This is a genomic window from Pseudomonas sp. GW821-FHT10B02 (assembly GCF_059415665.1).
The window spans coordinates 1-55163 of the sequence record NZ_JBWKNR010000020.1 but is presented as its reverse complement, the minus strand read 5'-3'; the positions used below and the strand labels follow the sequence as shown (position 1 = coordinate 55163).

The following is a 55163-nucleotide window of genomic DNA, read 5'->3' as shown; positions in this document are numbered from 1 at the left end:
CAAGCAACTGCGTACGTTCCTCGACAGCCAGCATCGGCAGATCGGCAATCGCCGCCGTCGGCTCGGCGATGATCGCCGCCAGCAGGTTGCGCCAATGCTGCGCCATGCGGGCGACAGTGGTCGCGTCGAACAAGTCGGTGGCATAGGTCAGCGAGGCGCTCAGGCCGTGGCTGCCCTCGAAGGTATCCAGGGTCAGGTCGAATTGCGCACTCTGCACTTCCCAGTCAACGCTTTCCACCCGCAGCTGCGCCAGGTGCAGCGTCGACTGCTCGCCACGGGCCTGGCTCTGGTGGTTGAACATCACCTGGAACAGCGGCGTGTGGCTGAGGCTGCGCTGCGGTTGCAGGGCTTCGACCAGTTGCTCGAACGGCAGGTCCTGGTGCGCCTGGGCCTGCAGCGCCGTGTGCTTGACCCGTTGCAGCAAGGCACTGAACGCCTCGCGCGGATCGAGCTGGCAGCGGTGTACCTGGGTATTGACGAAAAAGCCGATCAGGCCTTTGGTTTCAGCGCGATTGCGGTTGGCCACCGGCACCCCGACGCGGATATCGCCCTGGCCGCTGTAGCGGTACAACAGCACTTCGAACGAGGCCAGCAGCAGCATGAACGGCGTCACCCCGCAACGCCGGGCCAGGGCCGCGAGCGCCTCGGACAGTGCCGCTGGCAAAGCCACCTCAAGCCGCGCGCCACGCGAGCTGCGCAGGCCAGGGCGTGGGTGATCAGTGGGCAGTTCCAGCAGTGCCTGATCACCTTGCAGCTGCTCGAGCCAGTAGCCCAGTTGCCGCGTCTGCTCCCCCGCCTCCATCCACGCCCGCTGCCACAAGGCGTAGTCGGCGTACTGGATCGGCAACGGCGCAAGCGCCACCTCGCGCCCTTCGCTGCAAGCGGCGTACAGCTGCACCAGCTCATCGACCATGACCTGCATCGACCAGCCATCGGAGACGATGTGATGCAGGGTCAGGGCCAGCACGTGGTCGTCGGCTGCCAGACGCAACAGCTTGAGCCGCAGCAGTGGCCCTTGGCGCAGGTCGAACGGGCGCAGGCCCTCGCGCTCGACAAATGCCTTGATCAGCGCCGTCTGATCGCCTGTCGGTAGCACATCCTCGACCTCAAGCCGTACCGGCGCCGGTGCCTGGATGATCTGCCAGGCTCCCTGCTCGTCTTCGGCAAAACAGGTGCGCAGGGTTTCGTGGCGCGCCAGCAGCGCCTCGACGCTGCGCTGCAACGCCTGCACATCGAGCGCGCCACGCAAGCGCAGGGTCACTGGCAGGTTGTAGGTGCTGCCTTCGGGCTCCATTTGCCAGATGAACCATTGCCGTTGCTGGGCATAAGACAACGGCAGCCGTGGGCAGGTCGCGCGCAGCGCCGGAATCGGCAGCTGCGCCAGGCTCATGCCACGCGCCGCGAGTTTGTCGTAGAAAGCCTTGCGTTGCGCATCCGGCAGGCGGATGAAGCGTTCAACCAGGGCGCTGTTATCCAGTGCGGTCATTCTCAGTTCGCCTCCAGTTCCGCCATAAAATCAAACATATCGCTCAAATCGTCCTCACCAGGGGCACTGACGCCGGCGGCGACTGCCTCGGCGTATTCCCCCATCGTCTGGGTGCGGAACAGCAGGTCCAGCGCCAGTTCGCCACCCAACTGCAGTTGCAATTGCGCGGTGGCCTGGGTGGCCAGCAACGAATGCCCGCCCAGTTCGAAGAAGTTGTCGCCGAGGCTGACCTGCGGCACCTTCAATACCTCCTGCCAGATCGCGGCGATCTGGCATTGCAGGGCACTGGTCGGCGCCTGGTAGGCCGCCAGCGAGCCTTGCGACTCGGGTTCTGGCAGGGCCTTGCGGTCGAGTTTGCCGTTGGGGGTCAACGGGAAGCGGTTCAGGAACACCAGGTGACTCGGCACCATGTACGCCGGCAACTGCTGCTTGAGCGCCAGCCGCACGGCATCGCGCGCTCCGGCCTGGGTGGCGGCATCGGCGTCGGCCAGGCCCGCCTCCTCGGCCAGCAGGTAAGCCACCAGTTGCGGCCCGTTGGCGCTGTCGCGGGCCACCACCACCGCCTCGCGGACCGGTGGCAGTGCCTGCAGGCGCGCCTCGATTTCACCGAGTTCGATACGGAAGCCACGGATCTTCACCTGATGGTCGATACGCCCCAGGTAATCGATCACGCCATCGTCGCGCTGGCGCACCAGGTCGCCGCTGCGATAGACCCGCGCACCGTCAGCGAACGGGTCCGGGACGAAGCGTTCGGCGGTCAGCCCCGGCCGGTCCAGATAGCCGCGGGCCACCCCGCTGCCACCCAGGTACAGCTCGCCGGGCAAGCCGACCGGCAACAGGTCGAGGTCGCTGTCGAGCACCTGCGCGCTGCGCTCGCCGATACGCGTGCCGATCGGCGCATAGGCCGCGGCGCACTGATCCTGCGGGCCGGCCTTCCAGATCAGTGGTGTCACCACAGTCTCGGTCGGGCCGTAGCCGTTGATGATGTACTGCGGGCGCAACGCCCGTTTGGCCAGTTCGAAACTGGCGTTCGGCACTGCGTCGCCGCCGAAGCAGTAAATGCGCACCGGCGGCGGGTTGCCGTCGCGCTCGGCGTGTTCGGCCAGTTGCTGCAAATACAATGGCGGGAAGGCGGCGACACTGACCTTGAACCTGCGCATCGCCTCGTAGGTGTACTGCGCCGTCCACAGGCTGTCGTCGCGGATCAGCAGACGCCCGCCATGGGTCAGGGTGGTCAGCCAGCGCTCATGGGCACCGTCGAAGGCAAACGACATGAAATGCAGTTCGCAATCGCCCGCGCTCATCTCATAACGCTCACCGATTGCCCGGCAATGCATGGCCATCGGCCCGTGCTCGACTGCCACGCCCTTGGGCTGGCCGGTGGAGCCGGAGGTGTAGATGACGTAGGCCAGGTGCTGCGGCAGCACCTGCACCTGCGGCGCATGGGTCGGCCAGCGGCTCAGGTCGAGGCTGTCGACGTTCACTACCGCCAGTTCGTCCGGCACCGGCAGCCCGGTCAGTTGCGAATGGCTGAGCAACAACACCATCGCCGAGTCGCCCATCAGGTAGGCCAGGCGCTCGGCCGGGTATTGCGGATCGAGCGGCACATAGGCGGCACCGGCCTTGTGTACGGCCAGCAAGCTGACAATCATCTGCATCGAGCGCGGCAGCGCCACGCCCACCCGCTGTTCCGCACCCACCCCTCGGGCGCGCAATTCATGCGCCAAGGCGTTGGCCTGGGCGTCCAGCTCGGCGTAGGTCATGTGCTGGTCGGCGAAGTACAGGGCCACCGCGTCGGGTGTCTTGCGCGCCCACTCGGCAATCGCCAGGTGCACCGGCTGCTGCCCTGCCCACTCGGCCGCGCACGGCTGCCAGCGGTGCAGCAACTGCTCGCGTTCGCTGTCTGGCAGCAGCTGGATCTGGCCGAGATTGCGCGGTGCCTGCTCGGCGCTCAGCTGTTCGAGCACGTGCAGCAAGTGCCGGTTGAGCTGGGCAATGGCCCGAGCGCTGAAATGCGCGAGGTTGAAGCTGTAGTGCAGGTTCAGGGTCTGCCCCAGGTTGACCGCCAGCACCAGCGGGTAGTTGGTCTGTTCGTGGTTGGCCAACAGTTCGAAATGCAAGCCGGCCGGGCTGGCCTCGGCGAGGGCCTGGGAGACCGGATAGTTCTCGAACACCAGGATGCTGTCGAACAGCGCTTGCGCGCCCTGCCCGGCCCAGCGCTGAATCTCGAACAACGGCGTGTGTTCATGTTCGCGCAGGGCCAGGTTGCTGTCCTGCACCGCCTGCAACCAGTGCTCGATACTCTGCTCGGCACGTGGGCTGGCGATCACCGGCAAGGTGTTGATGAACAGCCCCAGCTGCTGCATCGCGCCCTTTAGCTCGGCCGGACGGCCGGCCACGGTGGCGCCGAAACACGGGGTCTGCTGGCCGGTATAGCGTTGCAACAGCAACAGCCAGGCGGCCTGGAGCAAGGTGTTGAGGGTGACTTTGTGGCCGCGGGCGAACGCATTCAGGTGCTGGGTCTGCGCTGCCGTCAGGTTGACCATCAGGCTGTCGTGGGCGACGACCGCGCCCGGCTGCGCTGCCAGCGCCGTGCCGATAAAGGTGTCGGCCAGGCGGGTCGGCGATTCCAGCGCAGCCAGTTGCCGGGTCCAGAAGGCCTCGGTGACTTCACGGTCCTGAGCCTGCAGCCAGCCGATATAGTCGCGGTAACGGCCAGCGGCCTGCAGCGGTTGTTCGCCGGCGTAGCGCTGCAGCACCTCGGCGAGCAGCTGCGAGGCACTCCAGCCGTCCATGAGAATGTGGTGGCAGGTGTACAGCACGTGGTAGCGCTGTTCCTCGCTGCGCACCAGCACCAGGCGCAACAACGGTGCCTGCGCCAGATCGAAGCCTTGCTGCAGCTCTTCTGCGGCCAGCTCCGCCAGTGCCGCGTCGCGGTCGGGGCGGTCACGCCAGTCGAGCAGGCGGTACGGCAACTGCCGCTGTTTGTAGACAATCTGCAGCGGTTGCGCCAGCTCGCCCTGCCAGGTGAAGCCGGTGCGCAGGATGTCATGGGCATCCAGCGCCGCCTGCCAGGCCTGACGGAAACGCTCGGGGTCGAGGCCATCGACGTTCAGGCGCATCTGGTTGATGTAGTCGCCGGCGGCCTTTTCGTAGAGGGTGTGAAAGAGCATGCCCTGCTGCATCGGCGACAGCGGGAAGAGGTCCTCGACCTGCTCCAGTGCCAGCCCCAGGCCGTCCAGCTGACGCTGATCGAGTGCCGCCAGCGGGAAGTCGGACGGCGTCGCGCCTTGGGCGCCGGGTTGCAGGCAATGCTCGACCAGGGACTGCAGCGCCTGGGTATAGGCGTCGGCCAGGCTCTGGATGGTCGCGTCGTCGAACATGGCCCGGCTGAAGGTCCAGCCGATGCTCAGTTGCCCGCCATAGACGCTGCCATTGAGGGTCAGCCAGTTGCCCAGTGGCGCCTGGTCATTCAGTTCCTCGCCGCGTGGCTCATCGACCGGCACGAACAGCACCTGCTCACTGGCAAAGCTGCTGTCGAACTGGCCGAGGTAATTGAAGGTGATACGCGGCACTGGCAGCCCGGCCAGGGCCGAGCGGCTGGTTTCATCCCCCAGATAACGCAGGGCGGCGAAGTCCAGGCCATTGCCCGGCAAGGCCCGCAGTTGCTCCTTGATGTGTTTGATCGAGCTGCCGATGTCGGCGCTCGCGCTCAGGCGCACCGGGAACAGGCTGGTGAACCAGCCGACACTGCGGCTCAGGTCGAGGCTGTCATTGACGGCTTCGCGGCCATGCCCTTCGAGCTGAACCAGCACGTCCTGGCGCCCGCTCCAGGCGCCGATGACTTGTGCCAAGGCGGTGAGCAAAAGGTCGTTGACCTGGGTGCGGTAGGCACCCGGTGCGTCCTGCAGCAATTGCCGGGTGGTCTGGCTGTCCAGACGCGAATACAGGGTTAGCGCCTGGTTGTGCTGCAGACTGCCTTCGGCGCGCGCGACCGGCAGTTCGGCGTTGCAGCCTTGCAACTGCTGCGTCCAGTACTGCAACGCCGCTTGGCGCTCGGCGCTGCGGGCATACGCCTGCAGCTGAGCGGCCCAGTCCTTGAACGAGGTGGTCTTGGCCGGCAATACCACCGATTGCCCGGCTGCACGCTGTTGATAGGCCAGGTGCAGGTCTTCCAGCAGGATGCGCCAGGACACGCCGTCCACCACCAGGTGATGGGCGACCAGCAGCAGGCGCTGCTCGCCATTGCCCAGCGTTGCCAGCAGCGCACGCAGCAGCGGGCCCTGGGCAAGGTCGAGGCCACGTTGCAGTTCGCTGGCACGGAGCGTCAGCGCCTCGCCGTCCGCAACCTCGGCCAAGGTCAGGCTGGCCGCCTGGCCAGGCTGCGCGTGATGCGCCTGCCACTGGCCATCGACCTCGGCAAAGCGCAGGCGCAAGCCGTCGTGGTGCTCGACCAGCATATCCAGCGCCTCCTGCAGCCATGCCGGGTTCAGCGGTTCCAGGGGTTTGAGCAGCACTGACTGGTTCCAGTGCTGCCGCTCGGGGATCGCCATCTCGAAGAACGCCTGCTGGAACGGCAACAGCAAGGTTTCACCGGTCACCGGGCCCTGGTCGATCTGCGCGGTGCCGACGCCCTGCTCGGCAACACTGGCCAGCGCCCTGACCGTCTGGTGTTCGAACAGGTTTTTCGGGGTGAAACGAATCCCTTGCTGGCGCGCGCGGCTGACGACCTGGATGGAGATGATCGAGTCGCCGCCGAGTTCGAAGAAGTTGTCGTTGGCACCGACGCGTTCGACGCGCAGCACGTCCTGCCAGATTGCGGCGATCTGTTGCTCCAGCTCGGACTGTGGCGCCACGTAGGCTTGCTGGGCCTGACTGACATCGGGCCGAGGCAACGCCTTGCGTTCCAGCTTGCCGTTGGGGCTCAGCGGCAGTTTTTCGAGTAACACCCACTGGCTCGGCACCATGTAGTCCGGCAGGTGCGCTTTCAGGCGCGCCTTGAGTTGCTCGGCGTCGATACCCTCAGCGCTTGGCACCACATAGCCGACCAGCTGTTGGCTGCCGAGCAGGTCCATGGCCAGCACCACGGCCTCGCGGACTTCGGCCTGTTCGAACAACCGTGCCTCGATCTCGCCCAGCTCGATACGCAGACCACGGATCTTCACCTGATGGTCGATGCGCCCGGCGTATTCGATCACCCCGTCAGGGCGATAGCGCGCCAGGTCACCGGTGCGATACAGGCGTTCGCCGTTGCCGAACGGGCTGACCATGAAGCGTTCGGCAGTAAGACCGGGGCGACGGTGGTAACCACGGGCCAGGCCTTCACCGCCCAGGTACAGCTCACCGATGACGCCGGCCGGGACCGGGCCCAGCTCAGGGTCGAGAATATAGGTGGCCAGATTGGCAATCGGCTGACCGATCGGCACCGTGTCGCTGCTCTCTTCGCGGCAGGTCCAGTGGGTGACGTCGATGGCGGCTTCGGTCGGACCATAGAGGTTGTACAGCCTGGCCTGCGGCAGTTTGGCGAACACCTGCTGCTGGGCATCGACCTGCAAGGCTTCGCCACTGCAGATGATGCGCTTGAGGCTGCGCGCCTCATGCACCCGCTCATCGAGCAGGAACACCTGCAGCATCGACGGCACAAAGTGCAGCGTGCTGACCTGATGCAGCTCGATCAGTTGCAGCAGGCGCGCCGGATCACGGTGCTCACCCGGCCCGGCAATCGCCAGGCGCGCGCCAGTCATCAACGGCCAGAAGAACTCCCACACCGACACGTCGAAGCTGAACGGGGTTTTCTGTAGCACGGTGTCACTGGCGTCCAGCGCATAAGCTTCCTGCATCCAGCACAGGCGGTTGGTCAGTGCCGAATGACGGTTGCCCGCACCCTTCGGTTTGCCGGTGGAACCCGAGGTGTAGATCACGTAGGCGAGGTTTTCCTCGGCCACGTCCACCTCCGGGTTATGTGTCGGGTAGCCGCTCAGGTCCTGTTCCAGCAGCAAGACTTCGACCGAAGCCGGAACCGGCAGTTGCTCATGCAGATGTTGCTGAGTCAGCAGCAGATGGATGCCGCTGTCCTCGATCATGTAGCTCAAGCGCTCTTGCGGGTATTCCGGATCGAGCGGCACATAGGCGCCACCGGCCTTGAGCACCGCGAGCAGGCCGATGACCATCTCCAGACTGCGCTCGGCGGCGATGCCGACCAGCACATCCGGGCCCACACCGATTTCGATCAGGCGATGGGCCAGGCGGTTAGCCTGGGCATTGAGTTCGGCATAGCTCAGTTGTTGCCCGCCGAACAGCAAAGCAATGGCTTGTGGCGCCCGCTCGACCTGTTGCTCGATCAGCGCCTGCACCGACTGCTGCAATGGATACGCACGCTCAGTGGCGTTCCAGCCTTCAAGCAACTGCCCACGCTCCTCGGCAGCCAGCATCGACAGGTCCATCACCCGCGCCTGCGGATCTTCCACCAGCGCCAGCAACAGTCGCTGCAGATGCCCGTGCAGCGTGGTGATCGCCGCCGCGCTGAATTGCGGCGCGGTATAGCGGTAATGCAGGCTCAGGGTATCGGCCAGGTTCACCGACAAGGCCAATGGATAATTGGTCTGTTCGCGGTTGTGCACCTGCGCGAAACGCAGCCCCGCTGGCGCCTGCTGCAAGGCTTCGGAAACCGGGTAGTTCTCGAACACCAGCAAGGTGTCGAACAGCGCTTCCGAGCCCTGCCCGGTCAGGCGCTGGATATCCGCCAGTGGCGTGTGCTCGTACTCGCGCAAGGCCAGGTTGTGCGCTTGCAGCACCCGCAACCAGTCGCCGACCTGGCTGCGCCCCGGCACCGAGGCAATGACCGGCAGGGTATTGATGAACAGGCCGATCTGTTGCTCTACGCCCTTGAGCTCGACCGGGCGACCGGCCACGGTGGCTCCGAAGGCCACGCAGTCCTGGCCGGTATAGCGTTGCAACAGCAGCAACCAGGCCGCCTGCACCAGGGTGTTGACGGTGACTTTCTGCTGCCGCGCGAAGGCCGCCAGGCGCTCGGTCTGACGGGCCTCCAGGGCCTGGCTGAATTCGCCCTGAGCCGCCGCCACGCCGGCCACCCGCGGTACTGCCTGGGCGAGGAGCGCTGGCTGCTGCAAGGCGCTCAGTTGTTGCGTCCAGAAAGCATTGCCGGCCTGCCGGTCCTGGCGTTGCAGCCAGGCGATGTAATCGCGGTAGCGCCCACTGCCGACGTTCGGTGCGAGGCCGGCGTATCGCTGCAGCACTTCGCCGAGCAATTGGGTGTTGCTCCAGCCATCCATCAGCATGTGGTGATGGGTGTAGATCAGGTGATGGCGGCGGTCATCCACGCGCACCACCACCAGGCGCACCAGCGGCGCCCGGTCCATCTCGAAACCGGCGGCCAGTTCGCTGGCGGCGAGCGCATCGAGGGCGGCCTGCGAGGCATCGCGCTCTCGCCAGTCGAGGCTGCTGAACGGTATGCGCACCTGGCGCCACACCACTTGCACCGGCTGTTCGAGGCCTTCCCAGATAAAGCCGGTACGCAGCATGCCATGGGCCTGCGCGGCGTCCTGCCAGGCCTGGGCGAAACGCCCGGGATCGAGCCCTTCGACGTCCAGGCGCATCTGGTTGAGGTAGTCGGCGCTGCCCTGCTCGTAGAGGCTGTGGAACAGCATGCCGTGCTGCATCGGCGCCAGCGGATAGAGGTCTTCCAGTTGCTCGGCCGCAACCGGCAAGCGATCCAGCTGCTGCTGAGTCAACCCGGCCAGCGGGAAGTCCGACGGCGTCACGCCCCGCGACGCCGGTTGCAGGCAGTGCTCGACCAGCAGCCGCAGTTCACTGGCGTAATCGTCTGCCAGAGCCTGGAGGATGGTTGGATCGAACTGCTGGCGGCTGAAGGTCCAGGTCATGTCCAGCTCGCCGGCAAACACCTGGCCGTTGAGGCTCAGGTCATTGCCCAGCGGCGCTTCAAGGCTCTGCTCGGCCCCGGCATTTTCACCGCTGGGCACGAACAGGCTGTCGCCCTGGGCCTGGAAACTGCTGTCGAACTGGCCCAGGTAGTTGAAGGTGATACGCGGCATCGGCAAGGCCGCCAGCCGCTGGCGCACCGGCTCTTCACCCAGGTAACGCAAGGCGGCGAAGCCACTGCCTTTGTTCGGCACCGCGCGCAGTTGCTCCTTGATGCCTTTGATCGATGCCGCCAGGTCCGCTGCCGGGGTCAACTTGAGCGGGTACAGGCTGGTGAACCAGCCGACGGTGCGGGTCAGGTCGATGTCGTCGAACAGCGCCTCGCGGCCATGACCTTCCAACTGCACCGGCGCCGATTCGGCACCGGTCCAGCGCGTGATCACCCGCGCCAGGGCGGTCAGCAGCAGGTCGTTGACCTGGGTGCGATAGGCCGCTGGCGCGTCCTGCAGCAACTGGCGGGTCAGCTCGCGGTCGAGGCGGGTATGCACGCTGGCCGCCTGTTGGTACTGGCGCCCGGCGCTGGCATCGGCGCCCGGCAGCACCTCGGCGGCGCCTGCAAGCTGTTCACACCAGTAGGCCAGTTCTTGCGCTGGCAGCACGTCGCGAGCCTGGGCCTGCAAACGCTCGGCCCAGACTTTGACCGACGTGGTCCTGGCCGGCAGCGCGGGCGCACGCCCGTGCTGAAGCTGCTGATAAAGGCCCTGCAAGTCTTCCAGCAGGACCCGCCAGGACACGCCGTCCACCGCCAGGTGATGGATCACCAGCAACAGGCGTTGTTCGCCATCGGCCAGGGTCGCCAGCACCGCGCGCAGCAGCGGACCGTTCTGCAGGTTGAGGCTGGCCTGGGCTTCGTTGCCCAGCGCCTGCAACTCGGCGATATCGTTCAGTTGCGCCTGCCACAGCACTGGTTGCTCGCTCGACAGCGGCGCGAACTGCGCCTGCCATTGGCCGTCCTGCTCGGTAAAGCGCAGGCGCAGGGCATCGTGGTGCGCCAGCACGGCCTGCAACGCCTGTTCCAGCATGTCGGCCTGCAACGCTTGCAGCGGCTTGAGCAACACCGACTGGTTCCAGTGGTGACGCTCGGGGATGTCGGTGTCGAAAAAAGCGGCCTGCAACGGCAGCAGCAAAGCGCTGCCGCTGGCTGGCGCCTGGTCGATGCCAGCGCCCTCCTCGCCCATCCGCGCGACACTGGCCAGCCCTTGCACGGTCTGATACTCGAACAGCTCTTTGGGGCTGAAGCGGATCCCCGCCTGTCGCGCGCGGCTGACCACCTGCATCGAGACGATCGAGTCGCCACCGAGTTCGAAGAAGTTGTCGCTCAGGCCGACCCGCTCCAGCTTCAGCACGTCTTGCCAGATCGCGGCGATGCGTTGTTCCAGTTCGCTTTGTGGCGCCACATAAGTGTGTTGCACCTGGCTGGCGTCCGGCGCTGGCAAAGCCTTGCGATCGAGCTTGCCGTTGGGGGTCAGCGGCAAGGCGTCGAGGAACAGGATATGTGCCGGGACCATGTAGTCAGGCAAAGTTGTGCGTAGCGCCGTGCGAAGGCTTTCGCGCAGGCGCGGTTGCTCGTCAGCTGCCGGTACGCCGTCACGCGGCACCACATAACCGACCAGCTGTTGACCACTGGCGCCTTCCACTGCCAGCAGCACACCCTCGCGTACTTCCGGCTGCTGCAACAGGCGCGCCTCGATTTCACCCAGCTCGATCCGGAAACCACGGATCTTCACCTGATGGTCGATGCGCCCGACGTATTCGATCACCCCGTCCGGGCGATAACGGGTCAGATCACCGGTGCGGTACAGGCGCTCACCCGCGCCGCCGAACGGGTTGGGCACGAACTTCTCCGCCGTCAGCCCCGGACGGAACAGGTAGCCGCGAGTAATGCCTTCGCCCGCCAGATACAGCTCACCGGCCACGCCTTGTGGCACCGGCTGCAGCTGGCCATCGAGGATATAGCTGCTGGTGTTGCAAATCGGTCGACCAATATTGGCCCGGCCGCCTGCGGTGCGGCGGGTCCAGGTCGAGTAAGTGGTGTCTTCCGACGGGCCGTACAGGTCGTAGACGTGTTCGACGCTCGGCGAGGCATACAGGGCATCGACCAGCCCCTGCTTCAGCGGCTCGCCAGCCATGTTGATGATGCGCACACCCGGCGGAATCTGCCCGGCGCGCTGCAAGGCGGTGACCGCCGACGGCACGCCGTTGATCAGGCGCACCTGGTCACGCGCGGCCAGCTCCGGTAGCTCCAGAGCATTACGCGCCAGCACGATCGAACCGCCGCTGGCCAGGGTGACGAAAATCTCCCAGACCGACAGGTCGAAGCACACCGAGGTCGACGCCAGCACCCCTTGCAGATCGGCCTGGCTATAAACCTGCTGGCTCCAGTGGATCAGTGCCAGCACGTTGCGATGAGCGATGGCCACGCCCTTGGGCTTGCCGGTGGAGCCGGAGGTGTAGATCACATAGGCCAGATTGTCGGCGGCGGCGCGCGGAGGCAGGTCATCGTCAGCATAGGCTTCCAGCCCCTGCCCTTGCGGATCGACCAGCAGCACCTGAGCCTGACTCGGCGGCAGCGCATCGACCAGCGCCGCCTGGGTCAGGAGGATCCGTGCCTGGCTGTCTTCGAGCATGTAAGCCACGCGTTCGGCCGGGTAATCCGGGTCCAGCGGCACATAGGCGCCGCCCGCCTTGAGCACCGCCAGCAAGGCGACGATCATTTCGCTGCTGCGCTCCATGGCCACGCCAACCCGCACCTCCGGGCCGACGCCGAGGCTGACCAGCTGGCGGGCCAGGCGGTTGGACCAGGCGTTGAGTTCGGCATAAGTGAAAGTGCGGGTACCGGCAGTCAAAGCTAGCGCCTGCGGCTGCGCAGCCGCTTGCGCCTGGATCGCGGCCGGAATGCTGCTCTGGGTGTCATAGGCCGAATAGTCGGCGTTCCACTCCACGCAGATTTGCTGCTGCTCGGCAGGCGACAGCAACGGCAGTTCGGCAATCGCCGATGCCGGGTTGGCGACGATGCCTTCGAGCAAACACAGCCAGTGCCCGGCCATGCGCTCAATCGTGGCGGCCTCGAACAGATCGCAGGCATACACCAGCACGGCGCTGAAACCATCGCGCTGATCGTAGGTTTCCAGGGTCAGGTCCAGTTGCGCGGTGTGGTTGTCCAGCTCCAGCCCTTGGACCTGCAACCCGGCCAGCGGGTGAATCGCTGACGGGCCACTGGCGTTCTGGTGGTTGTACATGACCTGGAACAGCGGGTTGTGGCTGAGGCTGCGCTCCGGCTGCAGGGCCTCGACCAGTTGCTCGTAGGGCAAGTCCTGATGGGCCTGGGCGCCCAGCGCCGCCAGCTCGACCTGGCGCAGCAGGTCGCGGAACGACTGCTCGCCGCTGAGCTCGGCACGCAGGATCTGGGTGTTGACGAACAGGCCGATCAGGCGCTCGGTTTCCAGGCGGTTGCGGTTGGCCGTCGGCACGCCGACGCGGATGTCGCGCTGGCCGCTGTAGCGATGCAGCAACACCTGGAACGACGCCAGCAGGAGCATGAACGGCGTCACTCCCTCGCGTTGTGCAAGTTCTCGCACTGCAGTGCCCAGTGCTGCGCTGATCGGCACATTGAAGCGCGCGCCGCGATAGCTCTGGCGCAACGGCCGCGGATGATCGGTGGGCAACTCCAGTACTGGCTGGGTAGCGCCAAGCGCCTCGGTCCAGTAAGCCAGTTGGCGCTCACGCTCGCCGGAGGCCATCCACTCGCGCTGCCAGCGGGCATAGTCGCTGTACTGGATCGGCAGCGGCGGCAACTGCGCGTCCTGGCCCTGGCTGATGGCCGCATACAGCGCCAGCAGTTCCTCGACCAGCAAGGTCATCGACCAGCCATCGCTGATCACATGGTGCAGGGTCATCAGCAGCAAATGATCATCGGCGCCGAAGCGCACCAGCCGCACCCGCCACAGCGGGCCGGCGGCGAGGTCGAACGGTTGCGCCAGCTCGGCGGCAATACACTGTTCGGCGGCAGCCTGGCGCTGCGCTTCGGGCAGCGGGCGTTGCTCCAGGTGCAGAATCGCCTGGGCGCCTTCGTCCAGCCCTTGTTGCAAGCTGTCGCCGATCTCGATGAAGGTCGTGCGCAGACTCGCCTGGCGTTCGGTCAGGGCGCTCAGGCTGCGCTGCAGCGCCTCGACTTGCAACGGCCCGCGCAGGCGCAGCGCCGCCGGAATGTTGTAGGCACACCCCTGTGGCTCCAGCTGCCAGAGGAACCACTGGCGCTGCTGGGCGAAAGACACCGGCGCCGGCCCGCTGTCGCTGGCGGCAACGATCGGCAGCCGGGCGACACTGATGCCCATCTGCTGCAGGCGGGTGAACAGTTGCTGGCGCTTGTCGCTGTCCAGGCCCTTGATGCGGGCGAGCAGTTCCTCGGTGCGTGCGGGGCTGTGCTTAAGCATTGTTTTCCTCCAGTTCGTCGAGCGCGCCGAAAATCAGGTCGAGCTCCGCCCCCAGGCCGTCATCGGACGTGGTGCTGTGTAAGTAGGTAGCCAGGTCTTCGAAGCGGCGAAGGCCCTGGAAATCCTTGAGTTGCATATCCGTAGCGAAGGCCGAGCGCAGCCGTGACTGCAGCATCACCAACTGCAGCGAATGCCCGCCCAGTTCGAAGAAGTCGTCGTCCAGGCCAACGCGCTGCACCTGCAGCACTTCCTCCCAGATCGCTGCCAGTTGCTGTTCCAGTGCGCTTTGCGGTGCGCGGTAGGCGGCCGGGTCGCGGCCACTGCCAGGCTGCGGCAGGGCTTTGCGGTCGAGTTTGCCGTTGGGGGTCAGCGGCAGCTGCGCCAGGCGCAGCAGTTGTGCGGGCACCATGTATTCGGGCAGGCGTTGACGCAGCGCGGCCTTGAGCGCATCGAGCGACAGTGCTTGATCGTCGCTGACCACATAGCCGAGCAGCTGCTGTTCGACTGCCAGCACCACCGCCTCGCGCACGCCGGGCTGGGCCAGCAGGCAGGTTTCGATCTCACCCAGTTCGATACGGAAGCCGCGCAGCTTGACCTGATGGTCGATGCGCCCGACGTACTCCAGCACGCCATCCTCGCGATAGCGGGTCAGGTCGCCACTGCGGTACATCCGCTCGCCGTCAGTGGCGAACGGGTTGGGCACGAAGCGCTCGGCAGTCAGCCCCGGGCGCAGCAGGTAGCCGCGAGTGATGCCGGCGCCGGCCAGGTACAGCTCCCCCGCCAGGCCCTGGGGCAGCGGTTGCAGCTGAGCGTCGAGTACGTACCCCGCGGTATTCGCCAGCGGCCGGCCGATCGCCGCGCGACCGCCCGCCTCGCGCCGGGTCCAGGTCGAGTAGGTGGTGTCTTCCGACGGCCCGTACAGGTCGTAGACGTGACGGATCGACGGCAGCTGGTACAGGGTGTCCACCAGCGTCTGCTTCAGCGGTTCGCCGGCCAGGTTGATGATGCGCACGCCGTCCGGAATCTGTCCGGCGCGCGCCAGGGCATTGATCGCCGACGGCACAGTATTGATCAGCCGCACCAGATGGCGTGCCGGCAGCTCCGGCAGCGCCAGGGCGTTGCGCGCCATCACCAGCGAACCACCGCAGGCCAGGGTCACGAACAACTCCCACACCGACAGGTCGAAGCACACCGAGGTCGAGGCCAGCACCCCTTGCAGCGCGTCCTGGCTGTAGACCTCCTGGGTCCACTGGATCAGCGCCAGGACGTTGCGGTGGGCGATGGCCACGCCCTTGGGCTTGCCGGTGGAACCGGAGGTGTAGATCACGTACGCCAGGTTCTGCGCGCACACCCGGGTCTCGGGGTTGTGCTGCGGGTAGTCCTCGAACTGGTCGGCATACACGGTCTGCACACCCGCCTGGACCTCAAGCACCTGCGCCAGGGTCAGCAATACCTTGGCCTGGCTGTCTTCGAGCATGTAGGCCACACGCTCGGCCGGGTAGTCCGGGTCCAGCGGCACATAGGTGCCCCCGGCCTTGAGCACCGCCAGCAGCGCGGTCAACAGCTGCACCGAGCGCGGCAAGGCGACACCGACGCGCACCTCCGGCCCGACACCCAGTTCGATCAGGCGATGGGCCAACTGGTTGGCGCGGGCATTGATCTGCTGGTAGCTGAAGTGCTGCTCGCCATCGATCAGCGCCAGGGCGTCAGGGTTGGCCGCCGCGCGCCGTTCGATCTGCTGGTGGATGCAGCGCTCCAGCGGGTAGTCGAGGGCCGTGCGATTCCACTCGAGCAACTGTTGCTGGCGCGCCGCCGCACCAATCAGGTCGAGTTCGCCCACCGGCATTTCCGGGTTGGCGGACATCTGTTCCAGCAAGCCCAGCAACTGCTCGCCGAGCTGCTCGACGCTGCGCGCGTCGAAGGCATTGCGTGCATAACTGAACTGCAGGTTGAGGGTGCTGCCGAGGGTGATCAGCACAGTCAGCGGGAAATGTGTCTGCTCGCTGTTGCGCACCTGACCGAACACCAGCCCCTCGGGCGCGCCTTGGTCCAAGGCGTCGGACAGCGGGTAGTTCTCGAACACCAGAATGCTGTCGAACAACGCCTCGCCGGCATGCCCGGCCCAGCGCTGGATATCCGCCAACGGCGTGTGCTCGTGCTCGCGCAAGGCCAGGTTCTCGGCCTGTACGGCCTGCAGCCACTGGCGCACCGGCAGCAGCGGCGCAGCGCCGGCAATCACCGGCAGGGTATTGATGAACAGGCCGATCTGCTGTTCGACCCCGGGCAGGTCGGCCGGGCGTCCGGCCACGGTGGCACCGAAACAGACCTGCTGCTGGCCGCTATAGCGCTGCAGCAACAGCAACCAGGCTGCCTGCACCAGGGTGTTGAGAGTGACCTTCTGCTCGCGGGCGAAGCTGTTCAGGCGCTGGGTGGCGGCTGCGTCCAGGCTACGGTAATGATCACCGTGGCCACTGCCTTGAACCCGGGTGGCGATAGTCGGTGCCAGCAAGGTCGGGGCATCGAGCCGCGCCAGGCGCTCACGCCAGAACGCCTGGTCGCGGCTCGCGTCCTGGCGTTGCAGCCAGCCGATGTAGTCGCGGTAGCGCCCTGGCTGGGCGGTCGGCGTCTGACCGCTATAGCGCTGCAGCACTTCACCGAGCAACTGCGAGTTGCTCCAGCCATCCATCAGCACATGGTGATGGGTGTAGATCAGCTGATAGCGCGCGTCACCGGTACGCACCAGCAGCACCCGCAGCAACGGTGCGCGCAGCAGCTCGAAACCACGACCGCGCTCCTCTTCGGCCAACGCCTGCAGCGCCGTTTCCTCGGCTGCGTGTGCGCGCCAGTCATGACAGGCGAACGGCAGTTCGGCGTGTTTGTAGACCACCTGCACCGGCTGATCGAGCGCACCCTGCCAGATGAAACCGCTGCGCAGGATGTCGTGCGCGTCCAGGGTGGCTTGCCAGGCGGCGCGGAAACGTTGCGGATCGAGCCCGTCGATCTGCACCTGCAGCTGGTTGATGTAGCTGCCCGCGCCCTGCTCGACCAGGCCATGGAACAACAGGCCCTGCTGCATTGGCGATAGGCCGTAGAGATCGTCCAGTTCGGCCAGCGCTACCGGCAAGGCATCCAGGCCGGCCTGGTCGATCCGCGCCAGGGGGAAATCCGACGGCGTCGCCTGCACTGTGGTCTGGCTGCAGCAGTGCTCGACCAGCGCCCGTAGTTCCTGTTCATAGGCGCTGGCCAGCGCGGCGATGGTCGAGTGCTGGAACATCTGCTCGCTGAAGCCCCAGCGCAGCGCCAGTTCACCGGCATATACCTGCCCTTCCAGGGTCAGCCAGTTGCCCAGCGGCGCCTGCTCGTGCTGGGCCTTGCCGCTGCTTTCGGGCGCTGGCGCCCACAGCGCCTGCTCATCGAATTCGCGATCGAACTGGCCGAGGTAGTTGAAGGTGATACGCGGCGCAGCCAGGCTCGCCAGACGTTCGCGCACCGACGGCGCGCCGAGGTGGCGCAACAGGCCGAAGCCCAGGCCGCGTGCCGGCACCGCGCGCAGTTGTTCCTTGATGGCCTTGAGCGAATCGCCCAGCCCTTCGCACGGCGTCAGGCGTAGTGGGAACAGGGTGGTGAACCAGCCCACGGTGCGCGACAGGTCGATGTCGTCGAACACCTCTTCGCGACCATGCCCCTCCAGCTCGATCAGCGCCGCGTGTTGTCCGCTCCAGCGCGCGATCACCCGCGCCAGCGCGGTCAGCAGCAGGTCATTGACCTGGGTACGGTAGGCGGCCGGGGCCACCTGCAGCAGTTGGCGGGTCAGGTCGGCGTCAAAACGGCTCTCCAGGGTACGCCCGCAACGGTTGCTCAGATCGCCCTGGCGATTGTCCACTGGCAGCGTGTCGGCCAGGGTCTGGGCCTGCCAGAAGTCCAGCTCGGCTTCATGCGCATCCGCCAGTGCCGGCAAACGTGCGGCCCAGGTCTGCCAGGCGCTGGTCTTGGCCGGCAGGACTTGCTGACGGTAAGCCTGTTGCAGGTCTTCCAGGAGGATGCGCCAGGACACGCCATCGACCACCAGGTGATGGATAACCAGCAACAGGCGCTGGCTGCCATCGTCCAGGTTCACCAATACGGCGCGCAGCAACGGGCCACGGCTCAGGTCGAGACTGCGCTGAACCTCGTCGCACAGGGCTGCCAAGGCGTCGCTATCACGGACGTTCCGAACGTCAAAGCAGGCCGCATCGACGCCATCGGCATGGTATTGCTGCCAGCCCTCGGCGCCGTGTTCGAAACGCAGGCGCAGGGCGTCGTGCTGGCGCACCAGCTTGAGCACGGCTTCACGCAGCATGGCCGCATCAAGCGGCTGGCGTGGTGTCAGCAGCAACGACTGGTTCCAGTGACCGCGCACGGCCATGGTCTGCTCGAAGAAGGCCTGCTGGATCGGCGTCAACAACACCGCACCACTGACCTGCCCCTGCTCGGCTTTAACCTGAGCACCCTGCCCGACCACCGTGGCCAGGCTGCGCACGCTCTGGTACTGGAACAGGTCTCGCGGATTGAACTGCAAACCGGCCTGCCGCGCCCGGCTGACCACCTGGATGGCGATGATCGAATCACCACCCAACTCGAAGAAGTTGTCATCCACACCGACCTGCTCGACACCCAGCACCGCCTGCCAGATCGCCGCCAGTTGCTGTTGCACGCCGGTCTGCGGCGCCACATAGGCCGCCTGCGCGACGGCATCCGGCTGCGGCAGGGCCTTGCGGTCGAGCTTGCCGTTGGGGGTCAGCGGCAGCCGTTCCAGCGCCAGCAAATGGGTCGGCAACATGAACTCGGGCAAGGCCAGCAGCAACCAGTCTTTGAGCTGCTGTTGCCAGTCTGCCGGGGCTTGATTGAGCACCAGGTAGCTGACCAGCTGCTTGCCGTTGTGGGCCAGCACCACCGCCTCGCGCACCAGCGCGTGCTGGGCCAGGCGCGCTTCGATCTCACCGAGTTCGATGCGCAGACCACGAATTTTCACCTGGTGGTCGAAGCGCCCCAGGTACTCGATCACCCCGTCTTCACGCTGACGCACGCGGTCGCCGGTACGGTACAGGCGCTCGCCACTGCCTAGCGGGTCCACCACAAAGCGCTCGGCGGTCAACGCCGGACGCCGGTGATAACCGCGCGCCAGGCCCTGCCCGCCGAGGTACAGCTCCCCAGAAACCCCTGGCGGCACCGGCATCAGGCTGGCATCGAGGACATAGGTGCGCAGGTTGGCGATCGGCAGGCCGATTGGCACGCTGTCGCGGTCTTCGTCGACACAGGTCCAGTGGCTGACGTCGATGGCCGCTTCGGTCGGCCCGTACAAATTGTAGAGCCGCGCTTGCGGCAGCTTGGTGAACACCTGTTGCTGGGCATCGAGCGGCAGCGCCTCGCCACTGCAGACGATACGTTGCAAGCCACGGCAGGCCTCGACGCCCGCTTCATGAATGAAGGCCTGGAGCATCGACGGCACAAAATGCAGGGTGCTGACGTTGAAGCGCTGAATGGTCGCGATCAGGCGGGCCGGTTCACGGTGCTCACCCGGCGCCGCCAGGGCCAGGCGCGCGCCGGTCAACAGCGGCCAGAAGAACTCCCACACCGAGACGTCGAAGCTGAACGGGGTCTTCTGCAAGACCGTGTCGCTGACATCGAGGGCATAGGCCTGCTGCATCCACAGCAGGCGATTGACCAGCGCCGCATGGCTGTTGCCCGCGCCCTTGGGACGGCCGGTGGAACCGGAGGTGTAGATGACATAGGCCAGTTGCTGCGGGTCGACCGTCACGGCCGGGTTGCTGTCGGCAAAGCCCTGCCCGTCCAGGCAGTCGAGCGACAGAACGCGCACCGCCTGCAGCGGCAGGCGCTCAAGCAGTGCCGACTGCGTCAGTACCAGCGCCACGCCACTGTCTTCGACCATATAAGCCAGGCGCTCGGCCGGATAATCCGGATCGAACGGCACATAGGCGGCGCCGGCCTTGAGGATTGCCAGCAATCCCACGACCATCTCCAGCGAACGCTCCATGGCGATACCGACCAGGCTGTCCGGCCCGACGCCCTCGGCCAGCAACTGGTGGGCCAGGCGGTTGGCGCGCAGGTTCAGTTCGCGGTAGCTCAGCTGCTGCTCGGCAAACAACAGCGCCGTGGCTTCGGGCGTGCGCTCGACCTGGGCTTCGATCAGCTGGTGCAAGGGCTGCTGCAGCGGGTAGTCGACGCCGGTGTTGTTCCAGTCGACAACCCACTGCTGGTGCTCGGCCGCCGACAGCATCGGCAACTGCTCCAGGCGCTGTTGCGGATCAGCGAGCATGCCGCGCAGCAGCGCCAGCCAATGGCGGCCCATGCGCTCGATGGTGCCGGCGTCGAACAGGTCAGTGGCATAGGTCAGTGCCGCACGTAACTGACCGCCCTGCTCGTAGGTGTCCAGGCTCAGGTCGAACTGGGTGGTGCGGCTCTGCCAGTCCAGCGGGCTCAGTTGCAAGCCGTCAGCCAGGGTCAGGCCGGTGATGTCGGCGACCTGCGGCTGGTGGTTGTACATCACCTGGAACAGCGGGCTATGGTTGAGGCTGCGCTCGATAGCGAAGGCTTCGACCAGTTGTTCGAACGGCAGGTCCTGATGCGACTGGGCGCCCAGGGCGGCGTCCTTGACCTGGTCCAATAGCTGGCTGACGCTCATCTGCGGGTCGAGCTGGCAACGCAATACCTGGGTGTTGACGAAAAAGCCGATCAGGCCTTCCACCTCGCGGCGGTTGCGGTTGGCGATCGGCACGCCGATGCGCAGGTCGCCCTGGCCACTGTAGCGCAGCAGCAGCACCTGGAACCCCGCCAGCAGGAGCATGAACAGGGTCACGCCCTGGGCCCGTGCCAAAGCATTGAGCTCGGCGGCCAAGGCAGTATCGACGGTGAACGCATGGCGCCGCCCGCGATAGCTGGGCAGCGCCGGGCGTGGGTGATCCAGCGGCAGTTCCAGCGGCGGATGCTCCTCGCCCAGTTGCGCGCGCCAGTAGTCCAGTTGCCGCTGCTTTTCCCCGGCCTCCAGCCAGCAGCGCTGCCACAGGGCATAGTCGCTGTACTGGATCGGCAGCGCACCCAGCTGCGCCTCACGCCCCTGTTGATGGGCAATGTACAGGCGGCTGAATTCCTCGATCAGCACATTCATCGACCAGCCATCAGAGACGATGTGGTGCAAGGTCAGCAGCAACACATGCTCGTCGTCGGCCAGGCGCAGCAGATGAATGCGCAACAGCGGCCCGGCCGCCAGATCGAACGCCTGCAACGACTGCTGTTCGGCCAACGCGCGCACGCGCTGCTCGCGTTCGGCAACCGCCAAGGCGCTCAGGTCGTGGTGCTCGACCTGCGGCCAGTGCGGCGCCGGCGCCTGCCCAAGGCGATCGTCGGCGTGCTGAACGAACACCGTACGCAAGGTTTCATGACGCTGCACCAGGCTGGCAAAGGCCCGCTCCAGCGCCCGGACATCCAGCGCGCCCTGCAGGCGTACGGCGCTGGGCAGGTTGTAGGCACCACTGTGCGGCTCAAGCTGCCACAACACCCACATGCGCTGCTGGGCATAGGACAGCCCCGCGCGCTCGGGCACATCGACCTGATCGGGAATCGGGAACTGGGCGAAGTCGACCCCTTCACGGGCCAGGCCCTGGAGAAAGATGCGGCGCTTTTCCAACGGCAACTCTATGAATCGGCGGGCAAGCTTGCGGGCATCTTCGGCATTCATCGACTTTCATCCATCCAGGGGAACAACGAGCCTGCAGGCCCGGTAGTCAAAGAAAAACGGATGAACGCAAATGAAAATTAACGACGACAGGCATATCGCTCAGCATCTCTGAAACATTTACTTTCAACTAAGGCTGCGGGTTTTACGATTCTCATTCGTCCTATCTAGTGCAGTCCCAAGGCTGAGCATCGCCTCGACCTCAATTTCCCTGAAAAGACCCCTGCAATGTCCCAAAAACCGAAAAAGTCCAAATCCAGACTGTGGTTCCTGGTCCATAGCTGGCTCGCCCTGCCGATCTGGTTCTTCGTCCTGATTGTCTGCGTCACCGGCACCCTGGCGGTGGTCAGCCAGGAAATCGTCTGGCTGGCGAACCCCGATGTGCGCGCCAGCAAGCCCGGCGATGACGCCGAACGCCTGAGTTTCCAGCAAGTGCTCGATGCCCTGCACAAGGCCGAACCGGACATGGCGGTGAACTCCATTAGCCAGCCGGACGGCTCGCACTTCGCCCTCACAGCGTCCGTCACCTACCCCGATGGCAGCGCCCCGACCCTGTACGTCAACCCTTACACCGGGGCAATCCAGGGCAAGAGCCCGGCGTTCAGCTTCGAGGCGTTTACCCGCGCCCTGCACGGCTGGTGGCTGGTGCCCTTCACCAACGGCTACAGCTGGGGCTGGTACCTGGTGTCGCTGCTCGGCCTGCCGATGCTGGCGTCGCTGGTCACAGGGCTAGTGGTCTATAAACGGTTCTGGAAGGGTTTCTTTAAACCGACCCTGCGCTTTAACCATGGCGCGCGGATCTTCTGGGGCGATTTCCATCGCCTGAGCGGGATCTGGTCGATCTGGTTCATTGCGGTGATCTCCATCACCGGCACCTGGTTCCTGATCCAGGCAATCCTGGCCGACAACCACGTGACTATTTCCACCGAGCCGATCGTGCCGGTGATTGCCCGCGAAGACGTGCCGCTCACCGCCGCCGGCGAGCCCGCGCCACGCATCAGCCTGGATGACGCCACGCGCATCGCCAAAGAACAGATTGCCGGCCTCGACGTGAGTTTCGTGTCGCTGCCCGGAAACGCCTACGCCCACGTCTACCTGGGTGGGCGCGGCTGGTATCCGTTGATGTTCCAGACCGTCAACGTCAACCCGTACAACAGCAAGATCGAAGCGCAATTTCTGGTCAGCGACCGCTCGGCCCTGGAGTTCGTCACCGAATCCATGCGCCCGCTGCACACCGGTGACTTCGGCGGCCTGACCATCAAACTGATCTGGGCCTTCTTCGGCCTGGTGCTGTCGATGATGGTCCTCAGCGGCCTGCTGATCTGGACCAAGCGCACCGCCCAGGCCACCGCTGCGGCACTCAAACGCAGCGAACGCGCACCGCGCAAAGCCAGCAACGCCGACGCCGACACCGCTACGGAGGCCAGCCTATGAGCAAGGCAGCAGTTGCGCCACAAAGCCCGCTGAGCCGCTTCTGGCACAAATGGCGCTTTCACCTGAACATTCTGTTGTTGCTGATTCCGCTGGGTTTCATGCCCAAGTACTTTGCCGACCAGGCGCTGTTCCGCGGCGAAAACGGACTCGGCGAACGGGAGCTGGGGGAGATCCCGGTCGGCCCCTGGAGCGTACAACTGGCCGAACTGCGCAACGAGGCGCCGGTGGCCGACGGCCCGGCCGGCTACTTCAAGGTGTTCAACGCCAGCATCTGCAAGACCTGCATTGACCAGGTCAAGGCGGTCTACCTGCGCATCGGCAAGCCGCGCAGCCTGCGCGCCGCCGGCACGATCTTCTTCGGCCCGCCGTACCGCATGGGCACCAGCCTGCCGATTCCGCTCAAGACCCGTCCGGACGCTGAAATCTGGATCACCCTCGAAGGCTGGGACGGCAGCATGCACCAGGCTTCCGTACCGCTGGCCAAGGCATCGCCGGCCACCGTCGCCTGGCTGACCAAACAAGGAGGCAAATGATGAAGTCCACCGTCCACAAGGTGCTCCTGCCCCTGCTGTTGCTCGGTGCCGCCAGCCCGGCGCTGGCCCATAACCCGATGTGCGAGTGCAAGCCGATCGACGGCGAGCAGATCGAGTGCACCGGCGGCTTTTCCGATGGCAGCGGCGCGCCGGGGGTGACCCTCGACGTGATCGGCTACAACGAGGAAATCCTCGTGCCCGGCAAGCTCGGGGAAAACTCCAAGCTGACCTTCAAGCGCCCTGCAGGCGAGTTCTATGTGCTGTTCGACGCCGGCCCCGGTCACGTGGTGGAAATCGACTACGCAGATATCGAGCAATGAGCCGGGTCCAGGTGGTGCGCCCAGCCGGTGCCGGACATGAAACCCTGTATGTGTTGCTGGTCAGCCTGCTGATCCTCGCCGTGGCTGCGGGCATCGTCGCCCTGCGCGGCGAGCGCCATGACGAAGTCAGCATCGAGGCCCATCAACTCGATGCCCGGCGCGACCTCAGCGCCGCCGAGCAAGGGGTGTACGCCGACCTGCGGGTGGCCTTCGAAGAAATCCAGCTGCGCCGCGAAGAAGACCCGCCCCTGGTCGAGGTTGCAGTGTTGGTCGAAGAAGGCTTCCCGCCGTTTGTTAAAGATGCCAGCAGCGCCAGCCGTGGCGAGCATCAATGGCAGTTGCTCGCTGACCAGGCCTACCTCGGCCTGAGCCAGTCACCTAGCGTGGCCGGCAGTTTCCTCATGCTGGTGCCAGCGCAGCACGACGGCGCCGCCGATGTCTGGCTGCAGCGCAAGGCTGATGCCCGTGCGCCTGCCGAGCTGACCCCCGCCGCTCTGATCGCCGCCGGCTGGCAGCAGATCGCCGCCCACTACGACGCTGGTGTCACCCGCCAGCATCGCCACTGACACAAGGACGCCCCATGCTTCGCTCCGCCCTCGCCCGTCGTCTGTTGACTGTGTTCATTGCTGTGGCTCTGCCCGGCCTGGCCCAGGCCGCCGTCGATGGCAAACCGCTGCGTATCGGCATCACCCTGCACCCGTACTACAGCTATGTGACCAACATCGTTGGCGACAAGGCCGAAGTGGTGCCGCTGATTCCGGCCGGTTTCAACCCTCACGCCTATGAGCCACGGGCCGAAGACATCAAGCGCATCGGCAGCCTCGATGTGGTGGTGCTCAACGGCATCGGCCACGATGACTTTGCCGACCGCATGATCGCCGCCAGCGAAAAGCCGCAGATCACCGTGATCGAATCCAACACCAACGTACCGCTGCTGGCCGCCACCGGTGTGGCGGCGCGCGGTGCCGGCAAGGTGGTCAACCCGCACACCTTCCTGTCGATCAGCGCCAGCATCGCCCAGGTCAACAACATCGCCCGCGAGCTGGGCAAGCTCGATCCGGACAACGCCAAGTACTACAGCCAGAACGCCCGCGCCTATGCCAAACGCCTGCGCAAACTGCGCGCCGACGCCCTGGCCCAGGTCACGCAAGCGCCGGGCGCGGAGTTCCGCGTTGCCACCATCCACGCCGCCTACGACTACCTGGTGCGTGAATTCGGCCTGGAAGTCACCGCCGTGGTGGAACCGGCTCACGGCATCGAGCCGAGCCCCAGCCAGCTGAAGAAAACCATCGATCAGCTCAAGGCCCTGGATGTGAAAGTGATCTTCTCGGAGATGGACTTCCCCTCGGCCTATGTCGAAACCATCCAGCGCGAGTCCGGGGTGAAGATCTACCCGCTGACGCACATCTCCTACGGCGACTACAGCAAGGAGAAGTACGAAGTGGAGATGAAGCGCAACCTCGACACCGTGGTCCGCGCGATCAAGGAGTCGCAGGCATGACCGTCGCCGAAACCGTCATCACCCAGCCATGCGGGCCGGACATCGAGTTCGCCGCCATCGACCTGACCCTGGGGCGCACGCGGATTCTCGACCAGGTCAGCTTCAAGGTCGCCGCCGGTAGCGTTCACGCCCTGGTCGGGCCCAACGGCGGCGGCAAGAGTTCGCTGATCAAGACCCTGCTCGGGCAGATGCCGCACCAGGGCCAGCTGACCCTGACCTGGCCGACGGATGCCCAGGTGATCGGCTATGTGCCGCAGGCGCTGGAGTTCGACCGTGGCCTGCCGATGACCGTCGACGATTTCATGGCTGCCATGTGCCAGCGCCGCCCGGCTTTTCTTGGTTTGTCGCGCAAGGTTGCCCCGGCCATCGACGCAGCGCTGCAGCGGGTCGGCATGCTCGACAAGCGCAAGCGCCGTATGGGCGCCCTCTCCGGTGGTGAACGTCAGCGCGTGCTGCTGGCTCAGGGCCTGATTCCGGCCCCGCAACTGCTGGTGCTGGATGAGCCGATGTCGGCGCTGGACGAAGCCGGCATCCAGGTGTTCGAACGCCTGCTGCTGGACTGGCGCGCCGCTGGCACCACGGTGCTGTGGATCGAACACGACCTGCAAGCGGTGGCGCGCCTGGCCGACAAGGTCACCGGGCTCAGCCGCCGGGTGCTGTTCGATGCCCCGCCGAAACAGGCCCTGACGCCGGATCGCCTGCTCAGCCTGTTCTCCATCCACCCGCGCAGCGAGAGCGTCGCCTGATGAACTACGAAGAATTTCGCCTGCTGATCCAGGGTTGGGCCAGTTCCGGTTATCTGCCTGAGGCCCTGGCCTATGGCTTTGTGGTCAACGCCCTGCTCGCCGGCCTGATGATCGGCCCGGTACTCGGCGGGCTTGGCACCCTGGTGGTGGTCAAACGCTTTGCCTTCTTCTCCGAAGCGGTCGGCCACGCAGCGCTGACCGGGGTGGCCATCGGCATCCTCCTCGGTGAACCCTACACCGGCCCGTATGGCAGTCTGTTCGGCTACTGCCTGCTGTTCGGCATCCTGCTGAACTTTTTGCGCAACCGCACCGGGTTGTCGCCAGACACTTTGATCGGCGTGTTCCTCTCGGTGTCCCTGGCCCTGGGTGCGAGCCTGCTGCTGATGCTGGCCGGCAAGATCAACGTGCACATCCTCGAAAACGTCCTGTTCGGCTCGGTGCTCACCGTCAGCGGCCAGGACCTGCTGGTGCTCGGCATCGTCGGTACGCTGGTGCTGGCGCTGGCCCTGCCGCTGTACAACCGCATCATGCTCGCCAGCTTCAACCCGCAGCTGGCGGCGGTGCGTGGTGTGGCGGTGAAGAGCCTGGACTACCTGTTCGTGGTGCTGGTGACGCTGGTCACGGTGGCGGCGGTGAAGGTCATCGGCGCGATCCTGGTGGGTGCTCTGCTGGTGATTCCGGCCGCTGCCGCACGCCTGATCAGCCAGTCGCTCAAGGGCTTCTTCTGGGCCTCGGTGCTGATCGCCACCCTGAGCACCCTGGTCGGCATCCTGCTGCCGATCGTCTTCGACCTGCCGGTGCCTTCGGGCGCGGCGATCATCCTCGTCGCCGGCTGCTGCTTCGCCCTCGCCGCCCTGGCCCGCGGCCTTGTCCCACGCCTGCAAGGAAATCCGGCATGACCTTCGATCTCAAGCACCTGTGCCTGGCGCTGGCCCTGGCCGGCCTGCCCACCTTGGGCCTGGCGCAGAACGCCCCGGCTGCGGCCCAGCAAGCGGCGGGCATCACCGTACTCGCCTCGCTGCCGGTCACCCACGCCCTGGCCAGCGCCCTGCTCGACGGCACCGCGGTCAAGCTGCAGCGCGCCGCGCCGGCGAACATTCCGGCGTCGCGCCAGCCGTCCTACTTCAGTGGCCGGGGTGGCGCGAGCCTGCAGAAAGCGGCGAGCCAGGCCGATGCGGTGATCGCCCTGCGTTCGATCTGGAGCGACGACCCGCTGTATCCGGTGGCGCGGCGCAGCAATATCCGCATCGTCGAAATCGACGCCGCCCGCCCGGTGGACGGCGCGCTGCCGGGGATCGCCGTGCAAGGCAGCAATGCCTTTGCCGCCTACCCGTGGCTCAACCCCAGCAACTTCGGGCGCATGGCCGATGTGCTGGCCAACGACCTGGGCCGCCTGAGCCCGGGCGAGCAGCCGAAGATCCAGGCCAACCTGGCCAGCCTCAAGCGTCAGTTGCTGGAACTCAGCGCAGGGAGCGAAGCGCGCCTGGCCGAGGCTGACAACCTTAGTGTGGTGAATCTTTCGGACCGTCTGGACTACCTGATCAGCGGGCTGAACCTGGACCTGATCGACCACCCGCGGGTGGCGGACGACCAGTGGGATGCGGCGGCACTCAAGCGCCTGGGTGATGAGCTCAAGGGGCAGGATGTGGCGCTGGTGCTGCATCACAAGCAGCCGAGCAAGGAAGTGGCGCAGGTGATTGCCGCTTCAGGTGCCAAGCTGCTGGTGGTGGATACTGATCCACAAGATACGCTGGTGGGGTTGAAGTCCAGTGTTGAGCAAATAGTGAATGCCTTGATCGCCGGCTGACCCGGCGGGAGCTGTGAACCCGGTGGGAGCGGGCTTGCCCCGCGATGCGATGTGACTGAAAAACTGCTATCGCGGGGCAAGCCCGCTCCCACCGCAAGCAAGCCCCCTGTTTCTGATTAAGCTCAGCGTTTCATGCACCGCTGATAGCGCTCATCCACGCGGTTGGCAAACCAGGCTGTGGTCAATTTGCGGGTGATCTTCGGGCTCTTCAGTTCAATCCCCGGCAACTGCGCCCGCGGCAACGGCTTACCGGATTTGCCTTCCGCCAGGGCATAGACCCCGCTATACAACCGGGTCTGTTCAAACGCCAGGCTGTCGCCCTTCTCCAGCTGATCGCGAATGCTCGGGTTACGCAAGCCAAGCTGCTCACCCAAACGCCGCGCAGCCTTCTCGGTGGTACCCGGCAGGATCGCCCCCGGCGCGATCAGGTCGCCATCCAGCGCCAGCTTCACTCCGCTGGCACGACTCAAGGCACTCTGGAACGCCGCATTGCGACTGGCATACCAACCGGCGTTGAAGTCGGCAAAACGGTACACCTGGCGCTCATAGTGGCTGGGGTAGCCAAGCAGGTGAGCGATGCCGAAATACATGCCGCCACGGCGGCTGAAGACTTCCTGGCGGATCGTCCCGGTATGGCTGTAAGGATAGTCGCGGGCATTGCGTTCGGCGAAGGCAATGCTGACCTGCATCGGCCCACCGGTACGCACCGGATTCAGGTCGCCCAACAATGTGCGGCCCAGGGGGACAGTGCCGATAAGGTCATCGAAAATCGCACTGAGCTGCTTTTCGCTGCGCACGGCGTCGAGCCGTTCGCTGTAGCTCTTGCCGTTGGGTGAGCGGGTCTGCAATGCAGCGTTGACCAGCATTTGCGGGATATGCAGGCTGGCCGCGCGGCGGTCGATTTCCTGGCGGGCGATACGGCCCAGGCCCGGCACCTGCGGGTCGGACTGGAAGGTCGACTCCTGCTCGGTCACCGCCAGCACCGCGCACAGGTTGGAGCGGCTGGGGCTGATCTTCTGCGTGGTGAAGGCGGTCTGGATGTCGCGCGCCCAGCCTTCACGGTCCTTGGTTGCGGCAGGCAGCAAGCGCACGATCTGCGCCCGCACCTTGGCCGGCTCCGCCTCAGGCTCTTCGCGCTGAGTAACGCAGCCCTGCACCGTCAACAACACGGCAACGGCCAGAACTAGACCTCGAACTTGCATGCAGCACCCTCGCCTCTTGCGGTAACACCAGCACAGTAGCGAGGGCCATGCCCGACTGCAATCAGGCTGCTGCTCAGCAACCTGGCTTGCTCAGCTGGGTACCGATGGTCACGGCAGTGATCGCCACCGGCTTGAAGCTCTGCAGCGCAATCGGATCGAAGCTGCGCTCGCAGTTGTACTTGTTGTCGATGACGAAATCCTCGCCCTTGTGTTTTTTCATCTCCGTGCTCCACTTGCCCGCGGCGTCGATGGCGGCGTCATCGGTGAGCATGGCCTCGACCAGAACCTGGGTAAAACCGATCGCCCGCGGACCTTCCCACAGTGCATACACCGAAGGGTCGTAGGCGTTGCCGCACATCTCCAGGCAATCGGCATAGAACTCCAGCGGGCCGCCAGTGGACTGGTGCAGCGCAGCGAAGGTCAGCGGCTGGTTGGCGGGCGGCGCGAAGTCGCCGATGAAAGAACTCAAGTCAGCCTTGCAGGCAGGCGACAGGGCGAGGCGCAGTTGATGGACAGTGCCACCTGTAGCGTCGGCGGTGATCTCGCAGCCTTGCACCTTGTAGGTATGCGTGTCACCAAAACTGGTACGGGCAACACCGGCAACCGACTCGAAGTACTTGAGGTTGGTACCGAGCATTTCGCCGTTGAACACCTGGGCCAGGCTGGCCTGGGCCTGGGCAACCACAGGCATGGCGGCAACCACCAGAGTGGAAACGAGGGGCAGCAAGGCACGGGCTTTCATGGGAACATCCTGTCGTTATGAATTTGCCGCGCACTCTAATGCACTTGCCGACCCCGAGCCACCTGCCCGTGCATGCTTCAGGGCTGTTCGCCAACCATGTAGGTCTTGCTGATGTGGCGGAACTGTTCATGGCCCGAGCTTTCCAGCAGTTCGAACAGCACCATCTCGCGGGTGACGATCTGCGCTCCGGCATCACGCATACGGGCAATGCCCGCCGCCTGGTTGTGGGCGCCACGGCAGTCACAGGCATCCTCGACCACGAACACCTGCTTGCCCAGCGCGCGCAGACCGAGCACGGTTTGCAGCACGCAGATATGGGTTTCCATGCCGCAGACAATCACCTGTTCACGGGCCAGCAAGGACGCCGGCAGGCATTGAGCGGCAACGCAGGAAAAGTGCAGTTTCTCCACCACTTGTGCCTCCGGCGACGCCTGCTTGAGGGCCGCGACGGTCGGCCCGAGGCCCTTGGGGTACTGCTCGGAAATCACCGTCGGCAGCCCCAGCTCGGCAGTGGCGGCCATCAGCCAGCGCGTGCGCGCCAGGGTACCGGCCGGGTCACTGACGGCACCAATGAGTTTTTCCTGCACGTCGATGACCAGCAAGCTGGCCTGATTCGGCTTGATCAACATTCCTTGCACCTGCGTCGTGGTTGAACCGCCAAGGCTCGCCCAGCGCTGGCCGCTGCGTCAATGCTTCAGTATCAGGCCGACAAGCGATGGGGCTCCAGCGCAGCGCCGAGCACACCCAGCACCCGGTCTTCATGCTCATGAATGAAGAAGTGGCCGCCGGGGAAGGTCTCCAGGGAAAAATCACCCAAGGTTTCGCGACGCCAGGCCAGCAGCTGTTCTTCAGTGGCGCGGTCATCTTCGCCACCCAGCACATGCAGCGGGCAATGCAGCGCCGGGCGCTGACGGTAGCTGTAACGGCCACACAGGAGAAAATCGGCGCGCAGCACCGGCAAGGTCAGGCTCATCAGCTCCTGATTGGCCAGTACCTCTTCCGGCGTGCCCTTGAGCTTGCGCAGCTCCTCGATCAACGCGGCATCGCTTTTCGGCTCGCGCCAGTTGCCGTCGTTGTAATCTTCGCGGCGGGTCGGCGCCGCCGTGCCGCAGGCAAACAGCGCCACCGGCGACGAACAGCCCAGGGCCTGCAGCTCGTGGGCCAGCTCGAAGGCCACCAGGGCCCCGAGGCTGTGGCCCAGCAAGGCATAGGGCTGACTGGCGGCCAGGCGCTGCTCACTGGCCAGCTGCCGTGCCAGGAACTGCATATCGGTTTGCAGCGGCTCGCCCATGCGCGCGCCGCGCCCGGGCAACTCCACCGGGCGCAGGTTCAGCCAGGCCGGCAACTTGCGCCGCCAGCGGCTGTAGACCATGGCGCTGGCCCCGGAATACGGCAGGCACAACAGGGTCAGTGACGACACAAGCCGGCCCTCAGTGCGACGCTGCGGTTTCGGCCATTTTCTGGCGCAGGCTCAGCGGGCGCATGTCGGTCCAGACTTCATCGATGTAGGCCAGGCATTCCTTTTTCAGGCCGCTCTTGCCAACGGTACGCCAACCGGCGGGCACAGCCTTGTAGTCGGGCCAGATGGAATACTGCTCTTCGTGGTTGACCACTACCTGGAACACGATGTCGTCGCGGTCGAATACGGATGTCATTGCCTGTCTCCTGGATTGAATGGGCCCGCCGCACAGCTGGCGTACGGTGGCTACCAAGAGAACGAAATGCCTGCGCTGGAATTTAGTGTGGTGAGCGGACTCAACCAAGCCGCGCCCGGGCGATGGCGGCCTGAATCGCCGCACGCGCCTGCGGGCTGTTTTTCCAGCAACTGGAGCCCACCAGGGATGCGGCTTGGGTGACGATCTCCAGGGCATCGGCCTGGCTCAGCTGGGCCAGGGAGTGATAGCCCAGTTGTTCGAGGCGCTCGACCACGGTGGGGCCAACGCCCTTGAGCGCCAGCAGGGCTGCGCGCTCGTTCGCAGGGAATGACATGATGACGTCCTTGTTCTGTCAAAAGAGCGCCCAGCAGGCCACAGTTACCGGGCAAAGACCAGTGTCGGAGGGCTTGGGCACGGCTTATAGTGTTGTCCAGACTGGAAAAATTCGTCGCGAAGGTCCATCCTCCCCGCTTTTTTTCACGCTCACCTCGCCAAGGATCCTTTTTATGCAAGCCCAACCTCTCAGCCCCAGCGAGTTCGAGTTCATCGAAGACATCCTGCTCAAGTACGGCGACGACCATTCGGTGCTCAACCCGTCCGAGCTGGACGGCTACTTCACTGCGCTGGTGTCGAGCCCGGTGCAGGTGGACATTGCCGAGTGGTTCCCGGCGATCTGGGGCGGGCAGACGCCGGAATGGCAAAAGCCTGAAGAGTGCCGGCGTTTTATCGACCTCTGTGTGCGTCATCTCAATACGCTGGCGGTCCAGCTGGCGAGCGAGCCACAGGCGTTCAAGGCGCGCTTCGAACAGACCGAGCATCGCGGTCAGCCGCTGACGCTGGCGGAGGAATGGTGCTTTGGCTATGTGCGTGGGGTTGCTGTCGGCAACTGGCCGGAGCTGCCCGAGGGGCTGGCGGGTCGGTTGCAGGTGATCACTGATTGCGCCGAGCAGGATAACTATGAGTTGCCGGTGGATCTGGATGTGGTGCTGCATCGTCAGCGGGTGGCGGCGATTGAGCCGGCTGCGCGGGCTTTGCATGATTATTGGGTAGGTCAGCGCTGATATACCCACCCCGGTGGGAGCGGGGTTGCCCCGCGATGCGGCCCTCTGATTTGTGGGCATATCCATTGGCGAAGGTGGCGCTCAGTCACCTTTCCGCCCTTACGGCGGGTCCCTTTGGCAAACGCCGGTGTGCCGGCCCAGCCCGAAGGAACACAAAGGGCTCGCCCCACCAGGGGCCCTACGCTACGCTTCGGGTCCCTTCGCTCCGGTGCCGCTACGGGGCATTGCGAGCTACGAGTTGCAAGCAACTCTACGCTTCGCAACTTCGGCTACGCCGAAGGCGCTGCGCGCTAGCCCCTCCACGACACCTCCTCTCAGCCCTACTGGTTAACGGGGCCGGTGGATCAAAGTCAAAAGCAGATCAAGATCAAAAGCACAATTCGCTTCGCTCTTGCTTTATGCGTTGCCCCTCTTCATTCGTAATTCCTGGCACAAACTTCGTCGGCTTAGGTGTGGATTGCACCTAGGTAGCTATATTCATTGGCTGACCCTTATGGCCAGCCTGAGCGCCACAAAGACTTGGTGCCCCCACAAACACCACAGTACCTGTAGGAGCTGGCGAAGCCGGCGATCGACCGCAAAGCGGTCGCAACCCGGCCCCCCAAATAAACAGCCCGCACTACCGCTCAACATCTTCATTTTTCAACGCTGGACACCAATAATGGCCAATTAGTAGCATCGCACTCTCGAAACCGCCTTACCCCAACAAAAACAACCAGCCAGGGAGGCTGAATGAGCAGCATTGTCCACCGCCCGATCCACCTCGCACTGCGCCCTGCCCTCACCTGGATCGACACCTGGCAAGGCCCGGACAACGGCCTGATCCGCTGCTGGGAAATCGGCCGCGAACGCGCCGTCAAGCACCCCGACATCGCCCGACGCTGCCTCGCCGGAGAACTGCCGGTACTGGGCTGGAAAGGCGGCGTGGAACGCACCCTGAAAAAACGCGAAAAGTACGGCTCGCTCAAATACCTCGCCCAATGGCAAGGCCTGCGCGGCGAAGACCTGCAGATCGACACCAACGCGGAACTGACCCTCAGTTGCAGCCGCACCGGCATGGTGGTGACCTTTACCCCGGATCAGAGCAAGTACTACAACCCGCAGGTTGAAATCGAAGATTGAGGAGCGTTGCGTCATGGTCGATTTGCATGAGGAATTCCAGAACAGCCGTTTCTATCATCAGGCCCGGATCGACCGGCGTTCTGCCGATGCGTTGCTCGGCATCGCTGCAGGTATGACGGCAGATAGCAGCATCAATCAGCAGGAAGCCGAGTTCCTCAAAAGCTGGATTGAACAGCACCTGGCCCACCTCGATGATCCGGTCATCAACCTGCTCTACCGACGCCTGGCCGACATGCTCAGCGACGGGGTTCTGGATGCCGACGAGTCGACGGAACTACTGGATGTACTCCAACAGTTCACTGGCGTCCCCAACAGCAGCGTCAGGCCCTTTGCTGCGCCAACCACCCTGCCTCTGAACAATCCCGCCCCCGTATTGGATTGGTCGGAACGGGTATATCTGTTTACCGGGGCCATGGCCTTTGGACCACGCAAAGAGTGCGAAGCGCTGGTGCTTGAGCGAGGTGGATTGATTGGCGGTTCAGTGAGCAAGAAGGTGCACTATCTGGTGGTGGGTAGTGTCGGCAATGAGCAGTGGTTGCACAGTAGTTATGGGACGAAGATCAAGAAGGCGGTGGAAATCAGGGAGGCTGGTGGGGGGATTGCAATTGTTAGTGAGGAGCACTGGCAGAGGGCGGTGTTTGGATGAGGTAGAGTGCCAGCCCCACTCACGGGACTAACACGAGCCCAAGTGGTCACATATACGCGGAAACGCTCGCCCAAGAGGTATGATTGCCTCCTTGCCGATAAGGAGATCGTCATGTCACCCAACAAGGCCTGCCCCGTCATCCTCCGCCGTTCGCCTGACCCTTGCATTCTATTGTTCCAGCATCCACTGGCTGGAGTGCAACTGGTCAAAGGCACCATCGAGACTGGTGAATCACCTGCCCAGGCCGCGCTTCGCGAATTGAAAGAGGAATCCGGGATCGACTCGGCCACGGTTGTCAGCGATTTGGGCTGCTGGGATGCCGGGCATCTGGATCAGATATGGTCGTTTCAACTGTGTGAGCCGCAAGTAGTGTTGCCAGATCAATGGGCTCACAACACGCTAGACGACCACGGCCACACTTTCAGGTTTTTCTGGGCTCCACTTGATGACTTGCCATTTGCCCTTTGTCATCCGGTCTTTTGCCGGGCATTGGTGCACCTGACTGACACGTTGGTGGAGCCCCAAAGCAGCCGCCCGCAGATCCCCGGGCCGTTCATGCTCACCCCTGATCCATAACCTCGGCCACCCCCCGATCCTCCCCCAGAAACCCGCCACTCTGGTGGTGCCACAGTTGCGCATAAATGCCGTTCTTTGCGAGCAACTCGGTGTGGGTACCCTGCTCGATGATGCGTCCTTCATCCATGACAATAAGCCGATCCATGGCCGCAATCGTGGACAGCCGATGGGCGATGGCGATCACGGTTTTGCCTTCCATCATTTCATCGAGGCTTTCCTGAATGGCCACTTCGACTTCGGAGTCCAGCGCGCTGGTAGCCTCGTCAAGCAGCAGGATCGGGGCGTTCTTGAGCATCACTCGGGCAATCGCGACGCGCTGGCGCTGGCCGCCCGAAAGCTTGATGCCGCGCTCGCCCACCAGGGTGTCGTAACCGGTATGGCCTTGCCGGTCGCTCAGTTGGCTGATGAATTCATCGGCCTGGGCACTGGCTGCGGCGCTACGGACTTGTGCGTCGCTCGCATCGGGTCGGCCGTAGGCGATGTTGTCACGAATGGAACGGTGCAACAGTGACGTATCCTGGGTGACCATGCCGATGGCGCTGCGCAGGCTGTCTTGCGTCACCTGTGCAATGTCTTGTCCGTCAATGCGAATCTGTCCGCTGTCGACGTCATAGAAGCGCAGCAGCAAGTTGATGAGCGTGGATTTGCCTGCGCCGGAGCGGCCTACCAGGCCGATTTTTTCACCCGGGCGAATGTGCAGGCTCAGGCCATCGAGCACCTGGCGCTCGCCACTGTAGTTGAAGCTGACATTGTCGAAGGTTACTGCCCCGCCGGTGGTCACCAGCGCACCCGCATCCGGCGCATCCTTCACCTTGGGGCCGCGGGTAAGGGTTGCCATGCCATCCTGTACGGTGCCGATGCTCTCGAACAGCGACGTCATCTGCCACATGATCCAGTGCGACATGCCATTGATCCGCAACGCCATGGCAGTGATTGCCGCCACGGCACCGGCGCCGACTTCACCCTGGTGCCAAAGCCACAGAGCATAGCCACCGGCCGCCATGATCAACGCCACCACCAATGCCTGGTTGACGATCTCGAACTGGCTGACCAGGCGCATCTGGCGAAAGCCGGTTTGCTTGAAGTCCTCCATCGCGGCACGTGCGAAGTGCGCTTCACGATTGGAGTGGGAGAACAGCTTTACTGTGGTGATGTTGGTGTAGGCATCAGAGATACGTCCGGTCATCATCGACCGCGCATTGGCCTGTTCCTGCCCGACCTTCCCCAGACGCGGCACGAAGTACAGCATGGCCAGGCCGAACAACACCACCCAGGCAACGAAAGGCAGCATCAGTTTCAGCGCGAAACCGCCTGCCAGGGCGATGATCGCAATGAAATACACCCCAATCCCGGGGGCGATCTCAATCAGGGTGAACAGCAGGTCGCGCACGGCCAACGCAGTCTGCATGACCTTGGTGGTGACCCGGCCGGAAAACTCATCGGAAAAGAACGACAGGCTTTGGCGCAGCATCAAACGGTGGAAGTCCCAACGCAGTCGCAATGGCAGGTTGATCGCCAATATCTGGTGCTGCACCATGGTGCGCAAGGCTACCAGCCCGATGCTACACACCATGACGATCCCCATGCCCCACAACACCCGGCTTTCCTGCGCCGCCGCCTCACCCCCTGCCTGCCAGGTGGCGAGCAGATCCACGACCTGACCGAGGAAAGAAAACAGCCAGGCTTCGTAGATCGACACGCTGGCACTGAGCAGCGCAAACGCAAGAATATAGCCGCGGGCGCCGCGTGTGCAGGCCCACAGGAACCGAGCCAGACCCTCGGGTGGTGGCGGTACCTCGTCAGGAGGAAAGGGGTCGAGCTTCCGCTCAAATGCACCAAGCATGGTGGTCTCCAAAACGATCAAATTCAGCAGATTCTGCCATCGAACTGTTGCTTTGAGGGATTTGCGAAGTTGAGGTATGGCGCTGTTAACTGCAGGCTCTGAGTGTTGGGTTGCCGGATGCGGGGCTCTCATACCTTGCCAGAGACACGATTGGCAGGGCTAAAAAGGGCCGTTGTCGGGAAGGGTTATGGCCGATTGCTGCCTGTCGCGAAGGGCGGAAACGACCAGAAGCAACCGCGCGGGCACGCTTTGAGCCAACAGCTATCCCGCTCACCGATATCCAAATCTAGCGGTTCGGAATTCTGTTCCGAGGGAAGAAATGTTGGCCACGAAAGTCATCCTTTCTTCCCAGGGCGCACTCGGTTCTGCTGAAAAGCCTCACCCACCGAAAAATCACCGCAGATTAAAAATCAATTTGCCTGCCACCGATTTGAGTTTCCGTATCATTCTGACCGGCAACCATAGCCGATGCGCTAATTGCATTTTGATTCGCCCAATCACGTAGTTTTATAAACTCGTCTCTACGCATTTTGCTCATTGGTACTAAACGCGAAATGGTAGTTTCAAAATCAGCCATATTCAGGTCGCTTACCTCACCAGAGCCATTCATCCGCCGTGAGAACGCTTCAATCAGCGAGTCGCCAACCCACGCTTCGATTTCGGCACCAGAGAGCACAATATCTTTACCAAAATTCGGCTCACCTCCTAGAGCAGCCAATCGATCCAAATCAAATTTTTCTGGGTCACGCTTCAACTTCTTGAGATGTATTTCAAGAATCTTCTTTCTTTCTAATGTCGACGGGAAGTCAACGAAAAATATTTCGTCGAATCGCCCCTTTCTTAACAACTCCGGAGGTAAGCTGTTGATGTTGTTTGCGGTAGCAAACACAAAAACAGGCGCCGTTTTTTCCTGCATCCAAGTCAACAATGTGCCGAATACGCGTGAGGCCGTGCCACCATCAGATGCGCCTCCGGAAGAGCCGGAAAGTCCTTTTTCAATTTCATCGATCCATAGGATGCAGGGCGAAATAGCTTCGGCCGTACGTAGTGCGGAACGAATATTGGATTCTGAAGAGCCAACCACCCCTTGGAAAATTTTTCCCATGTCCAAACGCAATAATGGCATGTTCCATGACGACGATACACATTTCGCCGTTAGAGACTTACCGCAACCAGGAACGCCAGTTAAGAGCAAACCCTTCGGGGTTCCGACACCGAACTCCTGAGCCATCTGCCCAAAACACTGGCTACGCAAATTAAGCCACTTCTTAAGCGTTGCCAGCCCACCAACATCCTCAAGATTTAACGTTGAGTCGATGTATTCCAAAATACCTGTTTTCCGTATGATTTGTCTTTTTTCGGAAAGAAGGTCTTTTACGGTATTTTCATTTACACTCAGGCTGGATACCAATGAACGAGACAAGCTATTATCAATCTCTAACCCCGTGAGACCCAAAGCGGCATCAATGAGTTTATCTTTGGTTTCGCTGGAAAGATCAATATTGACGCTACTGTTGCCTTGCCATGAATTAACAAAATTATTTATCTGACATTTAACTTCATCTCTTGATGGCAAAGGAAAATCAATCAACGTGATTTCCTTTTGAAGATCATTGGCAATTTCAAAGCTGGGCGCCACGATAATGCAATTGCTTCGATAGCCTCGTGAGCGGATATTTATGGCTAAATCTCGAAGTCGACGACGATAGACGGGATTTGATCTTGTGGTAAGGTAGTTATGAGCATCACAAAAAACAAATATATTTTTGCTGCCTTCATCCTTCGCCTTTTCTTCGCAAAAGTCCAAGGCCACTTTCAAATCAAAGGTTTTATCCCCGGCCACGACGCCATTTATCTGGACGCCTAGCGTCGAGTTCCAAACAAACAAACGATGGCTAAGTGCCTTGGCGATTTCAGAAATTTCATTGAGCGCACGCTCTTCCTCGAACGTTTCAATGACCAAAATAGCATAGCGCGCTTTGAGGTAATCTGTTATCTGCTTGGTACGGTTCATGCTTGTTATCCCTGCGCTTGAACTGAGTTATACACTCATCGGAAGACCGGTTTTAGTAACGCCAGAATTTGAAACTACAAACTCGACAACTCTTCTAGTGCGAAAAAAGTCAATGTCGACTCTGTCGCTGGTTTTGATAATCTGTTTGTGCTGATAGGGATGGCTCGCGTTATGCCGATACCGCCCAGCCAGCGTCAAGTCTACGGCTTTAACAACACGAATCATGGCTTCGTTCTGGAATATCTCTTTTGGCGTATAGCCTGTGTAAAGTATCCAGTTTTTCTCGCCATTGACTGCATTTATTAATTGCTCCAAGGCTGACGCCTGGTCGAGAGGCTCCCCTCCAGAGAGGGTAACGCCAGCGATGTCCAGTGCATTTATCTTTTGTGCCAATTCATCAATAGACATCAGCGTACTCGCTTCGCGAGCGTGGGTGCTCTGATTGAAGCACCCCTTACAATTCAGCGCACAACCCTGCACCCATAATGTCAAGCGCAACCCGGGGCCGTTAACGCTGCTCAACTCCATATGGTGTACATTGATGTCCATTTAGAAGTTCGCACTGAGAACTTGAAGGGTTTGCTCTTCATGGACTACGGTATATTCCGGCTTCCATTCAGTCACAAGTTCCGCAGTAGGGCTAGAAAGTAGAGACTCAAGCTCTTCAGTAAGCTTTGTGCAAATGTTGCCTTTCACGCCATGCACTTCCTCCGTAATTTCATCGCCCGTAAAGGTGACATGAATGCCGTATTCGTAGTTAGGTCCGAATTCAATCTCAAACCCTTGTGAAGTTTCTTTGACTCTTGCGGGAACACCTGTTGCGTCTATGCGCTTAATAGTTTCATCGATGGCGACACTGACGTACGCCCTCTGAAAGCTTAAAGCCAAATCAGCCATTATTGCTTCATCGCCGGCCGAAATAGTTTCTCGTTCGATGAGGAGCTTGTAGGAGCCCTCCTCAACCTGGCAAACAAATAGATTGAATTTATCAGGCGTTTGGCCACAAACAGCTCTAAATTGCTGCTTGCCCATATAGCCTATTTTGCTCAACACCTTTTTACTGAAGTCGCTGGCAAATATGGAAACCAGACCCGTCGTTGGGCTAAGGTCCAATTTACTGAAGGCTTTGGCAATGGCTTCTTCATTAACATAAGAAAATTCAAACTTTGTACAATGAGACACTGTTAAAGCTCCAGCTTGCGACCGGGAACAACTTCTTCTGCGTCGTGGATAGCATTTAATACGCCAGGGTCAACCTCAATGTTGCGCACAGGCGCCATGGATGCAGGCGCAACGTTTTTCGAACTCTCGGCTGGAGTTCCAGAGTTGACAACTACCCGACGTCTTTGGGTTGTCTGTGATGCACCACTACCACTCAGGAGACTTGCATCAATCGTTTCCAACAACATTCTTATTACCAGGATGGGACTTGACGTGAGCTTTTCATAAAGTCCAATTCGCAACAACACATCGGCCCCATCATTGAACTGCAATTTAACGAAGTAATTTTGATTTTCATCGCCAATGATACCAATGTGCGAGATCTGATTCAGATCCCGTGACAGTTTCCTCCAAAGATGCCCATCAAACGACGCTACAATTAATTTGGTCGCTGATGCGGCAAAAGCGTTGCTACCAACATCAACTTCATCAGCATCAAAATTCTGGTAGCTAACCTGAATTTTCTCCCCTACAGGAAATCCCAGCTCGGTTGCCAAATATTCATTTGTCGAATAATCGATATCGGCGTGAAATTTTAAGCTTTTTGATAGTACATAAAGGCCAAAGATGCCTGCCACCCCATAGCCTATTGCGCTTAGTGCGTTTTTCGGTGCAAAAGCCACAAAAACTGCGGAAATAAAAACAATGATTCCGTAACCGTAATTAATGGCCGTCTGCGAACTGAGTTTTTTATTTCTATAGCCCTGAAATGTTTTGCCGGGAATATATTTTTTTGAAGGTGCAAAGAGCAGGGTGCACGCACCAAAAAAAACCACACAGAAAAGCCCCATTGCAGCCTGGCGATTTTGCCCATTTTGCAACCCTTCAAGAAACATCCACGCGCCACCAACGATGAAAACAGGTACGAATGCCAGTACTACAAGTGCCGTTACCTTACCTTTGGTGGCCATTGCCATTTTCCACATCGGGATAGTCTTTATCATTCACAAACCTTCTAGAGTTGGTGCAGAAGCGCGTAGTGAGGGGATGGCTGTAGAACTACTCATGGGTCTATGCTACATGACGATTTTTGGTTTATCACGCGCCAAGGTTCGTCTGCAGTAGCCAGGCAGAAAAGTCCCAGGCGGTGAAAAAACGCGGACACATTCTTGAGGGCTGCGTTGCTATGTAAACTCTGTCAGCGTTGGTTGATCACCAGAGCAAAAAATTGCGTAGAAACGCGATTTTCCGGGATCAAGAACACGCCAAGTGTGGCGTAGATGCCAACGATCATCATCGGGTACACGCTACTCTCCCCGGTCGCTGCCAATTCAGCGATCGGGTGTGCAAGCCCGACAGATATGGAGCAAAGTGTCCCGTCCTGAACGACTCGGTTCAGCGTATTGGCGCTCAAGCGAACCACAGACTGGGTAAGCTCCAGCTTCCCACCCATAGCCCGCCATAGGCTTTCCTGAAGGTTTCCAACACGCCAGCTAACGTGCCGGCATTGAGTAAAACACTCGAGTTGATGCGCTTTATCCGGGCGTCCGCCACGAGAAAATTGACCCGCTTCGATTTCAAAATTTCTTCAGCCACTACAGCGTTTCAATGACTTGAGTATCAGTCCAAATATCAAGGCGCCGAGCCTACTGTTGCGCGGTCCAGACCGCCAGCTCATAGCCATCCGGGTCAATGAAATGAAACCTGCGCCCTCCGGGAAACGCAAAGGTGTCGCGACTGATCACTGCGCCCAGGCCTTCAAGACGCTGCTGCACTGCCTCAAGATCATCCGCATACAGGATGATCAATGGCCCACCCGGCCGAACGGCCTCGCCTGTGGTGAAACCTCCGTTAAGCCGGCCATCACTGAACTCGGTATAACTCGGGCCGTAATCGACGAATGCCCAGCCGAACGCAGCGCCATAGAAGGCTTTGCTGCGAGCGATGTCGCTGACGTTGAACTCAATGTTGTCGATCTGACGATCATTCCCTCGAACACTCATGCCTGGCTCCTTGCTGATTGGTGTTTGACTGCCATGTGTTCATACCCCATGGCTGGCGGTGACTACAACCCGCAGAGTGAAATCGACGAATAACCAGGCAAGCAGTGACAGCACCCTGATTTCAATCACCGGCATTTCCGACATCTTCAGACTTCGTTAAGGATTGCCGCAAATACTCCTCCCCAGACCTTTCCTGGGAGGCATCACGTCATGCCCGATTTCGACTGGAACATTCCCCTGCCCTTGCGCTTCGGTGCAACGCCGGACGCTCCACTGACCCTGGCCAGAGCCATTCCCGGCGAACACCAGCGCAACACCTACGAAGCGTTCATCCAGGAGCGCTTTCGAAAGGCGCACGGCGCGCGCATCCAGCAATTCATGCCCGAACTGTTCGGGGTCAGCGATGCCCGCGGGACGCTCTGCGCGGTGGCCGGCGTGCGTCTGGCCAGCGCCGGGCCGTTGTTTCTCGAACGTTACCTGGATGAACCGATCGAGCCGCTGCTCAGCGGTGCAAGCGGCGAACCGGTGGCGCGCACGGCAATCGTCGAAGTCGGCAACCTCGCAGCTGCCGATACCGGCAGCGCACGCCTTAGCATCATTGCCATCACCTACCTGCTGGCCATGGGCGGGCTGGAGTGGGTCGCGTTCACCGGCAGCATCGGTCTGGTGAACAGCTTCCATCGCCTGGGGCTGAAACCGCAGACCCTCTGCGCAGCGGACCCGCTACGGCTCGGTGAAGATCGCCACGACTGGGGCAGCTATTACCAGAGTCAGCCAAAGGTGCATGCCGGCAACATCCGCGCCGGCTTCATCCACTTGCGAAATGCCGGCCTGTTGAACCGCCTCGGCCTGCCGACCTGCACAGCGGAGGCCAGCAATGTCGCCTGAGTTGAGGCATTTCCGGCAAACACTGCACCAGCACGCCGAACGTAAGCCGCACGCCATTGCCTTGTGGGGCGACAAGCTGAAGGTCGACTACGCCACCCTCTGCGCCGAGGTTGCGGCTCGGCAACAGCGGTTACGCGATGAACAGGCGAAGGTGGTCGCCCTGGCGCTGGACAACGGTGTGGACGCGCTGCTCTGGGATCTGGCGCTGTTGTTCGAGGGGCTGACCTGCGTAACGTTGCCCGCTTTTTTCAGCCCGTCGCAACGCAAGCACTGCCTTGAACGCAGCGGCGCCAGCCTGGTGATTGCCGAACCGGCAATGGCATCGGAGCTGCAGGCAGCCGGGTACCTGCAACGGGGCGATGTCTGGTATTGCCAGGAGCTGGCCGACACCGGCATGCCCGAAGGTACGGCCAAACTGACCTTCACCTCCGGCACCACCGGCACGCCCAAGGGGGTGTGCCTGAGTGCCGCGAGCATCCTGAGTGTCGCCCGCGCGTTGCACCAGGCCAGCAAAGCCACGGATCCACAGCATCACCTGGCGCTGCTGCCGCTGGCGATACTGCTGGAAAACCTGGGCTGCTATGCCGCGTTACTGGCGGGCGCCACCCTGAGCCTACCTGGCCCGCAGACCCTGGGTATCCAGGGTGCCACAGGTATCGATACACCACGGTTGCTGGGCTTTCTGGCCGAACGTGCGCCGCACAGTGTGATTCTGGTGCCGCAGTTGCTGTTGCTGCTGGTCAGCGCCGCCGAACAACACGCCTTCAATCCGCGCGCCTTGCGCTTTGCCGCGGTGGGCGGCGCCAGGGTCAGCACAGCGCTGCTCGCCCGTGCCCAGCAGGTTGGCATGCCGGTTTACGAAGGCTACGGGTTATCGGAATGTGCTTCGGTGGTGTGCCTGAACCAACCCCAGGCTTGCCGTCCCGGCAGTGTCGGGCGGTCGCTGCCCCACCTGCAGGTACGCCTGGCCGAAGATGGCGAAGTGCTGGTCAAGGGCCCGACCCTGCTCGGCTATCTGGGCGAGCCTGCGCAGACCTGCGAATGGTGGGCCAGCGGCGACCTGGGGGAATTCGATGCCGACGGCTACCTGTACCTCAAGGGGCGCAAGAAGCACCAGTTCGTCACCAGCTTCGGCCGCAACGTGAACCCGGAATGGGTCGAGGCCGAACTCACCCAACGCGGCGTGATCGCACAGGCCTTCGTCTACGGCGAAGCCATGCCCTGTAACCATGCGCTGCTCTGGCCGCAGCGTTCTGACTGCACCGATGAGCAACTGGCGGCCGCCGTGGCGCAAGCCAACCAGTCGCTACCCGACTACGCCCGGGCCCATCGCTGGACCCGACTCGAGCAGCCCTTCACCCCCGACAATGGCCTGCTGACCGTCAACGGCCGCCCGCGCCGGGATGCCATCGTTGAACGCTACCGCATGCTCCTGAGCACAGGCGAATTCTCCGAGGACACCGCACGATGAGCTTTTTCGACACCTTGCAACACTCGACCGCCGATGAACGCCAGGCATTGTTCAGCCTGCCGATCATCCGCGATGCCCTTGAAGGCAAAGTCAGCCTGGACAGCTACCGGGAATTTTTGACCCAGGCTTACTATCACGTGCGCCATACCGTACCGCTGATGATGGCCTGTGGTGCACGTTTGCCGTCGCGCCTGGAATGGCTGCGCCAGGCCGTCTGCGACTATATCGAGGACGAGTACGGGCACGAGGCCTGGGTACTCGACGACATCGAGGCCTGTGGTGGCGATAAGGAGGCCGTGCGCAACGGTCGCCCGGCACTGCCGATCGAGCTGATGGTCAGCTTCCTCTACGACCTGATCGCTCGCGACAACCCGGTCGGCCTGTTCGGTATGGTCAATGTGCTGGAGGGCACCAGTATTGCCCTGGCGACGCATGCTGCCGGCAGCATTCAGGCCGGTCTGAAACTGCCGGACACTGCCTTCAGCTACCTCAACTCCCACGGTGCGCTGGATATCGGGCACATGCAGACCTACCGCCGCTTGATGGACCAGCTCGACGACCCGCACGACCAGGCCGCTGTAATCCATGCCTCACGGGTGGTTTACCGGCTGTACACCGATATGTTCCGTGGTTTGCCACGGGACGGGGAGCAGACGCATGCGCCTGTCTGATGCTCGTGTGGTGTTGACCGGTGCCAGCGGTGGTATCGGCCTGGCAATCGCCCAGGGGCTGTGTGCCGAGGGGGCGCGAGTGATTGCCGTGTCCCGCCACCGGGACATGCTGGAATCGCTGTTGTTGAGCTACCCGGAGAGCATTTCCTGGATCGCTGCAGACCTGACCACCGCCAGCGACCGGAGCAGGGTGCTGCTGGCTGCCCAGGCCATCGGTGGCATCAACCTGCTGATCAACGCAGCGGGCATCAACCGTTTTGCGATGATCGAACAGCTGGACGACAGCGAGATCAACGCCATGCTGGCAGTCAATGTCGGCGCCCCACTGTGCCTGACAAAAAGCCTGCTGCCATTACTGCGCAAGGCCAAAAGTGCCATGGTGGTGAATGTGGGCTCGACCTATGGCTCGCTCGCCTATCCCGGCTACGCCACCTACAGTGCCAGCAAATTCGCCTTGCGCGGATTCTCCGAGGCGTTGCGCCGTGAACTGGCCGACACCAGCGTCAATGTGCTGTACGTGGCCCCTCGTGCGACCCGCACGAGCATGAACAGCGTGGCGGCACAGGCGCTCAACGACGCGCTCAAGTCCGGGGTCGATGAGCCACAGCAAGTGGCGGCGGCAGTGCTGCGCGCCATCGCCAACGATCATCGCGACCTGTACCTGGGCTGGCCGGAGCGCTTCTTCGTACGCCTGAATACTCTGCTCCCCAATCTTGTCGACCGTGGCTTGCGCAAGCACTTGCCACTGATCCGTCGTCTGAGCCAGAAACCCACGAAGGAAGACCTCAAGCCATGAACAAACCAGCCATCTGCATGCTCATCGGTCTGCTCAGCCAGGGCGCCTGGGCGGCGCTGGATACCGACGATCAGCAACGCCTTGCCGAGATCCAGCAACGCTGGGCAACCATTCAGTATCAGTTGCCAGCCGCACAACGTCCCGCGGCGTTCGAACAACTCGCCGGACAGACGGCGGCGCTTACCCATGATCAGCCGGCGGCGGCGGAAGCGTGGATCTGGTCAGGCATCGTCACCAGCAGTTGGGCCGGCGCCCAAGGCGGGCTGGGCGCGTTGAGCAAGGTCAAGGCGGCCAAAGCCGACCTTGAGAAAGCCTTGAGCCTGGACTCCAAGGCATTGCAAGGCTCGGCCTACACCAGCCTGGCAGCGCTGTATGACCGGGTACCGGGCTGGCCGATCGGCTTCGGCGATGCCGACAAGGCTGAGCAGTTGCTCCAGCAGGCGTTGCAGGTCAACCCCGACGGCATCGACAGCCTGTACTTCTGGGGCGATCACCTCTACCGTCAGAAGAAATACAGCGAAGCCCGGACAGCCTTGCAGAAGGCCCTGCAAGCAGCACCACGACCGGGTCGGGAAAGCGCGGACGCAGGTCGTCGTGACGAAATCAAAGCGTTGCTGGTCGACATCCACAAGAAAGTTGACTGACAGGAGTTCCGGTGCGGCTATTACTGATCGAAGACGACGTAGCCCTCGGTGAGGGCATTCATCAGGCCTTGGGGCGCGAGGGCTACACGGTCGACTGGCTGCAGGACGGCAGCAGCGCCTTGCATTCGCTGCTCAGCGAAACCTTCGACCTGGCCGTGCTCGACCTTGGCCTGCCGCGCCTGGACGGGCTGGAAGTGCTGCGCCGCCTGCGCCAAAGCGGCTCGGCGTTGCCGGTGTTGATCCTGACGGCCAGAGATGCAACCGAAGACCGCATTGCCGGGCTGGACGCCGGTGCAGACGACTACCTGGTCAAACCCTTTGACCTGAATGAACTCAAGGCCCGGCTACGCGCGCTGCTGCGACGTTGCGCCGGACGCGCCAGTGCGCTGATCCAGCATGCTGGCATCACGCTGGACCCCGGCAACCAGCAGGTCACCTACAACGGTCGGCCCGTGTCCTTGACCCCCAAGGAATATCAGTTGCTGCACGAACTGCTGTCGCCCCCCGGCCGGGTGATGACGCGCGAGCGCCTGACCCAGTTGTTGTACGGCTGGAATGAAGAAGCCGAGAGCAACACCCTGGAAGTCCACATCCACCACTTGCGCAAAAAATTCTCCACCGACCTGATCCGCACGATCCGTGGTGTCGGTTACCGGGTAGAACAGGGCTCATGACTTCGATCCGGCGGCGCACCCTGACCTTGATCATCGGCCTGATGCTGTCCGGCCTGCTGGTGATCAGTCTGCTCAACCTGCACGACAGCAATCACGAAATCGCCGAGGTTTACGACGCCCAACTGGCGCAGAACGCACGGCTGCTTCAGGGCGTCATGCGCATGCCTGTGGCGACACGCGAACATAACGAGCTTTATCAAGCCTTCAACAAAGCCCTGGGCGAAGCCATGCCCAGGGTCGATGGCCATCCCTATGAAAGCAAGATCGCTTTCCAGGTGTGGAACCCGCAAGGCGATGTGCTGGTACAGACCGCCAGCGCCCCGTCCTTCGAGCGAGCGCCGACGAGCGCAGGCTTCAGCGATGTGACCGACCTCAAACAGCGCACCTGGCGTGGGTTTCTGCTCGAAGACAAGGAAAACCATCTGCGCATATGGGTCGGCGAACGCGACGATGTCCGCTCGGACCTGGTAGGCCGCATCGTGCGCCATACCCTCTGGCCCAATGTGCTCGGCAGCCTGATCCTCGTTGCATTGGTGTGGCTGGCGATTGGCTGGGGGCTCAAGCCGCTGGCTGACATGGCGGCGACCTTGCGCGCACGGCATGCAGGCTCGCTTGAACCGCTGAAGATGATGCCGTTGCCCACGGAGCTTGAGCCCATGCAGTCGGCACTCAACCGGATGCTGGCGCAGATCGAGGATGTATTGGGCCGTGAGCGCCGCTTCATCGCCGATGCCGCGCATGAAATGCGCACACCCCTGGCGGTGCTGCGGGTACACGCACAGAACCTGCTGGAAGCCGGAACACCGGAGCAGCGTCGCGAGTCGTTGAACTACTTGATCAGTGGCGTGGACCGCACCACCCGGCTGGTCAATCAACTGCTGACCATGGCCCGCCTGGAGCCCCAGGCCAACACCCGCAAAGCGTTGCAGACTGACCTTCAAAGCACCGTTCGCGACAGCCTTGCGCAAGTCACCGCCTGGCTGCTGGACAAAGGCCTGGAGCTGGAGTTCGACGTTGAGCCAGGCGATTATCGGGCGCAGGTAGACAATGCGGCGATCACTATCGCATTGCACAACCTGCTCACCAATGCGGCGAACTTTTCACCGGCCAAGGGCCTGATCACCGTGCGCCTGGCCTGCCGGGCCAAGCATTTCGAACTGTCGGTCGAAGATGACGGACCGGGCATCGACGAGACAGAGCGTGAGCGGCTTTTCGAACGCTTCTACAGCCGTGGCAATGACCAGGGCGCAGGCTTGGGCTTGACCATCGTGCAGACTATTGCCATGCGACTCGGTGGCCAGGTCAGGCTGGAAAACCGCGCGGTAGGCGGGCTGAAGGCTACGCTGGAAATCCGCCGGACTTAGGCTTGCAAAGGGCCAGACTGCAGAGGAGTTTTCGGTAAATTTCTAGCGTTTCGCGAAAACTGTAATACAAAACCAGCTTCCACAGCACTTTTCGCCAGATATGACTGCCTATACAGTCAAAACAACTACCCCACTCTTCCTATACTGCGCCTGGCGTCGGCATGCCTGCACGATCCAGCGAGCCAGGGTGCTTGTTGTGCTGCCATGCAGATCGTCGCTATGCGGAATGGCGCGGACAGGAGTTACCGCGCTATTCCATGCAACTAATAAGTCTAAGAACGAGATTAAGTGTAATGAATAAACAATCTATCCAGATTGCGCTTGCTTACATGTCCGTGGTGATCGGCGGCGGCTTTGCCTCCGGGCAGGAGGTACTGCAGTTCTTCACCGGCTATGGGCTTATAGGCATCGTCGGCACTCTGGTGAGCGGTGTGCTGTTTGCCTTCCTCGGCATGCAGATCGCCCGGATGAGTTCGCAGATGCAAGCGAACTCGCACAAGGAAGTTCTCTACAGATTGTTCGGTAGCCGAATCGGGCTGCTGGTCGATGTTGTGCTGTCGTTCTTCCTGTACGGTGTCGGCGTCGTGATGCTGGCGGGCAGCGGTTCGATCTTCACCCAGGAGTACAACCTGCCACCGCTGTTCGGCGGGGTACTGATGACCGTGCTGGTGATTGCCACCCTGTGCCTGAACGTCAAGCGCATTATCAACCTGATCAGCGCGGTCATGCCTTTCCTGCTGGCCATGGTACTGCTCATCACCACTTACTCGATCTTCAGCTACAACGCTTCGGTCGAGGCCCTCGACGCAGCTGCCCGCGAGAACAACGAGACGGTCACAGGCAACTGGTTCGTCGGCGCCTTGCTGTACGCATCGTTCAATATCGCCGTGGGCTTTCCGATGCTGGCAGTCATCGGCGGCATGACCAAACAGCCCAGGGCTGCAGCAGTCGGCGGTGTACTCGGAGGTCTGGGTCTGGGTGCACTGATCCTGCTGCTGAACATCGGCCTGTTCGCCAACATCAACCAACTGCAGGGCATCGAAATGCCGGCCCTGGCACTTTCCGGGCGCATCTCGCCAATCCTGTCGGTGGTGATGTCGATCGCACTGGTTTGCATGATCTACAGCACTGCGGTGGGTATGTTCTTTGCCTTCAGCGCCCGCTTTGCCAAGCCTGATACGCGCCGCTTCAAACTGGTCAGCGCAGCGACTGTGTGCGTAGGTCTGGTCTTGAGCCTGGGCGGCTTCAGCAAGCTGGTCGGCACCGTCTATCCGCTGCTGGGCTACGTCGGTTTCGCACTGATACTCGCCATTGCTTTCAGCTGGTTGCGCAGCCGCTCCGCAGCCAAGGCACAACAGGCCGGACTGAACGCCATCTCCTGACGGATAACGCCAACCCTGGAAAAAGCCATGGGGTATACACCCCATGGCTGGCATGGCCGCTCAGAAGATCAGCGCGAAGCCCAGGCGTTGAAGCGCTGCTCCAGGTGTTCACCATGGTCCGCCCAGAACAACGCATCTACCGGCACCTGCTGCGCGAGGTTCTCTGGCGCGGTGGGCAGTTCGGCGATGCGTGCCTTGTCGAGCAGGTCCATCGCCTGCAGGTTGGCGGCGCCGTAGTCGATGTGCTCGGCAAAGCTTTTCTGTTGCACAGGCTCCAGCGAGAAGGCGATGAATTCGCGGGTTTTCTCCTGGCGTGAAGCACCGCGCGGGATGGCCCAGGAGTCGAACTCGTAGAGCCCGCCCGACCAGACGATCTTCAGGTCATAGGTTTTGCGTTGCTCGGCCGAAAGGCGGCCGTTGTACACCGAACTCATCACCACATCCCCGGCCGCGAGGTACTGCGGCGGCTGTGCGCCGGCTTCCCACCACTGAATGTGCGGCTTGATCTGGTCGAGCTTGGCAAAGGCGCGATCCTGACCCGCCTCGGTCGCCAGCAAGGTGTAGACCTCCCCAGGCGCTACACCGTCGGCGATCAGGGCGAATTCCAGGGTCGACTTGGCCAGTTTGCGCAGGCCGCGCTTGCCCGGGAAGCGCTCGACATCCCAGAAGTCTTGCCAGCCGGTGGGCGCTTCTTTCAACTTGCTGGCGTTGTAGGCCAGCACCGTCGAGTACACCAGGAAACCGATGCCGCATGGCTGGATGGCACCGGGTACGAAGTCTTTGCTGTCGAGGCCGATCTGCGCCGGGTCGAGGGTTTCGAACATGCCTTCGTCACAACCGCGGGCAAGCTCGGCCGATTCGACTTCCACTGCATCCCAGGAGACGCTGCGGGTGTCGACCATGGCTTTGACCTTGGCCATTTCGCCGTTGTATTCACCGGAAATGATCTTGCTGTCGCTGGCTTGCTGCCAGGGTTTGTAGAAGGCCTTTACCTGGGCCTCTTTGTTGGCGCCACCGAAGGAAACGATGGTGAGATCGGCCGCAAGGCCGTGACTGGCAGTCAATAACCCGGTTGCCAGCGCTGCGAATTTCAGAGTCCTGATCATTATTGTTATCTCCTACTGTTCATGGGTGATTGCAAATCACTCAAGACACCGGGATTAACTAAGCCTTCCCAGGCGAGACATCCGGGTCTCGTTCCATTCGCTGCCGGACTGGCCACTCGGGCAGCCCCCGCAACGAACAATAATGTTTTCCTGTGGTCAGTTTTTCTTGCCGTGTAAGGTGGCACGGAAGTTAAGGTAGTTAGACTCTGCTTTTCTAACGCTCAGGTTGCTTATTACTAAACTAACGGGAGGTACTACCTGCTACGCCCTCTTCTGCACCATCAGCAGTTCCCTCTCGTGCAGGCAACGCACATTTGATCGGCTGCTCTCGCCAGCGCTGCCAGGCCTGGTTCCATCCAGTCTCATGGCCGACACCCGGTATCACGAGGGTTTCCAGGCATGCGGCCGGCCCTAATTGTCGGCGGTAAAACCCTTCAATCGCGCTCGGAATCACCCGGTCTTCACTGCCGAACAAGTGCCGTTGCGGGATCGAAGCCAGACGTTGGCGGTACTGCAAGGGCTCAAGGGAACCGCGCAGAGGTGTGAGCTGGTGTATCCGGACCCACTCTGTCGGACTGAGGTTACCCGCCAGCGTTTGTAGCTGGGCAATGTCGTCACGCCTGGCAGCCAGCAGCAGTGCCACTGCGGCGCCACCGGAGTAGCCGACCAGTTCGAAGTCCTGGTTGCGATAACGCGCCTTGAGCAGATCCAGCGCCTGGTCAAGGCTGGCAATGACCTCTTCGGAGAAGCGCCGGTTCGTCCACATTTCAGGCGTACAGGTCGAGACGCTGAGGAACTGACAGGGACGGCCAAGATAGAGTGCCGGTGTGGGGTCATCCAGCGCCAATTGCGCCACCAGCAGTTGCCGGGGACTGGGGTCGATACTCGGTTGCGTCGGCGTGGCCCAGGCGTGGCCATCACCTTCCAGATAGATGCGTAATCGCGCGGCATTTTGCTGCTTGTGCGACGCGATCATCGCCAGGGGAAAGGGGGTAGTGGCCAACACTTCGAGGTGCTGGCCATGGGAGGATGCCAACGCTTGCAGTGCCTGCCGAGGCGACTGGCAACCGCTCAGCGCGGCACTGAACAACAGTGCCGCGCCTTGCAGGCAAACCCCGGCCCACCGTAGCGGGCTGAGACTTGCAGCGGTCATCAGAAGTCGTAACGCACTTTGGCTGTGACCGTATCGGCATCAAAGTCGGACTTGCCGACATAGTCGTAGCTCAAGCCAACCGTCACAGCGCCCAGGTGGTAGTCAGCGCCTACACCCGCTTCATAGCTGTTTCGTACGGCACTGGCACCGCTGGTCACGAACGGCGTGTTGCCCGAAATGAAGGTGGAGGTGCTGCTGACTTCATCACCGATAAAGTCGTGGTACGCCATGACTTTGGCCTGCGGCTCAAGCGTGCCACTGCCCAGCGGGAAATTGCCGGCAACGCGCAGACCTGCACCCAGTTCAGCCACTTCGAAGCGCTGATCTTCGACTTTCAGGGCGGCAGAGCTACCTTTTTCACGGTAACCGTCGATATCAACCCTGCTGTAGCGCGCGGCTACGCGAGGCTCGACCAGCACCGATGGCGAGACATGGTAGGTGTAGCCACCGACCAGGTTCACACCAAACAGGTTGCTGTCGTAATCGCCTTTGGCGGTTGTGCCGGCAATGCTGCGCTTGCTTTCGTTGTTGTTCAGACCATAGGTCAGGCTGCCATCAACAAAGTAGTTACCTTGCTCAAAACCGCCGTACAGCGTGAACGCATGACCATCGACCTTGGTTTTGTCACCGCTCTTGCCGTTGACGTCGGTGTTCAGGTAGCTGTACGCCACACCCAAGGTCACCTGATCGTTGAGCTTACCGTCGGCACCCACCGCGATGCCGCGGCTGTAGGCGTTGTAACCCGCGACATTGTCACGCAGGTCCTGGCTGGCATCGCTGTACAGGGTTTGCACCCAGACACCCGCCTCCTTGAAGCCCTCGCCCGAAGACATGCCGCGCGCCCCGGAGGTGCGGCCACTGGTGACGTTGCTGATCAGCGTCTGGCCGGTGGTCGCGGCCTGAGTCGCACCGCCATTGACCTCTGGAGTCAACTGCTCAGCCAGCGCGCGCAGCGCTTGAGCGTCCTGCGATGCATTGACATAGGCCTGGAAGACTTTGTCCTGCGGGTTCAAGCTGGCCAGTTGCGTGGCAACACTGCTGAATGCCGAAGCGGCGCGCTGGGCGTTGCCCGAACCGCCGATGTCCTTGATCACCTCACCGACTTGCGACGACGACTTCCCGGTAACGGTCGCAACGACCTGATTACCTTCGACGACATAGGTATCGACGTTCAACAGCGAGGAGCGGCTGCTGACCAGCTTGCCGGACTCGGTCTGGTTATCCAGCGAATCAGCCTTGACCAGGGTGTAAGTGCTGCCAGCGGCGGTAAAATCGTTGCCCTGGGCGGCCAGGGTGATTTGCGAACCCTTCTTGAAGGTTGCATTGCCGTCGACGCTCAAGACTGCCTTGCTGGCATCGGTCGCGCTGCTCAGGTTCAGATCCAGCGATGAGCCATTGGCTACCACCAGGTCACCCTGCAACGAGGTGTGGGCATTAGCCAGCTGCAGATGCCCTGCGCTGCTCTCAGTACCGACATTCAACGGGCCGTTGTCGTACATGCGGATGTTGTAGCCATCGACATCGGCGCTGGTGCCCTTGAACACTGCATCACCGGTAACAGTAATGCGATCCAGATCGATCAGGTTGCCGGTGATCGCGCCGCCTTGCCAGTCCAGAACTACCACACCGGATGCGTCGGAGGCATCGATGGCTTCGTCTTCAGAAACCAGGGTGCCACGGTTGACCAGCGTGAGCGGGCCATCTTCGCCCTCACCATCGATGTCAAAGCCACCGATTTCAATTGCGGCGTCGGTAGCCTGAATCAGGCCATTGTTGACGAACTGGGCAGACGAAGTGGCAAAGCTGACGCCGTCCAGCTCCACGCCAACCGCATCGTCACCCGTTGCGATGATGCGGCCATTGTTTTCAATGCCGCCAATGTCAACACGATCGGTGTAGCCGAAGTATTCATTGGAAGTGGCATCCAGAGCAGTGGCGCCCTCGCCGCTGACCTGAATCAAGCCATTGTTGATCAGCTTACCGTCAATCTCACCGCCTTCGAGCAAGATCCCCTTGGCGTTCTTGCCGTTCGCCAGAATCCGGCCAGTGCTGGCGTTGATCAGATTGCCGTGCAATTCCGACTCACCGGAGAATTCCAGGGCACGGATACCGTCACCTTCGAACTCATCGCCGTTGACACTCAAAGTGCCTTCGTTGACCAGGTTGCCGTGGATGATAGCCGGGTCAACCAGCATCGCCGACACACCACCGCCACTCACCGCAATGCTGCCCTTGTTCACCAGGTTACCGAAGATTTCGGTCGCCGGGCCGAACGACGATGGGTCTTCGTCCTCACCCGCCATCGACAGGTCCAGACCATCAGCGTTAGTGCCATTGGCATTAACGTTGGCATTGATGATCAGGTCCTTGTTGAAGGTAACGCTGTTGAACTCGATGGCGTCCAGGTCACTGTTGGTCGTAGCGAACGCGCCATTGACTTCAACATGGTCGGCATAAGAGACGTTTTCGATCTGCACGCCCGCGTTGGTCAGCGCCAGGGTTTCAGCGTAAACGGGATGTGCTGCTGCGGTGATAGCAAGCGCGATAAGGGTTTTTTGTAGGTTAACGACAGCCACTTTTTCTTCCTTTGAAATCGAGGTGAGAACGCGTCCTTGCGTGGCTTCGTCTAGAGGTGATGTCAAATTGCCACGCTGGAGGCGCGGCGAGTATAGATACTCTTGTTTATCGTGGGTATTTATTTCTGGCGCCAGTGCAATGGCAGCTAGCGCCTATCGTGCTTTGGCTAGCGCCGTTAACTGGACAACGCCGCCACTTTGGCCCGCGCTGCATGCAGTTTCTTTCATCGCCTCGGTTACTACCAGCCACGCCCTCCTTCACCTCTGCCAAATAAAAATGGCTCTTCACGGAATCCCGAGGGCTATGATTCTTGGGTTGGGTTGGGTTGGGTTGGGGCTGGTTGCTGAGGCTGCGAGTTTATCCATTCGCTGTGGCGCCGCTTCTGGCCCCTTCCGCCCTTACGGCGGCCTACTTTTTTCTTGGAAAAAGTAGGCAAAACCGCTCGCTCCTGCATCCGGCCC

General features: G+C 62.2%; 40 protein-coding genes. 20 read left to right on the top strand and 20 right to left on the bottom strand.

The genetic code is table 11. The features are described 5' to 3' along the window. The 3 genes from AC07OF_RS24465 to AC07OF_RS24455 all read right to left on the bottom strand — a co-directional run. Window positions 1–1486, bottom strand: a 1486-nt coding sequence (locus AC07OF_RS24465; RefSeq protein WP_495073596.1) for a condensation domain-containing protein, incomplete at its 3' end; no start/stop codon positions are given. Between the two features lie 2 nt (window positions 1487–1488). Continuing rightward, window positions 1489–13878, bottom strand: coding sequence for a non-ribosomal peptide synthase/polyketide synthase (locus AC07OF_RS24460; protein ID WP_495073595.1), 12390 nt, complete (start codon window positions 13876–13878; stop codon window positions 1489–1491). Further along, window positions 13871–21613, bottom strand: a complete 7743-nt coding sequence (locus tag AC07OF_RS24455) for an amino acid adenylation domain-containing protein (protein ID WP_495073594.1) — start codon at window positions 21611–21613, stop codon at window positions 13871–13873. The genes AC07OF_RS24460 and AC07OF_RS24455 overlap by 8 nt, the downstream gene beginning before the upstream one ends. Before the next feature lie 225 nt (window positions 21614–21838). Between AC07OF_RS24455 and AC07OF_RS24450 the strand changes: the two genes are divergently transcribed. From AC07OF_RS24450 to AC07OF_RS24415, 8 genes are read left to right on the top strand one after another with little or no spacing between them, the layout of a single operon-like run. Beyond that, a complete protein-coding gene (locus AC07OF_RS24450) occupies window positions 21839–23044 on the top strand; it encodes a PepSY-associated TM helix domain-containing protein (protein ID WP_157191968.1) in 1206 nt (401 codons plus the stop codon). Then, complete coding sequence (locus AC07OF_RS24445; RefSeq protein WP_157191967.1) at window positions 23041–23577, top strand: PA2404 family protein; 537 nt, start codon at window positions 23041–23043, stop codon at window positions 23575–23577. Before AC07OF_RS24450 ends, AC07OF_RS24445 begins: the two co-directional genes overlap by 4 nt. After that, the gene (locus AC07OF_RS24440; RefSeq protein WP_495073593.1) at window positions 23577–23897 is read left to right on the top strand and encodes a hypothetical protein; all 321 of its coding nucleotides are present in this window, start codon (window positions 23577–23579) and stop codon (window positions 23895–23897) included. The genes AC07OF_RS24445 and AC07OF_RS24440 overlap by 1 nt, the downstream gene beginning before the upstream one ends. Further along, a complete protein-coding gene (locus AC07OF_RS24435; protein ID WP_495073592.1) occupies window positions 23894–24463 on the top strand; it encodes a DUF6162 family protein in 570 nt (189 codons plus the stop codon). The genes AC07OF_RS24440 and AC07OF_RS24435 overlap by 4 nt, the downstream gene beginning before the upstream one ends. Before the next feature lie 14 nt (window positions 24464–24477). Continuing rightward, complete coding sequence (locus AC07OF_RS24430; protein ID WP_157191965.1) at window positions 24478–25398, top strand: metal ABC transporter substrate-binding protein; 921 nt, start codon at window positions 24478–24480, stop codon at window positions 25396–25398. Beyond that, complete coding sequence (locus AC07OF_RS24425; RefSeq protein ID WP_495073591.1) at window positions 25395–26144, top strand: metal ABC transporter ATP-binding protein; 750 nt, start codon at window positions 25395–25397, stop codon at window positions 26142–26144. The genes AC07OF_RS24430 and AC07OF_RS24425 overlap by 4 nt, the downstream gene beginning before the upstream one ends. Then, the gene (locus tag AC07OF_RS24420) at window positions 26144–27043 is read left to right on the top strand and encodes a metal ABC transporter permease (RefSeq protein ID WP_191833815.1); all 900 of its coding nucleotides are present in this window, start codon (window positions 26144–26146) and stop codon (window positions 27041–27043) included. The genes AC07OF_RS24425 and AC07OF_RS24420 overlap by 1 nt, the downstream gene beginning before the upstream one ends. Next, on the top strand, window positions 27040–27951 hold the full coding sequence (locus AC07OF_RS24415) for a metal ABC transporter substrate-binding protein (RefSeq protein WP_495073590.1): 912 nt from the start codon (window positions 27040–27042) through the stop codon (window positions 27949–27951). The genes AC07OF_RS24420 and AC07OF_RS24415 overlap by 4 nt, the downstream gene beginning before the upstream one ends. Window positions 27952–28073: 122 nt before the next feature. Here the strand turns inward: AC07OF_RS24415 and AC07OF_RS24410 are convergent, their stop codons facing one another. The 6 genes from AC07OF_RS24410 to AC07OF_RS24385 all read right to left on the bottom strand — a co-directional run bounded on the left by AC07OF_RS24410 (window position 28074) and on the right by AC07OF_RS24385 (window position 31884). After that, a complete protein-coding gene (locus AC07OF_RS24410) occupies window positions 28074–29153 on the bottom strand; it encodes a DUF1615 domain-containing protein (protein WP_157191961.1) in 1080 nt (359 codons plus the stop codon). 73 nt (window positions 29154–29226) lie between these two features. Continuing rightward, on the bottom strand, window positions 29227–29895 hold the full coding sequence (locus tag AC07OF_RS24405; RefSeq protein ID WP_191833812.1) for a hypothetical protein: 669 nt from the start codon (window positions 29893–29895) through the stop codon (window positions 29227–29229). Between the two features lie 77 nt (window positions 29896–29972). Then, the gene (locus AC07OF_RS24400) at window positions 29973–30524 is read right to left on the bottom strand and encodes a hydrolase (RefSeq protein ID WP_038609392.1); all 552 of its coding nucleotides are present in this window, start codon (window positions 30522–30524) and stop codon (window positions 29973–29975) included. A gap of 71 nt (window positions 30525–30595) precedes the next feature. After that, window positions 30596–31315 carry a thioesterase II family protein gene (locus tag AC07OF_RS24395; protein ID WP_157191958.1) on the bottom strand — a complete coding sequence of 240 codons (720 nt, stop codon included), beginning with the start codon at window positions 31313–31315 and terminating at the stop codon, window positions 30596–30598. Between the two features lie 10 nt (window positions 31316–31325). Next, the gene (locus AC07OF_RS24390; RefSeq protein WP_038609386.1) at window positions 31326–31550 is read right to left on the bottom strand and encodes an MbtH family protein; all 225 of its coding nucleotides are present in this window, start codon (window positions 31548–31550) and stop codon (window positions 31326–31328) included. Window positions 31551–31650: 100 nt separating this feature from the next. Beyond that, window positions 31651–31884, bottom strand: a complete 234-nt coding sequence (locus AC07OF_RS24385) for a helix-hairpin-helix domain-containing protein (protein ID WP_157191957.1) — start codon at window positions 31882–31884, stop codon at window positions 31651–31653. Between the two features lie 172 nt (window positions 31885–32056). Between AC07OF_RS24385 and AC07OF_RS24380 the strand changes: the two genes are divergently transcribed. The 4 genes from AC07OF_RS24380 (at window position 32057) to AC07OF_RS24365 (ending at window position 34955) form a co-directional block, all read left to right on the top strand. Next, complete coding sequence (locus AC07OF_RS24380) at window positions 32057–32611, top strand: UPF0149 family protein (protein ID WP_495073589.1); 555 nt, start codon at window positions 32057–32059, stop codon at window positions 32609–32611. A 732-nt stretch (window positions 32612–33343) separates the two neighbouring features. Next, window positions 33344–33733, top strand: coding sequence for a hypothetical protein (locus AC07OF_RS24375; protein WP_495073588.1), 390 nt, complete (start codon window positions 33344–33346; stop codon window positions 33731–33733). A 13-nt stretch (window positions 33734–33746) separates the two neighbouring features. Then, window positions 33747–34379: a BRCT domain-containing protein gene (locus AC07OF_RS24370; RefSeq protein ID WP_495073587.1), complete on the top strand. Its 633-nt coding sequence runs from the start codon at window positions 33747–33749 to the stop codon at window positions 34377–34379. Between the two features lie 111 nt (window positions 34380–34490). Then, a complete protein-coding gene (locus AC07OF_RS24365) occupies window positions 34491–34955 on the top strand; it encodes an NUDIX hydrolase (protein WP_495073586.1) in 465 nt (154 codons plus the stop codon). On the opposite strand, the gene AC07OF_RS24360 is transcribed toward AC07OF_RS24365, so the two are convergent. From AC07OF_RS24360 to AC07OF_RS24325, 8 genes are all read right to left on the bottom strand, one after another. Further along, the gene (locus tag AC07OF_RS24360; protein WP_157191952.1) at window positions 34939–36798 is read right to left on the bottom strand and encodes an ABC transporter ATP-binding protein; all 1860 of its coding nucleotides are present in this window, start codon (window positions 36796–36798) and stop codon (window positions 34939–34941) included. The genes AC07OF_RS24365 and AC07OF_RS24360 overlap by 17 nt on opposite strands. Before the next feature lie 403 nt (window positions 36799–37201). Then, a complete protein-coding gene (locus AC07OF_RS24355; RefSeq protein ID WP_495073585.1) occupies window positions 37202–38812 on the bottom strand; it encodes an AAA family ATPase in 1611 nt (536 codons plus the stop codon). 27 nt (window positions 38813–38839) lie between these two features. Beyond that, a complete protein-coding gene (locus tag AC07OF_RS24350) occupies window positions 38840–39340 on the bottom strand; it encodes a 4Fe-4S single cluster domain-containing protein (RefSeq protein WP_232478259.1) in 501 nt (166 codons plus the stop codon). Window positions 39341–39361: 21 nt separating this feature from the next. After that, a complete protein-coding gene (locus AC07OF_RS24345) occupies window positions 39362–39994 on the bottom strand; it encodes a DUF2997 domain-containing protein (protein ID WP_495073584.1) in 633 nt (210 codons plus the stop codon). Window positions 39995–39996: 2 nt separating this feature from the next. Then, complete coding sequence (locus AC07OF_RS24340) at window positions 39997–40977, bottom strand: hypothetical protein (protein ID WP_495073583.1); 981 nt, start codon at window positions 40975–40977, stop codon at window positions 39997–39999. A gap of 194 nt (window positions 40978–41171) precedes the next feature. Beyond that, window positions 41172–41387: a DUF6632 domain-containing protein gene (locus AC07OF_RS24335; protein WP_476445548.1), complete on the bottom strand. Its 216-nt coding sequence runs from the start codon at window positions 41385–41387 to the stop codon at window positions 41172–41174. Further along, complete coding sequence (locus tag AC07OF_RS24330; protein ID WP_157191947.1) at window positions 41384–41569, bottom strand: hypothetical protein; 186 nt, start codon at window positions 41567–41569, stop codon at window positions 41384–41386. The genes AC07OF_RS24335 and AC07OF_RS24330 overlap by 4 nt, the downstream gene beginning before the upstream one ends. Before the next feature lie 50 nt (window positions 41570–41619). Next, window positions 41620–41976, bottom strand: a complete 357-nt coding sequence (locus tag AC07OF_RS24325) for a VOC family protein (protein ID WP_495073582.1) — start codon at window positions 41974–41976, stop codon at window positions 41620–41622. 210 nt (window positions 41977–42186) lie between these two features. Here AC07OF_RS24325 and AC07OF_RS24320 point away from each other — a divergent pair, with 210 nt between their 5' ends. From AC07OF_RS24320 to AC07OF_RS24285, 8 genes are all read left to right on the top strand, one after another. Then, on the top strand, window positions 42187–42864 hold the full coding sequence (locus tag AC07OF_RS24320; protein ID WP_422416684.1) for a thermostable hemolysin: 678 nt from the start codon (window positions 42187–42189) through the stop codon (window positions 42862–42864). Beyond that, on the top strand, window positions 42854–44335 hold the full coding sequence (locus tag AC07OF_RS24315) for an AMP-binding protein (protein WP_495073581.1): 1482 nt from the start codon (window positions 42854–42856) through the stop codon (window positions 44333–44335). The genes AC07OF_RS24320 and AC07OF_RS24315 overlap by 11 nt, the downstream gene beginning before the upstream one ends. Continuing rightward, window positions 44332–45006 carry an iron-containing redox enzyme family protein gene (locus tag AC07OF_RS24310; protein ID WP_476445551.1) on the top strand — a complete coding sequence of 225 codons (675 nt, stop codon included), beginning with the start codon at window positions 44332–44334 and terminating at the stop codon, window positions 45004–45006. The genes AC07OF_RS24315 and AC07OF_RS24310 overlap by 4 nt, the downstream gene beginning before the upstream one ends. Next, entirely contained in the window at window positions 44993–45802 is an 810-nt protein-coding gene (locus AC07OF_RS24305) for an SDR family oxidoreductase (RefSeq protein WP_157191943.1), read from the top strand. The genes AC07OF_RS24310 and AC07OF_RS24305 overlap by 14 nt, the downstream gene beginning before the upstream one ends. Beyond that, window positions 45799–46446, top strand: coding sequence for a tetratricopeptide repeat protein (locus AC07OF_RS24300; RefSeq protein ID WP_157191942.1), 648 nt, complete (start codon window positions 45799–45801; stop codon window positions 46444–46446). The genes AC07OF_RS24305 and AC07OF_RS24300 overlap by 4 nt, the downstream gene beginning before the upstream one ends. A gap of 11 nt (window positions 46447–46457) precedes the next feature. Then, the gene (locus AC07OF_RS24295) at window positions 46458–47120 is read left to right on the top strand and encodes a response regulator (RefSeq protein WP_157191941.1); all 663 of its coding nucleotides are present in this window, start codon (window positions 46458–46460) and stop codon (window positions 47118–47120) included. After that, window positions 47117–48484, top strand: coding sequence for an ATP-binding protein (locus AC07OF_RS24290; protein ID WP_157191940.1), 1368 nt, complete (start codon window positions 47117–47119; stop codon window positions 48482–48484). The genes AC07OF_RS24295 and AC07OF_RS24290 overlap by 4 nt, the downstream gene beginning before the upstream one ends. Before the next feature lie 293 nt (window positions 48485–48777). Next, window positions 48778–49866: a YkvI family membrane protein gene (locus tag AC07OF_RS24285; RefSeq protein WP_157191939.1), complete on the top strand. Its 1089-nt coding sequence runs from the start codon at window positions 48778–48780 to the stop codon at window positions 49864–49866. 68 nt (window positions 49867–49934) lie between these two features. Here AC07OF_RS24285 and AC07OF_RS24280 read toward each other — a convergent pair whose 3' ends face one another. The 3 genes from AC07OF_RS24280 to AC07OF_RS24270 all read right to left on the bottom strand — a co-directional run bounded on the left by AC07OF_RS24280 (window position 49935) and on the right by AC07OF_RS24270 (window position 54701). Beyond that, window positions 49935–50972, bottom strand: a complete 1038-nt coding sequence (locus tag AC07OF_RS24280) for an ABC transporter substrate-binding protein (RefSeq protein WP_495073580.1) — start codon at window positions 50970–50972, stop codon at window positions 49935–49937. Between the two features lie 241 nt (window positions 50973–51213). Beyond that, on the bottom strand, window positions 51214–52125 hold the full coding sequence (locus AC07OF_RS24275; RefSeq protein WP_495073579.1) for an alpha/beta hydrolase: 912 nt from the start codon (window positions 52123–52125) through the stop codon (window positions 51214–51216). Continuing rightward, window positions 52125–54701, bottom strand: a complete 2577-nt coding sequence (locus tag AC07OF_RS24270) for an autotransporter family protein (RefSeq protein ID WP_495073578.1) — start codon at window positions 54699–54701, stop codon at window positions 52125–52127. Before AC07OF_RS24270 ends, AC07OF_RS24275 begins: the two co-directional genes overlap by 1 nt. Between the last annotated feature and the right edge of the window lie 462 nt (window positions 54702–55163).

Bases quoted from the DNA above. Each gene is read 5' to 3' on its own strand.
- AC07OF_RS24460 (WP_495073595.1), bottom strand. From the start codon at position 13,878: ATGCTTAAGCACAGCCCCGCACGCACCGAGGAACTGCTCGCCCGCATC.
- AC07OF_RS24455 (WP_495073594.1), bottom strand. From the start codon at position 21,613: ATGAATGCCGAAGATGCCCGCAAGCTTGCCCGCCGATTCATAGAGTTG.
- AC07OF_RS24450 (WP_157191968.1), top strand. From the start codon at position 21,839: ATGTCCCAAAAACCGAAAAAGTCCAAATCCAGACTGTGGTTCCTGGTC.
- AC07OF_RS24445 (WP_157191967.1), top strand. From the start codon at position 23,041: ATGAGCAAGGCAGCAGTTGCGCCACAAAGCCCGCTGAGCCGCTTCTGG.
- AC07OF_RS24440 (WP_495073593.1), top strand. From the start codon at position 23,577: ATGAAGTCCACCGTCCACAAGGTGCTCCTGCCCCTGCTGTTGCTCGGT.
- AC07OF_RS24435 (WP_495073592.1), top strand. From the start codon at position 23,894: ATGAGCCGGGTCCAGGTGGTGCGCCCAGCCGGTGCCGGACATGAAACC.
- AC07OF_RS24430 (WP_157191965.1), top strand. From the start codon at position 24,478: ATGCTTCGCTCCGCCCTCGCCCGTCGTCTGTTGACTGTGTTCATTGCT.
- AC07OF_RS24425 (WP_495073591.1), top strand. From the start codon at position 25,395: ATGACCGTCGCCGAAACCGTCATCACCCAGCCATGCGGGCCGGACATC.
- AC07OF_RS24420 (WP_191833815.1), top strand. From the start codon at position 26,144: ATGAACTACGAAGAATTTCGCCTGCTGATCCAGGGTTGGGCCAGTTCC.
- AC07OF_RS24415 (WP_495073590.1), top strand. From the start codon at position 27,040: ATGACCTTCGATCTCAAGCACCTGTGCCTGGCGCTGGCCCTGGCCGGC.
- AC07OF_RS24410 (WP_157191961.1), bottom strand. From the start codon at position 29,153: ATGCAAGTTCGAGGTCTAGTTCTGGCCGTTGCCGTGTTGTTGACGGTG.
- AC07OF_RS24405 (WP_191833812.1), bottom strand. From the start codon at position 29,895: ATGAAAGCCCGTGCCTTGCTGCCCCTCGTTTCCACTCTGGTGGTTGCC.
- AC07OF_RS24400 (WP_038609392.1), bottom strand. From the start codon at position 30,524: ATGTTGATCAAGCCGAATCAGGCCAGCTTGCTGGTCATCGACGTGCAG.
- AC07OF_RS24390 (WP_038609386.1), bottom strand. From the start codon at position 31,550: ATGACATCCGTATTCGACCGCGACGACATCGTGTTCCAGGTAGTGGTC.
- AC07OF_RS24385 (WP_157191957.1), bottom strand. From the start codon at position 31,884: ATGTCATTCCCTGCGAACGAGCGCGCAGCCCTGCTGGCGCTCAAGGGC.
- AC07OF_RS24380 (WP_495073589.1), top strand. From the start codon at position 32,057: ATGCAAGCCCAACCTCTCAGCCCCAGCGAGTTCGAGTTCATCGAAGAC.
- AC07OF_RS24375 (WP_495073588.1), top strand. From the start codon at position 33,344: ATGAGCAGCATTGTCCACCGCCCGATCCACCTCGCACTGCGCCCTGCC.
- AC07OF_RS24370 (WP_495073587.1), top strand. From the start codon at position 33,747: ATGGTCGATTTGCATGAGGAATTCCAGAACAGCCGTTTCTATCATCAG.
- AC07OF_RS24365 (WP_495073586.1), top strand. From the start codon at position 34,491: ATGTCACCCAACAAGGCCTGCCCCGTCATCCTCCGCCGTTCGCCTGAC.
- AC07OF_RS24360 (WP_157191952.1), bottom strand. From the start codon at position 36,798: ATGCTTGGTGCATTTGAGCGGAAGCTCGACCCCTTTCCTCCTGACGAG.
- AC07OF_RS24355 (WP_495073585.1), bottom strand. From the start codon at position 38,812: ATGAACCGTACCAAGCAGATAACAGATTACCTCAAAGCGCGCTATGCT.
- AC07OF_RS24350 (WP_232478259.1), bottom strand. From the start codon at position 39,340: ATGGAGTTGAGCAGCGTTAACGGCCCCGGGTTGCGCTTGACATTATGG.
- AC07OF_RS24340 (WP_495073583.1), bottom strand. From the start codon at position 40,977: ATGATAAAGACTATCCCGATGTGGAAAATGGCAATGGCCACCAAAGGT.
- AC07OF_RS24325 (WP_495073582.1), bottom strand. From the start codon at position 41,976: ATGAGTGTTCGAGGGAATGATCGTCAGATCGACAACATTGAGTTCAAC.
- AC07OF_RS24320 (WP_422416684.1), top strand. From the start codon at position 42,187: ATGCCCGATTTCGACTGGAACATTCCCCTGCCCTTGCGCTTCGGTGCA.
- AC07OF_RS24315 (WP_495073581.1), top strand. From the start codon at position 42,854: ATGTCGCCTGAGTTGAGGCATTTCCGGCAAACACTGCACCAGCACGCC.
- AC07OF_RS24310 (WP_476445551.1), top strand. From the start codon at position 44,332: ATGAGCTTTTTCGACACCTTGCAACACTCGACCGCCGATGAACGCCAG.
- AC07OF_RS24305 (WP_157191943.1), top strand. From the start codon at position 44,993: ATGCGCCTGTCTGATGCTCGTGTGGTGTTGACCGGTGCCAGCGGTGGT.
- AC07OF_RS24300 (WP_157191942.1), top strand. From the start codon at position 45,799: ATGAACAAACCAGCCATCTGCATGCTCATCGGTCTGCTCAGCCAGGGC.
- AC07OF_RS24290 (WP_157191940.1), top strand. From the start codon at position 47,117: ATGACTTCGATCCGGCGGCGCACCCTGACCTTGATCATCGGCCTGATG.
- AC07OF_RS24285 (WP_157191939.1), top strand. From the start codon at position 48,778: ATGAATAAACAATCTATCCAGATTGCGCTTGCTTACATGTCCGTGGTG.
- AC07OF_RS24280 (WP_495073580.1), bottom strand. From the start codon at position 50,972: ATGATCAGGACTCTGAAATTCGCAGCGCTGGCAACCGGGTTATTGACT.
- AC07OF_RS24275 (WP_495073579.1), bottom strand. From the start codon at position 52,125: ATGACCGCTGCAAGTCTCAGCCCGCTACGGTGGGCCGGGGTTTGCCTG.